This is a genomic window from Butyricicoccus pullicaecorum DSM 23266 (assembly GCF_900167005.1).
GTDB classification, from domain to species: Bacteria; Bacillota; Clostridia; order Oscillospirales; family Butyricicoccaceae; genus Butyricicoccus; species Butyricicoccus pullicaecorum.
In genome coordinates, this window is sequence record NZ_FUXW01000014.1 from 1 (window position 1) to 55,565 (window position 55,565).

Annotated in this window: 47 protein-coding genes, 1 tRNA gene and 1 other RNA gene; 28 read left to right on the forward strand and 21 right to left on the reverse strand. The window is 57.3% G+C overall.

What is annotated here, in order from left to right:
* Positions 1–132 precede the first annotated feature (132 nt).
* On the reverse strand, positions 133–501 hold the full coding sequence (locus tag B5D52_RS15965) for a hypothetical protein (protein ID WP_040333037.1): 369 nt from the start codon (positions 499–501) through the stop codon (positions 133–135).
* Between the two features lie 139 nt (positions 502–640).
* Here B5D52_RS15965 and B5D52_RS13485 point away from each other — a divergent pair, with 139 nt between their 5' ends.
* Positions 641–2,017, forward strand: coding sequence for a sodium-dependent transporter (locus tag B5D52_RS13485; RefSeq protein ID WP_016148917.1), 1,377 nt, complete (start codon positions 641–643; stop codon positions 2,015–2,017).
* 87 nt (positions 2,018–2,104) lie between these two features.
* Complete coding sequence (locus B5D52_RS13490; RefSeq protein ID WP_016148918.1) at positions 2,105–3,475, forward strand: sodium-dependent transporter; 1,371 nt, start codon at positions 2,105–2,107, stop codon at positions 3,473–3,475.
* A 385-nt stretch (positions 3,476–3,860) separates the two neighbouring features.
* On the opposite strand, the gene B5D52_RS13495 is transcribed toward B5D52_RS13490, so the two are convergent.
* A complete protein-coding gene (locus B5D52_RS13495) occupies positions 3,861–5,405 on the reverse strand; it encodes a response regulator (protein WP_016148919.1) in 1,545 nt (514 codons plus the stop codon).
* Positions 5,377–7,155: a sensor histidine kinase gene (locus B5D52_RS13500; protein ID WP_016148920.1), complete on the reverse strand. Its 1,779-nt coding sequence runs from the start codon at positions 7,153–7,155 to the stop codon at positions 5,377–5,379. The genes B5D52_RS13495 and B5D52_RS13500 overlap by 29 nt, the downstream gene beginning before the upstream one ends.
* A 213-nt stretch (positions 7,156–7,368) precedes the next feature.
* On the opposite strand from B5D52_RS13500, the gene B5D52_RS13505 reads away from it, so the two are divergent.
* From B5D52_RS13505 to B5D52_RS13515, 3 genes are all read left to right on the forward strand, one after another.
* Positions 7,369–8,691: an ABC transporter substrate-binding protein gene (locus tag B5D52_RS13505; RefSeq protein WP_016148921.1), complete on the forward strand. Its 1,323-nt coding sequence runs from the start codon at positions 7,369–7,371 to the stop codon at positions 8,689–8,691.
* Between the two features lie 86 nt (positions 8,692–8,777).
* Positions 8,778–9,650: a carbohydrate ABC transporter permease gene (locus B5D52_RS13510; protein ID WP_016148922.1), complete on the forward strand. Its 873-nt coding sequence runs from the start codon at positions 8,778–8,780 to the stop codon at positions 9,648–9,650.
* Positions 9,651–9,665: 15 nt separating this feature from the next.
* Entirely contained in the window at positions 9,666–10,517 is an 852-nt protein-coding gene (locus B5D52_RS13515; protein WP_016148923.1) for a carbohydrate ABC transporter permease, read from the forward strand.
* A 382-nt stretch (positions 10,518–10,899) separates the two neighbouring features.
* Here B5D52_RS13515 and B5D52_RS13520 read toward each other — a convergent pair whose 3' ends face one another.
* From B5D52_RS13520 to B5D52_RS13555, 8 genes are all read right to left on the reverse strand, one after another.
* Positions 10,900–12,276, reverse strand: a complete 1,377-nt coding sequence (locus B5D52_RS13520; protein ID WP_016148924.1) for an aminopeptidase — start codon at positions 12,274–12,276, stop codon at positions 10,900–10,902.
* Between the two features lie 567 nt (positions 12,277–12,843).
* Positions 12,844–13,431, reverse strand: coding sequence for a dephospho-CoA kinase (gene coaE / locus B5D52_RS13525; RefSeq protein ID WP_016148925.1), 588 nt, complete (start codon positions 13,429–13,431; stop codon positions 12,844–12,846).
* 4 nt (positions 13,432–13,435) lie between these two features.
* On the reverse strand, positions 13,436–14,458 hold the full coding sequence (locus B5D52_RS13530) for an L-threonylcarbamoyladenylate synthase (RefSeq protein ID WP_016148926.1): 1,023 nt from the start codon (positions 14,456–14,458) through the stop codon (positions 13,436–13,438).
* A 50-nt stretch (positions 14,459–14,508) separates the two neighbouring features.
* The gene (gene prfA / locus B5D52_RS13535; RefSeq protein ID WP_016148927.1) at positions 14,509–15,573 is read right to left on the reverse strand and encodes a peptide chain release factor 1; all 1,065 of its coding nucleotides are present in this window, start codon (positions 15,571–15,573) and stop codon (positions 14,509–14,511) included.
* 762 nt (positions 15,574–16,335) lie between these two features.
* Entirely contained in the window at positions 16,336–16,950 is a 615-nt protein-coding gene (locus B5D52_RS13540) for a YdcF family protein (protein ID WP_016148928.1), read from the reverse strand.
* 234 nt (positions 16,951–17,184) lie between these two features.
* Positions 17,185–19,071 (reverse strand): ABC transporter ATP-binding protein, encoded by a 1,887-nt coding sequence (locus B5D52_RS13545; protein WP_016148929.1) that lies wholly within the window; start codon positions 19,069–19,071, stop codon positions 17,185–17,187.
* A 90-nt stretch (positions 19,072–19,161) separates the two neighbouring features.
* Entirely contained in the window at positions 19,162–20,067 is a 906-nt protein-coding gene (locus B5D52_RS13550; RefSeq protein ID WP_016148930.1) for a glycerophosphodiester phosphodiesterase, read from the reverse strand.
* Between the two features lie 33 nt (positions 20,068–20,100).
* Positions 20,101–20,619 carry a peptidylprolyl isomerase gene (locus tag B5D52_RS13555; protein WP_016148931.1) on the reverse strand — a complete coding sequence of 173 codons (519 nt, stop codon included), beginning with the start codon at positions 20,617–20,619 and terminating at the stop codon, positions 20,101–20,103.
* 279 nt (positions 20,620–20,898) lie between these two features.
* On the opposite strand from B5D52_RS13555, the gene B5D52_RS13560 reads away from it, so the two are divergent.
* Positions 20,899–22,188, forward strand: a complete 1,290-nt coding sequence (locus B5D52_RS13560) for a glycosyltransferase family 2 protein (protein WP_016148932.1) — start codon at positions 20,899–20,901, stop codon at positions 22,186–22,188.
* A gap of 471 nt (positions 22,189–22,659) precedes the next feature.
* Here B5D52_RS13560 and B5D52_RS13565 read toward each other — a convergent pair whose 3' ends face one another.
* Entirely contained in the window at positions 22,660–23,328 is a 669-nt protein-coding gene (locus B5D52_RS13565) for a DUF624 domain-containing protein (protein WP_016148933.1), read from the reverse strand.
* 107 nt (positions 23,329–23,435) lie between these two features.
* Here B5D52_RS13565 and B5D52_RS16405 point away from each other — a divergent pair, with 107 nt between their 5' ends.
* The 9 genes from B5D52_RS16405 to B5D52_RS13605 all read left to right on the forward strand — a co-directional run bounded on the left by B5D52_RS16405 (position 23,436) and on the right by B5D52_RS13605 (position 34,008).
* On the forward strand, positions 23,436–23,693 hold the full coding sequence (locus tag B5D52_RS16405) for a hypothetical protein (protein ID WP_207637504.1): 258 nt from the start codon (positions 23,436–23,438) through the stop codon (positions 23,691–23,693).
* Positions 23,694–23,738: 45 nt separating this feature from the next.
* The gene (locus B5D52_RS13570; protein WP_016148934.1) at positions 23,739–25,097 is read left to right on the forward strand and encodes a family 4 glycosyl hydrolase; all 1,359 of its coding nucleotides are present in this window, start codon (positions 23,739–23,741) and stop codon (positions 25,095–25,097) included.
* Between the two features lie 14 nt (positions 25,098–25,111).
* Positions 25,112–26,014 (forward strand): carbohydrate kinase family protein, encoded by a 903-nt coding sequence (locus tag B5D52_RS13575; RefSeq protein ID WP_016148935.1) that lies wholly within the window; start codon positions 25,112–25,114, stop codon positions 26,012–26,014.
* A gap of 47 nt (positions 26,015–26,061) precedes the next feature.
* Positions 26,062–27,060 carry a LacI family DNA-binding transcriptional regulator gene (locus tag B5D52_RS13580; RefSeq protein ID WP_040333039.1) on the forward strand — a complete coding sequence of 333 codons (999 nt, stop codon included), beginning with the start codon at positions 26,062–26,064 and terminating at the stop codon, positions 27,058–27,060.
* A 633-nt stretch (positions 27,061–27,693) separates the two neighbouring features.
* Positions 27,694–28,761, forward strand: coding sequence for a Gfo/Idh/MocA family oxidoreductase (locus B5D52_RS13585; RefSeq protein ID WP_016148937.1), 1,068 nt, complete (start codon positions 27,694–27,696; stop codon positions 28,759–28,761).
* Between the two features lie 624 nt (positions 28,762–29,385).
* Entirely contained in the window at positions 29,386–30,108 is a 723-nt protein-coding gene (locus B5D52_RS13590; protein WP_016148939.1) for an AzlC family ABC transporter permease, read from the forward strand.
* Entirely contained in the window at positions 30,098–30,406 is a 309-nt protein-coding gene (locus tag B5D52_RS13595) for an AzlD domain-containing protein (RefSeq protein ID WP_016148940.1), read from the forward strand. Before B5D52_RS13590 ends, B5D52_RS13595 begins: the two co-directional genes overlap by 11 nt.
* A 336-nt stretch (positions 30,407–30,742) precedes the next feature.
* Positions 30,743–32,263, forward strand: a complete 1,521-nt coding sequence (locus B5D52_RS13600) for an S-layer homology domain-containing protein (protein WP_016148941.1) — start codon at positions 30,743–30,745, stop codon at positions 32,261–32,263.
* A gap of 206 nt (positions 32,264–32,469) precedes the next feature.
* A complete protein-coding gene (locus B5D52_RS13605; RefSeq protein WP_016148942.1) occupies positions 32,470–34,008 on the forward strand; it encodes a nitrite/sulfite reductase in 1,539 nt (512 codons plus the stop codon).
* A gap of 616 nt (positions 34,009–34,624) precedes the next feature.
* Here B5D52_RS13605 and ssrS read toward each other — a convergent pair.
* Together ssrS and B5D52_RS13615 are read right to left on the reverse strand one after the other, a co-directional pair.
* A non-coding RNA gene (ssrS, locus tag B5D52_RS13610) (6S RNA) lies at positions 34,625–34,822 on the reverse strand.
* A gap of 24 nt (positions 34,823–34,846) precedes the next feature.
* A complete protein-coding gene (locus tag B5D52_RS13615; RefSeq protein WP_016148944.1) occupies positions 34,847–35,131 on the reverse strand; it encodes a DUF1292 domain-containing protein in 285 nt (94 codons plus the stop codon).
* A 532-nt stretch (positions 35,132–35,663) separates the two neighbouring features.
* On the opposite strand from B5D52_RS13615, the gene infC reads away from it, so the two are divergent.
* The 3 genes from infC to rplT all read left to right on the forward strand — a co-directional run bounded on the left by infC (position 35,664) and on the right by rplT (position 36,830).
* The gene (gene infC / locus B5D52_RS13620) at positions 35,664–36,173 is read left to right on the forward strand and encodes a translation initiation factor IF-3 (RefSeq protein ID WP_040333040.1); all 510 of its coding nucleotides are present in this window, start codon (positions 35,664–35,666) and stop codon (positions 36,171–36,173) included.
* 64 nt (positions 36,174–36,237) lie between these two features.
* Positions 36,238–36,435 (forward strand): 50S ribosomal protein L35, encoded by a 198-nt coding sequence (rpmI, locus tag B5D52_RS13625; RefSeq protein WP_016148946.1) that lies wholly within the window; start codon positions 36,238–36,240, stop codon positions 36,433–36,435.
* Between the two features lie 41 nt (positions 36,436–36,476).
* A complete protein-coding gene (rplT, locus tag B5D52_RS13630; RefSeq protein ID WP_016148947.1) occupies positions 36,477–36,830 on the forward strand; it encodes a 50S ribosomal protein L20 in 354 nt (117 codons plus the stop codon).
* A gap of 430 nt (positions 36,831–37,260) precedes the next feature.
* Here the strand turns inward: rplT and trmB are convergent, their stop codons facing one another.
* Complete coding sequence (trmB, locus tag B5D52_RS13635) at positions 37,261–37,917, reverse strand: tRNA (guanosine(46)-N7)-methyltransferase TrmB (RefSeq protein ID WP_016148948.1); 657 nt, start codon at positions 37,915–37,917, stop codon at positions 37,261–37,263.
* Between the two features lie 3 nt (positions 37,918–37,920).
* Here trmB and malQ point away from each other — a divergent pair, with 3 nt between their 5' ends.
* Together malQ and B5D52_RS13645 are read left to right on the forward strand one after the other, a co-directional pair.
* Entirely contained in the window at positions 37,921–39,729 is a 1,809-nt protein-coding gene (malQ, locus tag B5D52_RS13640; protein ID WP_073993850.1) for a 4-alpha-glucanotransferase, read from the forward strand.
* Between the two features lie 92 nt (positions 39,730–39,821).
* Positions 39,822–41,048, forward strand: coding sequence for an HAD-IA family hydrolase (locus B5D52_RS13645; RefSeq protein ID WP_016148950.1), 1,227 nt, complete (start codon positions 39,822–39,824; stop codon positions 41,046–41,048).
* 388 nt (positions 41,049–41,436) lie between these two features.
* Here the strand turns inward: B5D52_RS13645 and B5D52_RS13655 are convergent, their stop codons facing one another.
* The 4 genes from B5D52_RS13655 to B5D52_RS13670 are packed head-to-tail and all read right to left on the reverse strand — an operon-like array spanning position 41,437 to position 44,262.
* Positions 41,437–41,874 carry a HEPN domain-containing protein gene (locus tag B5D52_RS13655; RefSeq protein ID WP_016148952.1) on the reverse strand — a complete coding sequence of 146 codons (438 nt, stop codon included), beginning with the start codon at positions 41,872–41,874 and terminating at the stop codon, positions 41,437–41,439.
* Positions 41,858–42,166 (reverse strand): hypothetical protein, encoded by a 309-nt coding sequence (locus B5D52_RS13660; RefSeq protein WP_016148953.1) that lies wholly within the window; start codon positions 42,164–42,166, stop codon positions 41,858–41,860. The genes B5D52_RS13655 and B5D52_RS13660 overlap by 17 nt, the downstream gene beginning before the upstream one ends.
* A gap of 60 nt (positions 42,167–42,226) precedes the next feature.
* Positions 42,227–42,937, reverse strand: a complete 711-nt coding sequence (locus B5D52_RS13665) for an acyl-[acyl-carrier-protein] thioesterase (protein ID WP_016148954.1) — start codon at positions 42,935–42,937, stop codon at positions 42,227–42,229.
* A 17-nt stretch (positions 42,938–42,954) separates the two neighbouring features.
* Complete coding sequence (locus tag B5D52_RS13670) at positions 42,955–44,262, reverse strand: glycoside hydrolase family 10-like protein (RefSeq protein WP_016148955.1); 1,308 nt, start codon at positions 44,260–44,262, stop codon at positions 42,955–42,957.
* Positions 44,263–44,480: 218 nt separating this feature from the next.
* Between B5D52_RS13670 and B5D52_RS13675 the strand changes: the two genes are divergently transcribed.
* The 3 genes from B5D52_RS13675 (at position 44,481) to B5D52_RS13685 (ending at position 46,185) form a co-directional block, all read left to right on the forward strand.
* Entirely contained in the window at positions 44,481–45,332 is an 852-nt protein-coding gene (locus B5D52_RS13675) for a PfkB family carbohydrate kinase (protein ID WP_016148956.1), read from the forward strand.
* Positions 45,295–45,753: an NADH-quinone oxidoreductase subunit NuoE family protein gene (locus B5D52_RS13680; protein WP_016148957.1), complete on the forward strand. Its 459-nt coding sequence runs from the start codon at positions 45,295–45,297 to the stop codon at positions 45,751–45,753. The genes B5D52_RS13675 and B5D52_RS13680 overlap by 38 nt, the downstream gene beginning before the upstream one ends.
* 356 nt (positions 45,754–46,109) lie before the next feature.
* Positions 46,110–46,185 (forward strand) — tRNA-Gly (locus B5D52_RS13685).
* A 371-nt stretch (positions 46,186–46,556) separates the two neighbouring features.
* Here B5D52_RS13685 and B5D52_RS13690 read toward each other — a convergent pair.
* The gene (locus B5D52_RS13690) at positions 46,557–48,524 is read right to left on the reverse strand and encodes a YgiQ family radical SAM protein (RefSeq protein ID WP_016148958.1); all 1,968 of its coding nucleotides are present in this window, start codon (positions 48,522–48,524) and stop codon (positions 46,557–46,559) included.
* An 18-nt stretch (positions 48,525–48,542) separates the two neighbouring features.
* Positions 48,543–50,465 carry an LTA synthase family protein gene (locus tag B5D52_RS13695; protein ID WP_016148959.1) on the reverse strand — a complete coding sequence of 641 codons (1,923 nt, stop codon included), beginning with the start codon at positions 50,463–50,465 and terminating at the stop codon, positions 48,543–48,545.
* Between the two features lie 295 nt (positions 50,466–50,760).
* On the opposite strand from B5D52_RS13695, the gene B5D52_RS13700 reads away from it, so the two are divergent.
* The 5 genes from B5D52_RS13700 to truA are packed head-to-tail and all read left to right on the forward strand — an operon-like array spanning position 50,761 to position 54,977.
* Positions 50,761–51,627: a class I SAM-dependent methyltransferase gene (locus B5D52_RS13700; RefSeq protein WP_016148960.1), complete on the forward strand. Its 867-nt coding sequence runs from the start codon at positions 50,761–50,763 to the stop codon at positions 51,625–51,627.
* A 28-nt stretch (positions 51,628–51,655) separates the two neighbouring features.
* Complete coding sequence (locus tag B5D52_RS13705; RefSeq protein WP_016148961.1) at positions 51,656–52,516, forward strand: energy-coupling factor transporter ATPase; 861 nt, start codon at positions 51,656–51,658, stop codon at positions 52,514–52,516.
* 17 nt (positions 52,517–52,533) lie between these two features.
* The gene (locus B5D52_RS13710; protein WP_016148962.1) at positions 52,534–53,394 is read left to right on the forward strand and encodes an energy-coupling factor transporter ATPase; all 861 of its coding nucleotides are present in this window, start codon (positions 52,534–52,536) and stop codon (positions 53,392–53,394) included.
* Positions 53,395–54,198, forward strand: coding sequence for an energy-coupling factor transporter transmembrane component T family protein (locus B5D52_RS13715; RefSeq protein WP_016148963.1), 804 nt, complete (start codon positions 53,395–53,397; stop codon positions 54,196–54,198). It abuts the gene before it with no gap.
* Between the two features lie 5 nt (positions 54,199–54,203).
* On the forward strand, positions 54,204–54,977 hold the full coding sequence (truA, locus tag B5D52_RS13720; RefSeq protein ID WP_040333041.1) for a tRNA pseudouridine(38-40) synthase TruA: 774 nt from the start codon (positions 54,204–54,206) through the stop codon (positions 54,975–54,977).
* Positions 54,978–55,565: the final 588 nt, after the last annotated feature.

Here is a 55,565-nt window from a genome sequence, read left to right on the forward strand (position 1 = left end):
CACCGAATCAATCCCGCCCGCAGGCGACAAGCGGGTCCGGGTCTGCGACCCGGCGCGATCCAGCCGCGCAGGCTGGCCGCTCGCCGCAGCGAGCGGAATCCCCTTTTTGATTCCCGGTGTCCGACCCGGGAATCAACCAAACCAAAAACACAAGCGCCGTCCGCAGACGGCGCTAACTTTCCGTTTTCCGTTCATGGCTTGGCTGTCTTTTGCTGTTTCATCACTGCATAGATTGTCTGGCTTGGTTGGCAGAGCCAACCACAGCCTTGCGGAAAAATATTCCACAGGAATATTTTTAAGATCCGCAAGGTTACGGGAAAATACCCCACCGGGGTATTTTCTAAATCCGCAAGGCTCATAAAAAGACCGTCTCATCATGAGACGGTCTTTTCCATTTCCTCCCTTTTCCCTCTCCTCCCCCACCCCAACCCGTTCCCAATCCGAAACCCTTTCCCGCTCTCCAAACCCACTTTTTCTTACGCCCCATCCACCCCAAATCATAACATTCCGCACCCTTTATTCCTTTATTTCTTTATCGCATCAGCGTTAAAGCAACTTCAAGCTTATCCCTTGAATGATGCAATAAACTGTGCTAGAATAGAGCCACGCGGTGTGATTTCCGCAGAAGGGGTAACAAACAATGAAAGAAAGAGAAAAGTTTAGTTCCAGACTGGGCTTCATCCTGATCTCTGCCGGATGCGCCATCGGTCTGGGCAACGTCTGGCGCTTTCCGTACATCACCGGCCAGTATGGCGGTGCAGCCTTCGTGTTCATCTACCTGCTGTTCCTGCTGATTCTCGGACTGCCCATCATGGTTATGGAGTTCTCGGTCGGCCGAGCAAGTCAGCTCTCCGCCGCCCGCTCGTTCCATAAGCTTGAACCCAAGGGCAGTAAATGGCACCTGTACAGCTACGGCGCGATGCTGGGCAACTATCTGCTCATGGCATTCTATACCACCGTCGGCGGCTGGCTGATCGCCTACGTCTATAAAATGGCAAAGGGCGAGTTCGTAAACGTTGACCCGGACTTTATCACCGGCTCGTTCAGCACCATGCTGCAAAGCCCGGGCTATATGACCATCTGCATGGCAGTTGTCGTTTTGGCTTGCTTCGCGGTCTGCTCGTTCGGCCTGCGCGGCGGCGTCGAGAAGATCAATAAGATCCTGATGCTCGGCCTGCTGGCAATCATCGTCGTGCTGGTGTTCCGCTCGGTCACCCTCGACGGCGCAGCGGTTGGTCTGGAATTCTACTTAAAGCCCGATTTCTCCAAGCTGTATGAGGCAAAGGGCGGCCTGTTCGAGTCCATCTTTGCTGCAATGGGTCAGGCATTCTTCACCCTGTCGCTTGGTATCGGCGCACTGGCTATTTTCGGCTCGTACATTGACAAGGAGCGCTCGCTGACCGGCGAAGCAATCTCCATCACCATTCTGGATACCTTTGTCGCGCTGATGGCGGGTATGATCATCTTCCCGGCCTGCTCGGCATTCGGCATCCAGGCAGACTCCGGCCCGAACCTGCTGTTCATCACCCTGCCGAACATCTTCAATCAGATGGCAGGCGGACGCATCTGGGGCACGCTGTTCTTCATGTTCATGGCAGCGGCTGCTTTCACGACCATCATCGCAGTTTTCGAGAACATCATCTCGTTTGCGATTGACCTGTGGGGCTGGAGCCGTAAGAAGGCGATCATCCTCAACCTGGTCTTCATTCTGATCATCTCCATGCCGTGTATCCTGGGCTTCAATCTGTGGAGCGGTTTCCAGGTACCGCATGTCGGCAACATTCAGGATCTGGAGGACTTCATTGTCTCCAATAACCTGCTGCCGCTGGGTTCTGTGGTCTATCTGCTGTTCTGTACCTCGCGTTACGGCTGGGGCTGGAAGAACTTCATCGCAGAGGCAGACACGGGCAACGGTCTGAAGTTCCCGAGCAAGCTGCGGTTCTACTTCACCTGGATTCTGCCGCTGATCGTCCTGTTCATCTTCGTGATGGGCTATATCCAGAAGTTCGGCGCATAATCGCGCACATCAAGCGTTACACTGACCTTGAACACACGCAGGGGCGTGTCCTCTGCGTGTGTTTTGTATTCTGAGAGGAAAAAAACTATGCAAAATCGAGAGACCTTTGGCTCGCGACTGGGCTTTATTCTGATCTCTGCGGGCTGTGCGATCGGCCTGGGCAACGTCTGGCGATTCCCGTACATCACGGGTAAGTACGGCGGCGCGGCATTTATCCTGCTGTATCTGGCATTCCTGCTGCTGTTCGGTATTCCGGTTATGACGATGGAATTCTCGGTCGGACGTGCATCGCGCCGGTCGATTTCGCGCTCGTTCCACGAGCTCGAACCCAAGGGCACCAAGTGGCATTGGTGGAGCTTCTTTGGCATCGCGGGCAATATCATCCTGATGATGTTCTACACCACCATTGCCGGTTGGATGTTCATTTACTTCTATAAGTACGTCGCCGGTTCGTTCTCGTCCATGAGAGCAGCCGAAGTCGGGCAGGCCTTTGAGAAGATGACCGGTGACCCGGTCGTCAGCACGATTGCAATGGGTATCGCCGTTGTTCTGGGCTTTGCCGTGTGCTCGCTGGGCGTTAAGGAAGGCGTTGAGGCGGTCAATAAGAAGATGATGGCGCTGCTGATCGTGCTGATGGCAGTTCTGGCCATCCGTTCGATCACGCTGGACGGCGCACAGGCCGGCCTGCAGTACTACCTCATCCCGGATTTCAGCAAGATTACCGAAAACGGTGTTTGGAACGTCATGTACCAGGCCATGAGCCAGGCATTCTTTACCCTGTCGGTCGGCATGGGCGGTATGGCGATTTTCGGCTCGTACATCGGCCGCGAGCGCTCGCTGCTCGGTGAGTCCATCAACGTCGCTGCACTCGATACCTTTGTCGCACTGTGCTCCGGTCTGATCGTTATTCCGGCATGCTTTGCCTTTGACGTAGACCCGGGTTCCGGCCCTCCGCTCATCTTCATCACTCTGCCGAGCGTGTTCGAGCAGATGCCGGGCGGCCGTTTCTGGGGTGCGCTGTTCTTCCTGTTTATGATCTTCGCGGCTATGTCCACGGTCATCGGTGTTATGGAGAACATTATCTCGTGCTTTACCGACCTGTTCCCCAGCCTGTCGCGCAAGAAGATGTGCCTCATCGGCACCATCGGCCTGTTCATCCTGTCGCTTCCGGCAGTTCTGGGCTTTAATCTGTGGAGCGACGTTCAGCTGCTGGGCGGCAATATCCTGGATTTCGAGGATTTCCTCGTATCCAATAATATCCTGCCCATCGGCTCGTGCATTTACGTCCTGTTCTGCTGCCTGAAGAACGGCTGGGGCTGGAAGAACTTTATGGCTGAGGCAAATAGCGGTAAGGGTCGAAAGTTCCCGAATTGGGCGAGAGGCTATTGCACAGTCGTCGTCCCGATCGCGATCGTGGTCATTCTGGTTATGGGATATATCACTAAGTTTGCGGGTTAAGACACAACCTGCACCGCACCCAATATTGAAGTTTTCGCCAGCCTTTTTCAAAAGGCTGCGGGTTCTCAGGGCAGAGCCCTGAGCCGGACTCCGCAGAGTCCGGAACCCCCTTTTTGATTTTCGCTTCTGCGAAAATCAACTAAAAAAGAATAAAAAAGCGCGTCCGCAGACGCGCAATACTTCGCGCACAAAGTGCGCTCATGAGAAAGACCGTCCGAGAGGACGGTCTTTCTTTTTTTGTTTGTTTCGGTTGAAACCCGGGTCGGACACCGGGTTTCAAAAGGGGATTTCGCCATCTGCGGATGGCGACTTGAGGCTCTGCCTCAAGACTCCGCAAGCCTTTCGAGAAAGGCTTGAGCGAAAGCTTCAATTGGGGGTGCGGCGATTACTTTTCCTCTTCCAACCGAAAATCCTTCGGTTTCTGTCCGGTCGCCTTTTTAAACAGCTTGGAGAAATACACCGGGTCAGGGATGCCGACCGCTTCGGCGATCTCATACGTTTTCATGGCCGTCGTGCGCAATAAGACCTTCGCACGCTCAATGCGCACCTGCTGGATATACCCACTGATATTCTGTCCCACTTCCCTTTTGAACAGCTTACTCAGATAGCTCGCGGACAGATGGACATAATCAGCCAGACCCTCAAGCGACAACTCTCCGGCATAATTCTGGTCAATGTACTGCTTGACGCGGAACACCAGATCGTCCAGATCGGTTGCATTCATGCAAATGCGGTCGAGGACGGCGGTCAGATAGCCGCGCAGAAGCTGCTCGATCTCGTCGATCGCACCGCTGTCGAGCAGCGCACGTTCGCTGGCAAGCGAAGCGTCGGTCAGCAAAATTTCCAGATTATAGCTAATCAGCAAGCCCTGACCGCACTCGTACAGAATGACCGCGATGCGGCGCACACTGGGGAACGGGATAGCCTCCCGGCGCAGATAGGCAAACAGACGGTCAAGACCGCTGATGACCGCGCCGCGGTTGCGGTTTTCCAGTGCGCTCTGGATGGTGCGCAGTTCCTCGGTGATGCGGGAAGCGTGCAGGTCGGACAGGACGGGCAGCTGACCGTAGGAAATGACCGGCATCTGCGGGCTGTACTCGGCGAGCTGCTGGGCGTGGTCGGCCTCGCGTGCCGCGTCGGACAGCTCGAGCGGGCTGTGGTGGTGGGCACTGATGCCCACGGTGATCTGAAAGTCGGTGGTCTGCTGGACGGTCTGCACGACCTGATGGCAGGCCTCGGTCGGGTCAAAGCCGACCGGTGCGCACAGGATGATGTAGCAGAACCGCTCACCGCGCGGGATGAAATAGACCGTGTACTCGCCCATCGCCTGCCGCCACATCTCGCGCACTTCGCTTTGAAAGGCGATGCGGTCGGCTTCGGTGTGGATGTCGTCCAGACCGAAGCGCAGCACGTAGCAGCTGGACAGATCGAGTCCGAGCGCGTTGGTGCGCTCCATGGTGTAGAGCAGCGACTGCACCGGGTCGAAAATCAGCTGGTGCAGGAACAGCTCGCACGCCAGTACGTCGGCCTGCTTGTCGGTCTTGCGCACCTGATCTTCGGCCAGACGCTGTTTTGCCTTGTCCAGAGCCGCGAGCAGACTGTCCTCCGAGGTCGGTTTGAGCACAAAATCAACCACACGGTAGTTGATGGCCTGCTGGGCGTAGGAAAAGTCGGGGAAGCCGGTCAGAATGATGACCTTGCAGGCCGGGTGGTTCTCGCTGATCCACCGGGCAAGCTCCAGACCGTCCACCTCGGGCATGCGGATATCTGAGATCACAATATCGGGCGCTTCCTGCGCGAATTGCAGCATGGCCTCGCGGCCGTCGCGTGCGATGTTTAAGATATGGCAGTCGTGGGCAGCCCAGTCGATCGCGTGTGACAGTGCGCTCAGGATCGCTGGTTCATTGTCCACCAGAAGTACGTTGTACATCGTGTTCTCCTTCCGTTTTATCGATGGGAATGATGATCAGCACGACCGTGCCGGTACCCGGCATGGAACTCATGCGGAATGTGCCGTGTGTCCCATACATGAGTTCCAAGCGTTTGCGGATGTTGTCGAGGGCGATGTGGTTGTGCGCACCGGGCGACACCGCACCCTGTAAAAAGCCCACGCCGTCATCCTCCACGCGGATGTAGACGCTGTCGTCCTCCTCCCAGATTTTGACGCTCACCTTGCCGCCGCCGCGCTTGGGTTCCAGACCGTGCACGACCGAGTTTTCTACCAGCGGCTGAATGGTGAGCTTGGGGAGGTAGTAATCGAGGATAGACGAGTCTGCATAGTCGATTTCGTATTGCAGCGCGTTTTCAAACCGCGCTTTTTGCAGGTCGAGGTAGTAGCGGACGTAGGCGAGTTCCTGCCGGAAGGTGACCTTGGGCGCACCGTTTTTGCCGATCGTGCCGTGCAGCAGACCGGCGAGGTCGGTGACCATGCGGCTGGTCTCCTTCTGCCCTGCCTCCATGCAGCGCAGGTTGATGACCTGTAAGACATTGAAGATAAAGTGTGGATTGATCTGCGCTTCGAGCATTTTGAACTCGCTTTCGCGCAGCAGCACGCCCTTTTTGTAGGCATCCTGATAGAGGTCGGTGAGCGTGTCGGCCATGCGGTTGAAGGTGTCGGCCATGCCGGCAAGCTCCTGATATTCGGGCGCGTCCATGCGCACCGATAAATCGCCTTCAGCCATGCGGTCGAGTGTCTGCTGGGTGTGGGCGAAGGGACGGAGCAGACCGCGGTAAGCGTAGATTGCCGAAATCAGCACACCGATGAAGATGAGGCTGGTCAGCAGAACATACCAGGCCGCCGTCGTGTGCACACCGGTCAAAATTTCGCGCTGCGGGACGCAGACATCCAGAATCATGTCGCCGACTGCCGCGCGACAGTGCAGATAATCGCCGTCCGCCCAGTGGATGGCCTGCGAGACACCGTTTGAGGTGCCGTCCAGTGTGCGCAGATCGACCAGCAGATCACCGACTAAGCGGTCGCTTGCCGCATAGAGCAGATTGCCCTGTGCGTCGGACAGCATGACCTCGGCGCCCGGGTAGACCGACTGGAGCGGAGCTGCGTCGATGAGCGCGGCGGTGTCCACTTCCAGAATGAGCTTGCCCAGACAGCGCGCGGGGTCGTTGAGCGAGTTGTAATCGACGACCATATAGGAATATTCTGCGTTATTGGCCAGCGCGATCAGCGACTGGGTCGAGTTGCGGTCGGGAAACAGACGAAATACTGTTTCCAAACGGCCATACTCAGCCTGATAGATACCGCTGCGCGAGGCCGGAAAGGCAATGCCGTCCTGACGAAACAGGAAAATGGAGTGCACATATTGATCGTCCCAAGCGGCATTGAACAGGGTTGCCCGACCGATTTCCTGCTGTACCAGCTCGGCCTGTGTGCCGACTGGGTTTTGACTGCTGTGCATGACCGACTGCACGGTATCACTGCCAAGCGTGAAATAAATGATACTTTGCGCCTGACTGAGCGCATCGGTCGTGGAATTTACCAGCTGATCGGTATAATATTGCGTCATGTGCTCGGCCTGTGTGCGCATCTGACGGGAGACAAAACCGAAGAAGAGCAGCAGAGAGGCGGCAAGGGGAATGATAATCGCGGCGAGCATGAGGCGCAAGCCGGTGCGCAGCAGCGACTTTTTGGACTTGTTTTGACGTGCCTGCTCGGCGTGTTGCATCGGATATCCCTCCCGTTCCTTTGTATCATATCACATTTCCCCGCGAAACGGCAGGGGTATTTTTGTTTCCTTTGACCGATTCACAGTTCAAATTATTACTACAAACCGACCAATTATTCCCTACTTTCGGACATTGCCCATGTGCTAAAATAGAGCCAAGAGAGAGGTAGGCAACAAAGGCCGACCGGAAAGAAGAAGAGGAGGAACCAGAAAATGAAAAAGAGATTGACCGCACTTGCACTGGCGGCTCTGATGACCGCGGGCTGTCTGTCCGGCTGTGGCGGCGGCACCGAGACCACCGATGAGGGCGCAAGCACCGAGTCCACCGGCAGCGAGATCGTCATCAATTACCCCACCTTCCAGTGTGGCGTCAACACCGCATCACCGGTAGTCGATCAGCTGATCGAGGAGTTCAACGCAGAGTATGCAGGCAAGTACCGCATCCAGAAGGAAGACGTACCGGGCGATGCAAACTACGTTGACAAGATCAAGGTACAGCTGGGTACCGGCGATCTGCCCCCGGTCGTATACGGCGGCGGTTACAACCTGCTCGACCTGGCACTGGCAAAGGACGTCGTTGTTGACCTGACTCCTTATGTAGAAGCTGACCCCGAGTGGAAGGCACTGTACTCTGACGTTGCACTGACCACCAACTCCCGCGACGGCAAGATCTACGCATCTTCGTCCGAGGGCAGCCTGGTCGGTTACTTCTACAACAAGGATCTGTTCGCACAGGCTGGCATCGACGCACCGGCAACCACCTGGGACGAGTTCTGGCAGCAGTGCGATAAGCTGAAGGCAGCAGGCATCACGCCTCTGGCACTGGATACCGCAGATTCCGCATGGGTTACCTCGCTGTGGGCAGGCGCAATGATCGCAACCAGCGGTGATGAAGGTTACGAGTTCATGAAGCAGATGAACCCGATCGACTACAACAACCAGCCCACCATCGACGCATTCACCAACGTACAGAAGATGCTGCAGGAGTACACCACCCTCGATGCAATCGGCGGTAAGTACGAGCACGCAGCAAACAACTTCCTGTCCGGTCAGGCTGCAATGATCGCAAACGGCCCCTGGATGATCGGTGACTTCTCCGATGAGACCAAGACCACCGCAGACTTCGCTGACAAGGTTGGCGTAGCGATCTTCCCGGGCAACTTCGTATACGACGCACCGATTCAGGGCTACTTCGTCACCAAGCAGGACGATCCGGCACTGGAAGAGGCAGCTGTTGAGATGGTTAAGTTCTTCACCTCTGCACATGCACAGCAGGTAGCGCTGGAAGTACAGGGCATGGTACCGGCTTCCTCGACTGTTGAGATCACCGAGACTGCAAAGCAGAATTATCCGCTGCTCGTCGAGTTCCTCGACCTGGCAGAAGGCGCAACCGTACGCACGGATAACCTGCAGGCAACCATGTATCCGAACCTGCTGGATGTTGTATCGCAGGATCTGCCGCTGCTGGCTTCTGGCGAGATGACCGCAACCGAGTTCTGCCAGACTCTGAGCACCGAAGCTGCAAAGAATCAGTAATGAAAGTTTGGAAGGGAAAAAGCCTGCCTGAGGGGCAGGCTTTTTCACCCCAAAAAAGGAGAAACAACGAGGGAGGATGACCCTGCATGAAAGTAAAAAAGGCCTGGATACCGATTTTTCTGGCCCCGGCGGTGATCCTGTTTCTGCTGATCTATGCGGTGCCGCTTGTCATGGTCTTCGCGACCTCGCTGTGCGAGTACAAGCTGACATCCAAGAGCATCACATTCATCGGCTTGCAGAATTACATCGACCTGTTCAAGGACCCGGCATTCCACACAGCATTCACCAACACCATCATCTGGATTTTGATTCACTGCATCCTGCACGTGGCGATGGGCTGCCTGATCGCGCTGCTGCTCTATAAGAAGCCGCGTGGCTGGAAGTTCATCCGTACCGCATACATGGTGCCGAACATCATCTCGAACGCTGCAATGGGTATGATTTTCGTCAACATCTTCAACCCGCAGTTTGGCGTTGTCAACTCGATCCTGAAGATGGTCGGCTTGGAAGAGCTGACGCACAACTGGCTGATGGACACGACGACCGCGTTCCCGTCGGTTACGATGGTCTGGTTCCTGTTCGCAGGCTACACCACGACGCTCATTCTGGCACAGGCACTGTCGGTTGACGAGTCGGTGCTCGAGGCAGCACGTGTAGACGGCGCGACCAACTTTCAGATTGATATCTTCATTATGCTGCCGCTGCTCAAGAAGATCATCGGCACGACCATGGTCATGGCAGCAACCTACATGCTGCAGATGTTTGACCTGATCTACATCACCACCAACGGCGGCCCCGGCAAGACCACTACCAACCTGCCGCTGCTGCTGTACGGCGTATTCAAGTCGGAGAATAACTACGGCTACGCGAATACCATCGGTGTAATGATCATCGTCCTCGGCGCGATCGTCATGGTAGCGATCAATAAGGCGCTCAAGGTCAACGAAGAAGATTATTAAGGAGGCGCTCGAATCATGAATCCCGCATGGCGTACTTTATCCGCAAAAGAGCGCATACTCTGTGTTCTGAAATACATCTTTCTGACGATCTGCGTCATCGTCGCGATCTTCCCGATTGCCTGGGTCATCATGTCGTCGTTTAAGACCAACGCCGAGATTTTGTCCAACGGCATCGGCCTGCCGTCGAGCTTCAGCCTGACCGGTTATGTTCAGGCGCTTGCAATCTCCCCCATCCTCAAGTACTTTATGAACAGCGTCATCGTGGCCGTTGTCGCCACCGCAGCCAACGTCTTTTTCCTGGCAATGGCAGCGTACGTGTTCGCAAGATGCCAGTTCCGGTTCAAAAACGCACTGTATATGCTGCTCTCGCTGTCTCTGGTCATCCCCATGACCGCACTCTTAAACCCGGTGTACATCGTGGTCAACGGCATGGGTCTGGCAGATACCAAGACCGGCCTGATCCTGGTGTATACGGCACTGAACCTGCCGATGTCGCTGCTCATTCTGCGCGGTACCTTCCTTTCCATCCCCAAGAGTCTGGAAGAAGCGGCATACGTAGACGGCGCGGGCTTCTTCCGCACCTTTATCCAGATTATGATGCCGTGTGCCAAGGGCGGCCTTGCATCGGCTGCGGTACTGGCATTCCTCAATAACTGGAACGAGTTTACCTTTGCATTGGTTCTGACCAGCGGTCAGGAAGCGAGAACGCTGCCCCTGTCGCTGAGCTACTTTACTTCGCAGTTTAGCTTTAACTATACGGCGATGTTTGCGGCCATCACGATTGCGGTTATCCCGTCGATCGCAGTCTTTGCGATCTTCCAGGAACAGGTCGTATCGTCCCTGACCGCAGGCGCAGTAAAGGAATAATCCCGCCCGCAGGCGAAATGAAGTTTGGATCAAACCTTTTCAAAGGTTTGCGGAGTCTTGAGGCAGAGCCTCAAGTCGCCCGTCGCAACGGGCGAAATCCCCTCTTGAAACCCGGTGTCCGACCCGGGTTTCAATTAAAACAAACAAAAAAGAAAGACCACCCGACAGGGTGGTCTTTCTCATGAGCGCACTTTGTGCGCGGAGTATTGCGCATCCTGCGGGATGCGCTTTTTATTATTTTTTTGTTGATTTTCGCAAGGCGAAAATCAAAAGGGGAGTTCCGCGCTCTGCGGAGCGCGTCTCAGGGCGCTGCCCTGAGAACCCGCGGCCTTTTGAAAAAGGCCGGCGAAAACTTCATTTCGCCTTCTCCCCTTTTGCGTTCTTAGTCGCGATAGAACGCGCCAAATCCCAGATAAGTCATATACAGATCGTGCTTGGAAATGGTCTCGAACGGTGCGTGCATGGACAGAACCGGAACACCAGCGTCAACCGTATCAATATTACGGTTTGCCAGATACATGGCGACCGTTCCGCCGCCGCCCTGATCGACACGGCCAAGCTGACCGGTCTGCCAAGTGATGCCAGCGCCGTCCAGAATGCAGCGTACCTGCGCCATCAGCTCAGCGGAAGCGTCCGAAGTCCCACTCTTGCCGCGTGCGCCGGTGTACTTGATGATTGCCATACCGCAGCCGATGCGGGCATCGTTGCGGCCCTCGGAAACCTCGGGGAAATTGGGGTCGAACGCGTTGCAAACGTCAGCCGACAGGCAGATGGAATGCTCATAGCACTCGTCGGGCAGGACGTTCTGCGCACGGCACAGATCACCGAGGAAGGTGTCGAAGTGACGGCTCTGCATGCCGGTCACGCCGTCCGAGCCGATCTCTTCCTTGTCGACGAGCAGGCACAGGTTGGTGTGTACCGGGGTCTCGTCGGCATCGAGCAGCGCGGTTGCAGCCGGATAGGAGCAAACGCGGTCGTCGTGACCGTAAGCGCCGATCAGCGAGCGATCAAAGCCGATGTCGCAGGCGTTGAATGCCGGAACACAGGACAGCTCAGCCGACAGGAAATCAGCCTCGGTCATGCCGTATTCTGCGTTCAGGTACTCCAGAATGGCGCGCTTGACGCGATCCTTGTCGCCGTCTGCGCTGTTTTCGCTCGGGAACGAGCCGAGCAGGACGTTCATGTTCTCCGCCTTGATGACCTCGGTTGCCTTCTTGACCATCTGCTCGCTTGCCAGATGGGGCAGCAGATCGGTGATGACGAACTTGGGGTCGCCGGGCTTGTGGCCAACGTGAACGGGTACACGCTCGACCTTGCCGTCACGGCACACGCAGACCACGCCGCGCAGCTCGAGCGGGATGGCCAGCCAGTGATACTTCTTGATGCCGCCGTAGTAGTGGGTCTTGAAGTAAGCCATGCCGTCCTGCTCGTAGAGCGGAACGGTACGGATATCGATGCGGGGCGCATCCAGATGGGCAGCAGTCAGACGAACACCGTCGGACAGCGGAGCCGAGCCGATGTGCGCCAGAATGATGCCCTTGTGACGGTTGATCTGGTAGAACTTGTCGCCGGGATTGACCGCCATACCGCGGACATAAGCCTTGTAGCCCTTGGCTTCAGCCATACGGACGATTGCGTCAACCGCGTCGCGTTCGGTCTTGCCCTCGTCGAGGAATGCCTTGTAGCCCTCGGCATAGTCCATGCAAGCCTTTTTGTCGAGCTTGTCATAGCCCGGCTTTTTGTCATAGAACAGTTCCATAGTGGTGATGCTCCTTTTATGGGTAGAAAAATTGGTTGTAAGAACGAATTGAAAAGTTTTCGCCAGTCTAAATATAGAAGTTTTCGCCGGCCTTTTTCAAAAGGCCGCGGGTTCTCAGGGCAGCGCCCTGAGTCGCACTCCGCAGAGTGCGAAACACTCTTTTGATTCCGGCGAAAGCCGGAATCAACAAAAAATAATTCTAAGCGCCGCCCGCAGGCGGCAAGATTCTTTGCGCGCCAGGCGCGCTCATGGAATCCGTTCCCACGGGAACGGATTCCCCATCCCCTGCCCTTTCTGCGCACCCTTCGTTTGAAAGACCGCAGTCAGGACGCGGGTGGGAAACCCAATCCGCCGGATTGGGTTTCCATGAGCGCACTTTGTGCGCGGAGTATTTCGCGTCCTGCGGGACGCGAGTATTTTTTTGTTTTGGTTGATTTTCGCAAAGCGAAAATCAAAAGGGGGTTTCGTGTCCTGCGGGACACGACTCAGGGCTCTGCCCTGAGAACCCGCAAACCTTTGAAAAGGTTTGATCGAAACTTCAATTATGGGTGCGGTGCTGAGTGGGATTCAGCGCAGCTGACCGCACAAAATCTCGACTTGTTTCTGGAGTTCCTCTAAACTTCCGTTATTCTCCAGCACAAAATCGCATTTCTCGCGATAGAAATCCTCATCTGGCTGTGCGTCGATGCGTGCCGCGGCGGCAGTTTCGCTCAAACCATCGCGCTGCATGATGCGCTGGATACGTGTCTCACGCGAGGCGACCACACCGATGACCGCGTCGCACGAGCGATCAAACCCAGTTTGAAACAGTGTGGGTGCGTCGTAGAGGATGCGGTCGATGCCCTGTTCTGCCAGCTTGTGAAACTCCTCTTCACTTGCCTGCCAGATGTGGGGAGTGGTGATGTCACCCAGCTGTGTCAGGCGTGCGGGGTCAGAAAAGACAACGCTTGCCAGCTTGGGACGGTCGAGTGCACCCTCTGGGGTCAGGATGTCCCCAAAGGCGCGATGTAATGCATCGAGCAGGGCACTGCCGGGGACGCACAGACCGCGATAGACCGCGTCGGCATCCACCCAGCCGAAGCCGTTTTGGACGAGCAATGCAGCGGCAGCGCTTTTTCCCGCGCCCGAACCGCCGGTCAGACCATAAATTTTCATGGTATTACACCTCGATGACGTGGAAACCGGCCGCTTTTTTGAGGCGATTGGCGACGGCCAGACCGATGCCCGAGTCGTCGGGACACTGGGCGAAGATGGCGGTCACGTCGGTTTCGTCGAAGGCGCGGAGCGCGTCGAAGATGGCGTGCGCCTGTGCGGCCTGATCGTCCGAACGGCCGATGGTGCGTACGATATGACCGGGGAAACGGTCGGCGAACTCGTCAAAGCAGATGACGCCCGATTGACCGGTCAGCTGCGACGCGATGTAAGCCGCACCCTTTTCCGGATCGCCGCATACTGCGGTTACCGGTGCATGGGGTGCATAGTGGCGGTATTTCATGCCGGGCGCGGAGACGCGCACATCGTCACCGATCTGCTCACGGACGGCGCGGTCGACCTCGACCGGGCCGAGAACGGCCTCGAGCTGTTCGAGCGAGATACCGCCCGGACGGAGCAGACGGGGCTTGTCCCCTGCGAGGGAAATGACGGTGGATTCCACGCCGACCGCGCACGCGCCGCCGTCCACAACGGCTGCGATCTTGCCCGACATGTCTTCCATGACGTGCGCCGCGGTGGTAGTGGAGGGACGGCCGGAGGTGTTAGCCGAGGGCGCGGCGATGGGCACGCCTGCGGCGCGGATGACCGCGCGAGCGACCGGATGGGAGGGCAGACGGATGCCGACCGTGTCCAGACCTGCTGAGACTTCGACCGGAATGCGGTCGGACTTGGGCAGAATGATGGTCATGGGGCCGGGCCAGTAGGCGTCGGCCAGACGGCGGGCAGCCTCAGGAACTTCGGAGACCAGCGGATAGATCTGGTCGAAATCCGCAATGTGAACAATCAGCGGGTTGTCCATCGGACGACCCTTGGCGGCGAAAATCTGGCGCACAGCGTTTCCGTCGAGCGCGTTCGCGCCCAGACCGTATACAGTTTCGGTGGGAATGCCGACGACCTGCCCGCTGGCCAGCATTGCACCGGCCTGTTCGATCGCGCCCGCATCCTCGGGATGCAGAAGCAAGGTATTCATAGCATACACTTCCTGTTATGGTAAGATAAAATAATACAATGAGTTATCGATTAACTTTCTTCCTGCGCCTGTAATTTGCGGGCGGTGTCGGCGGTGATAAGCGCGTCAAGGACTTCGTCGAGGTCGCCGTCCATGAACTGAGACAGCTTGTAGATGGTGAGCTTGATGCGGTGATCGGACACGCGGTTTTCCGGAAAATTGTACGTGCGGATGCGCTCGGAGCGATCACCGGTGCCGACCTGCGCCTTGCGCTCGGCCGCGATGGCGGCATTCTGCTTTTCGCATTCTGCCTCGTACAGACGGGTGCGCAGCACGCGCATGGCCTTGTCGCGGTTTTTGTGCTGGCTGCGCTCGTCCTGACACTCGACCACCGTGCCGGTGGGCAGATGGGTGATGCGGATGGCCGACTCGGTCTTGTTGATGTGCTGACCGCCCGCACCGGACGAACGGAAGGTATCGATTTTGAGGTCGGCGGGGTTGATCTGGAAGTCGACCTCCTCGGCCTCGGGGAGCACCGCGACGGTGACGGTCGAGGTGTGTACACGACCCTGGCTCTCGGTTTCGGGGACGCGCTGCACGCGGTGTACACCCGACTCGAATTTCAGACGGGAGTATACACCGTCGCCCGAAATCTGGAATACAACTTCCTTGCATCCGCCAAGCTCGGTCTGATTGATGGACAGGATTTCCACCTGCCAGCCGCGCTTTTCGGCGTACATGGAGTACATGCGGAAGAGCGAGTGCGCGAACAGCGCCGACTCCTCACCGCCCGCACCGCCGCGAATCTCGACGATGATGTTCTTGTCATCGTTGGGGTCACGGGGCAGGAGTAAGATTTTGAGTTCTTCTTCGAGCTGCTGCACACGAGCCTGCGCCTCGGATAATTCCTCCTGCGCGAAGTCGCGCAGCTCGGGATCGCGCATCAGCTCCTGCGCCTCGTCGATCGTGCGCAGCGCATCCTCGCGTGCACGGATGGCGTGAACGATGGGCTCTAAGCGATTGCGTTCTTTGAGGAGTTTTGCCGCGGCTGCGGGGTCATCGTAGAGACCGGGCGCAGACAGACGGGCTTCGACCTCGTCAAAGCGTGCGACCAGAGCGCTGAGTTTATCGAGCATAGAAAAAAACCTCTTGTCGTGGATTGAAAGAAACGTAGTTGCGGAAAGCACCGCAGCCCCAAATGAAGCTTTCGCCAGCCTTTCTCGAAAGGCTGCGGGTTCTCAGGGCAGCGCCCTGAGTCGCCCGTCGGCCCGTAGGTCACTATCCTCATTCCCGCGCTGTGCGCGGATAAAATGAGTACAACGGGCGAAACTCTCCTAATTGATTCCGGCCTAAGCCGGAATCAACAAAAAATAAATTGAAAGCGCTCGCCGCAGCGAGCAAGACTCTCCGCGGCCTGTGGCCGCTCATCAAAAACGCCGTCCGGCGTTTTTGACCTCCGTTCCCCGCCCCAGCGGCATAACTTCGACCATACGGCAGCAGGAGCGGCGCGCTCATGGAATCCGTTCCACGGGAACGGATTCCCCAAACCCCTGCCCTTTCTGCGCACCCTCCGTTTGAAAGACCGCAGGCAGGATGCGGGTGGGCAAACCAATCCGGTGGATTGGTTTGCCATGAGCGCACTTTGTGCGCGGAGTTTTTCGCTCGCTGAGGCGAGCGATAAAAACGAAAGTTAAGTTGATTTTCCCTTGCGGGGGACGGGAAAATCAAAGGGGAATTTCGCCGTCTGCGGACGGCGACTCAGGGCGCTGCCCTGAGAACCTGCAAGCCTTTCGAGAAAGGCTTGAGCGAAAGCTTTATTTCGCCCACTCGTTTTATTCGTGCTCGGCACGAGAATAAGGATAGCGACCTACGGGCTTTGGGCGGGAATCCGTTATCCCTTAAAAATACCGTCCCGTCAAAATCAGTCCCAAAGTCGAGCAATATTCCCGCATGTGGGACGCGGCGGCGAGGGGCAGATTGGGGACGGGAGCGGGCACGCCGTAGGGGTCGAGTCCGGCCTGCTCCATGAGTTTACGTGCGCGGGCGAGGTGGAAGTCGCTGGAGATGACCGCGCAGCGGGACTCTTCCAGCGGATAGAGCGCCTTTGCGTTTGCGATATTTTGAATGGTATTGCGGGACTTATCCTCGATCAGCAGGCGGTCGGGGTCAGTGCCCAACGTGTCAACCATATATTGCCGCATCATGTGCGACTCGGGCATGGGTTCATTGGTGCCCTGACCGCCGCACAGGATGGCGATGGCGTCGGGGTGCTCGTCCAGAAACGCATCTGCGGTTTTGAGTCGTTCGATGAGTGCATCGGACGGACGATCCTGCAAGATGTGTGCACCGAGGACGAGCACATACTGTGCATCATCGGCTTCGGGGTCAGCATGTTCGCCGCTGATGATTAAACCCTGAATGCACACGAATGACACACAGAATAGGGCGAACAGCACGCGGCCAACTTGTGCCAGAACGTGTGCACCGCGATGACGACGACCCAGCCAAACCATCCATCCTTCTCCTGCACAGCATACGCCGAGGCCGCACAGGAAGTATCCGCCGAAGCGAATTGGTGAGGATGGAAGAAAGAACAAGCCGGGCACAAACAGTATAATTGCTAAAACAAACCAGAATTTAGAACTTTTCCACATGGCAAAACCTCTCTTGTGTGCACATTAAAACGTGTGCACATAGGCAGAACACAGAACGCGGAGAGATCATGTGCATATCGTGTGCGCATAGAATCACTCAATCTGTGCCGCCAGTTCTTCCCACTGTGCCATCTTGTCCATGAGCTGTGCCTCAGCGTCGTCGCGCTCGTGCATCAGCTCCATGAGCTTACCGGCATCCGCGCCGCACGCAGCCATCTCGTTCTCGAGAGCGCTCATGCGCTCCTCGAGCTGGGAGATTTCGCGCTCGAGCACGGCGACCTTCTTCGCGATGTTCTTGGTACCGCCCTTGGGCTTGGGTTTCTCCTGTTTTTCGGCCTTTTTGGGGGTCTCGACCACGGTAGACGCGGCCTGTTCGGCCTTTTGGCGTTCGCGGTAGGCCAGAAACGCCTCGTAATTGCCGGTAAAGTCGGTATATGTACCGTTTTCCAGGTAAATGATGCGGGTGGCGAAGCGGGAGACGAAATAGCGGTCGTGGCTGACGAAGAGCAGCGTGCCGGTGAACGCCTCGACGGCTTCCTCAATCCATTCGCGGCTCATGAGGTCTAGGTGGTTGGTGGGCTCGTCGAGTACGAGCATGTTGAGCGGGTCGTACATCAGCTCGCACAGGCGCAGACGGCTTTTTTCGCCGCCCGACAGCGTGCGCACGATCTTGAGCTGATCTTCGCCCGAGAAGCGGAACGCGCCCAGACGGTTGCGGGCGGTCTGCATGGTGACATTTTTGTCGTAGATGAGGGTGTCGATCAGGTTTCTGCCCTCGTTTGCGAAGTGCACCTGCTGGGGCAGGTAGGCCGGGCGCAGTCCCTGACCCTTTTTGATGACGCCCTCGTCGGCGGTCTCGTCGCCCAAGATGATGCGCAGCAGGGTGGTTTTGCCCGCGCCGTTGTCGCCCAGAATGGCGACGCGCTCGCCGTTGTGTACGTTGAATGTTACGTCCTGTAATATTCTACGTCCATCATAACTTTTTGTAATACCTCGAACCTTGAGCACGTCCTCGGTCTCGTAGTTGGGGTCACCGAAGGAGACCGACATTTTCTTGTCCTTCTTGGGTCGATCGGTGACCTTCATGCGTGCGATGCGCTTTTCGATGGACGCGGCACGCTTGGCCAGCTTTTCGGTGCCGTGCTCGTGCATCTTGCGTGCGGTGGTTTCCAGACGCTTGAGCTCGGCCATCTGGTTTTCGTGCTCGGCCATGCGCTGTTCGTAGCGGCGCTCGCGCTCCTCCGCATAATAGGAGTAGGAGCCAGCGTAGAACTCGCAGGTGGTGTCGTGGATTTCAATGATGCGGTCACAGCACTGGTCGAGGAAATAGCGGTCATGGGAGACGGTGACGACCGTGCCCGTGTACGTTTCCAGATAATCGCCCAGCCAGCGCACCGCGTCGAGGTCTAAGTGGTTGGTCGGCTCGTCGAGCAGCAGAATATCGGTCTGCTCGAGGATGATGCGCGCCAGATTGACGCGAGTCTTTTCGCCGCCGGACAGCTGGGAAAAGAGCTGCGTGCGCTGTGCGCGCGGGATTTCCAGACCGTTGCACACCTTATCGACCTCAAAATCGTGGTCGTAACCGCCGAGCGCGTCCAGTTTCTGCTGGAGCGCACCGTAGCGGTGCAGCAAGCTGTCGTTGTCGGGGTGCTGCTCCATCTGGGCTTCCAGCTCGTCCATCGCGGCGCGTACCTCGTGCGCACGGGCAAAGGCGGTGCGCAGGACGTCCTCGACGGTGGCGGCGGGATCGTAGACCGGCATCTGGTCGATGACACCGACCGTGCGGCCTGCGCCGATGGAGACGTGACCGTCGTCGTAGGGCAGACGGCCGGCGATGATGTGCAGGAGCGTGGTCTTGCCCGCACCGTTCGGCCCTAAGATGGCGACTTTCTCACCCGGCTGGATGTCGAAATTGAGACCGGACAGGATGAGGCGATCGCCGTAGTATTTTGTCAGATTTTGTATGGTAATATCAGCCAAAAGCAGTTCCCTCCAAAGGAAAGAATAGAAAAAACCTGAAAAAAGGGCCGAGACAGGCCCTTTTGGTTCAGTGGTTGGCGGAGAACGGGGTTAGTGCTTGTCCTCGCTGACCGGAGCCTCTTCGGTGGGCTCAAGAGCAGCTTCAGATGCCTCTGTCGTCTCTTCTGTCTCCTCTGCGTCGTGCTCCGCATCGGGAGCCTCGTCTTCTTCCGCCGTTTTTGTCTGATTGTCCTGCGCATCGAAGGGCACGAATTCGGTGCCGGCATCCGAGAACGGGACGAAGATCTCCTGTTCGGGTTCGGACGCGGTGAGCAGGGGTGCGGCCAGATCGGGCCGGCTGGTCTCGATGAAGTTGACCCCGTAGGACAGCATGCGGCGCAGCTCGTCCGGGTCACTCGAATCGGTGGAGGCCAGGAACAGACCGCAGCGCAGCGCCTCATTGCATAAGGGTTCGGTCAGAGCGTCGGGCGTACCGCGCACGCCGAACAGACGGAGGTTCTGCACCTCGCGCACGAAGGCGATGGGGTCTTCGGGGGCAGACTGGATGTCGGCCATGATCTGCAGATCGGGATAGCGTGCCGCAAGGCGGCCGGCATCGTACAGGGACAGACCGCAGAAGTAGGCGTTGTCGACGTACTCGGAGTACTTGAGCGACACGCGCACCTGCGCCGCGGCCTGATGGTGGTGCAGCTCGATGCCCAGTCCGCCGCCGGCGGCCTTGGCCAGTTCGAGCGCCTGACCGAAGGATACGATCTTGGGGTAGGCGCGGCGGAGGTCTTCGAAGGTGTGGTCACAGGTCGTCAGCGTGGCCTGTGCCGAATGGTAGCACCCTTCAGCGCAGACCAGGGTGATGCCGTCCTTGGTCGTGTCCACGGGGAGGACGCAGCCGCGTGCACCTGCGGCCGTGCCTGCCATAATGGCTTCCAGGCTGCACGGCTCGAGACCCATTGCGCCGGGTGCGGACAGGATAAAAGAATCACGGTTGGAATAACGCATGGCGGTTCCTCTCAGTCAGACGGATGGGTCAGATCAGACGGTTTCGGGAGCGGGGTAGGTCTCGCCGAAGGTGTCGACGGTGACAGAGACCATCTTCTGCTCTGCACGGGGACGGTCATGCCAGTCGCGGGGGGTGTTGACGATCTCGTCGGCAACGTCCATGCCCTCGATGACCATGCCGAAGGATGCGTACTGACCGTCCAGGTGGGGTGCATCGGAAGTCATAATAAAGAACTGGGAGCCAGCGGAATCGGGGTCCATGGTGCGCGCCATCGACAGCACGCCGCGGGTGTGTGCCAGATCGTTCTGGAAGCCGTTTGCAGTGAACTCACCGCGGATGCAGTAGTCGGGGCCGCCCATGCCGGTGCCTTCGGGGTCACCGCCCTGGATCATAAAGCCGGGGATGACGCGGTGGAAGATGGTACCGTTATAGAAGCCCTGCTGTGCCAGAGAGATGAAGTTGCGTACGGTGTTGGGAGCGACTTCGGGGTACAGCTCGGCGACGATCTTTGCGCCGGACTCCATTTCAATCGTAATCATCGGGTTCTTCATAGTAAAACACTCCATTTCGTGTATTTTGCTGCGTTTCTTCTATTGTAGCAAAGACGCCGGGGTTATACAAGGCGTAACGTGTTAAATTTCAGTAGCCGCAATCGGGTTGCTTTGACCAGACTTTACATATTTCTTACAATTTGATTACGATTCTCTTAAAATTTGCAAAAGGTGATTGACAGGGACGGTCGGATGTGGTATTTTAACTGTACTAACACGGCTAATACAGTAATACAGAAAAGAAAAAAAGGATACGAAAGAAAAGGAAGTGATGGATTCATGTTTGCAATCCCGTGGCTCAAAGCAGGAATTTTTTTCATCAGTATCATCTCGGTACTGTATCTGGTGTACTTTGCACTCTACCTCCCCTATGCGCTGCGTCCGGCGCGCAAGTGGGCTAAGCAGGCACCGCGCTGCCGGTTTGCCGTACTGGTCGCCGCACGCAACGAGCAGGCGGTTATCGGCAATCTGGTCGAGACGCTCATGGCGCAAGATTACCCCAAGGAACTGTATGACGTGATCGTCATCCCGAATAATTGCACCGACGACACCGCAGGCGAAGCGCACCGCGCTGGCGCACTGATTATGGAGTGCACCGAGCCGGTGCGCACCAAGGGCGACGCACTGCGTCAGATCATTGATAAGCTGATGCAGCAGGATCGCTACGACGCAATCTGCGTCTTTGACGCGGATAATCTGGTAGACCCGGGCTTCCTCGCAGGCATGAATGACGCATGGTGCGCAGGCGTGCCGGCAGGTCAGGGCTATCGTGATAGTAAGAACCCGCAGGACAGCATGATCTCTGCCTGCTACTCCATCTACTACTGGATGGTCAACCGCCTGTTCAGCCAGACCCGTGCCCATGTCGGCCTGTCCGCTGTGGTCAACGGCTCGGGCTTCATGGTATCCATGGATTGGCTGCGCCGCCACGACGGCTGGCACACCGTCACCCTGACCGAGGACATCGAGTTCACCACCCAGTGCATCCTGGGCGGCGAGCGGGTGGCATGGGTGCCCGAGGCAAAGACCTACGACGAGCAGCCCCTCACCTTCGCACAGTCGTGGAGACAGCGCTGCCGCTGGTCGGTCGGCCTCATCCAGTGCCTGCGCGTGTACGGCCCGCGCCTCATCCGTGATCGCAACTGCGCAAATGGTCAGCTGCATGCCCGGCTGGATCAGATCCTGTTCCTCTTCGCACCGCTGTTCCAGCTTATGTACCTCATCTCGCTCGCAATGACCGGCATTCTGGGCGCATTGCAGATTCACTACGCGGTTGCTCCGTATAGTGACGTGCTCTATGAGCCCCTCATGTCGCTTGCAATGTCCTTTGTCGGCACCGTCGTTCTGGCAATGGCTGTCATCGTCCTCGAACGGAAACCCCTGCTGAATATGGGTAAGGGCGTTCTGGGCTATTGGCTGTTCGTCATGAGCTGGATTCCGATTAACATTGTGGCGCTGTGCAATCCGAATCTGGAGTGGAAGGCAATCCCGCATACGCGCAGCCTCCGCATGGATCAGATGAAGGATACGGGCGCGATGAAGGGCGTGAAGATGGAGAAGAGCCGCTAAAGCGATTAACCACCGCACCCCTAATTGAAGTTTTCGCTCAAGCCTTTTTCAAAAGGCTTGCGGGTTCTCAGGGCAGCGCCCTGAGCCGGACTCCGCAGATGGCGGAACTCCCCTTTTGATTTTCGCCTTGCGAAAATCAACAAAAAAGAAAAAATAATCGCTCGCCGCAGCGAGCGAAAGACTTCGCGCACAAAGTGCGCTCATAAGAAAGACCACCCGGAACGGGTGGTCTTTCTCTTTTGTTTGTTTGGGTTGATTCCCGGGTCGGACACCGGGAATCAAAGGGGCGTTTCGAGCCTGCGGGCTCGACCAGGTTCCACCTGGACGGGCTCAAGGGACTCGTCCCTTGAGAATCCCGTTCTCGCCTGCGGGCGGGAATCAGACGATTGCAACGCTTAAAAACAATGAAACTAAAACGGTTTATTTCACAAAACAATCACAATAATTTCACAAAAACAAATCTTGCCTATTTCACTCTTTTTCCGGCGGCAGGACGTGCTTTTGGATGCCCGACCACGCCAGGAAACTAGCAATAAAGTTGGGAATCGCGCAGCCGACCAATAAAGTTGCCGGAATGGACAGCGGGAAGAACATGATTTCCAGCGCAATCAATGCCAAAATCAGCAATGCGACCGGGAAACTGTAGTAAAACCGCAGCATAGCCAGCAAAATGGCGTCGCGGACGCAGTCCCAGAACGAGAGCGTGGTCGAGGTCAGCAGCGGATACAGATACAGCCAGACCATAGTCAGGATGAGCAGCGCAGCAAGCGTGACCAGCCAGATGATCGAGCCTGCCGGATAGAGCACCAATCCGAGCAGTCCGCCGCCGTACACGGGCGCCGTGATCAGACCAAGTACGGTTGAAGCCTTCCAGTTCTCGCGAAAACCACGCCAATAATCGTACCATACATCGTTCGGAATGTCGCGCACCATGCGCACGGTGACCTTGGTCATCGCACCCATGGCTGCACCGATGGTTACAATCGGGATGCAGGTCAGCAAAAACAGGACGTTGAGCTTGACCAGCGCCCAAAATTCACGGATAAAGATTTCAAAAAACAGTGCAAGACCGGTTTTCGGCGGGGCATCCTTGTCGATACCGGGGCCGGGTTTGACATAATTGGGGGTAAACAGACCCATGCGGTCTCTCTCCTTTCAGCCGGTGTTTCCTCCATCTTAACACAGGGATGCGTGCGCGCGCAAGCCCGGAAGCAGGCCGTACATCGTGCACAAGATATTTTCGGAAAATGATTTATTTTTTGCACAAAACGAAAAAAATGTGTTATAATCAAAATGGAAAATTTCAAGCTGACGAAAATGCCCATGCGTACGTGCAAAAAACACGTGCGAGCCGTGCGACGCGGGGGAAAAATGGCGTGTGTTTCCCGCTTTCCGGCTGCATTTCCGGCGCGTCCAAAAACAGAATGCTGCTTGTTTCGAAATCTAGAAACAAAAATTATCAGATTCGCCCATTGTACCGGCCTGCATCAGCTGGTATCCTGTAACATAGAATAAATGTTTTCTGTAACACACAAGGAGGCACGAATCTTATGAAGCTGACTGTTATTGGCGGCGGCGGCGTCCGCTCGATGTTCCTGGCAAAGAGTATCGCCCAGCGCGCCCGTGATCTGCATATTACCGAGCTTGTATTTATGGATACCGACGCGGAGAAGCTGCGCATCTATGGCGGACTTGCCCGCCATGTGGCGCGTATGCTGAATGCCGATCTGACGTTCACCCTGACGACCGATGCCGATGAAGCGGTACGCGATGCCGATTATATCATCACGACCATCCGTGTCGGCGGCGACCACACGCGCGTGCGCGACGAGCGCATCGCGCTCGATCTGGGCATTCTGGGTCAGGAAACCACCGGCGCTGCCGGTCTTTCGTTTGCCATGCGTTCGGTACCGGCTCTGGCTGGCTACTGCGAGCGCATCAAGCGCCTGTCCAAGCCCACGGTCAAGGTGTTTAACTTCACAAACCCCGCAGGCGTCGTCTCTCAGGCGCTGCGCGACATGGGCTACGACTTCACCTATGGTATCTGCGACGCACCGAGCGGCATGCTGCACCAGTTTGCCGATCTGTACGGCGTTTCCGCCGACCGCATCGTGGGCGAGTGCTATGGTCTGAACCACCTGTCCTACTTCCGCTCCATCCAGATCGACGGCAAGGAGATCATGCCCGAGCTGATCGCGCGTCCGGATGCTTACGAAAAGACCGACCTGCGCTTCTTTGGGCTCGACCTGATCGAGCACATGGGCTGCGTGCTCAACGAGTACCTGTACTATTTCTATTACCGCGAGCAGGCTGTACAGAATATTCTGAACGCCGGTGTGACCCGCGGTGAGGTCATCGAGGACATCAACCGCAAGATGACCGCCGAGCTGTCCACGATGGACATTGACGGTGATTTTGAGAGCTGCCTTGCATGCTTTGAGAAGTGGTACGGCAAGCGCGAGGATGCGTACATGGCAAACGAGACCGGCGTACGCCGCGACAAGCCGTGGAAGTTCGACGTATTCTCGCCCGACGCTGGCGGTTACGCAGGCGTTGCGCTGCGCTTCATCGAGCTGATCGAGTCGGGTAAGACCGGCAGCATGATTCTGTGCGCACCCAACCAGGGCGCGATCCCGGGTCTGGAAGACGACGACATCGTAGAGATCACCTGCGATATTTCGCGCGAGGGCGCAAAGCCGCATAAGGTAGAAAATGCCGATCCGCGCGCACTGGAGCTCATCCGCCGCGTCAAGAGCTACGAGAGACTGGCAGCCAAGGCCATCGTTCACCGCGACCGTCAGGCTGCGATCGATTGCCTGATGCTGCATCCGCTGGTCAACTCGTACTCGCTGGCGGTCAAGCTGGCAGACGCGTACTTTGAACTCAATGCACCGTTCCTCGGTGCATAAAAGGAGGGGCGTTTATGTCTTTTGCCGCAGGCGCAGGCAGTATCAACGTCGATCTGCTGTTTGAGGGAATGCCGCGCATCCCGAACGAGGGCGAAGAGCTGTTTGCCCGTGGATTTTCGCTGCAAATGGGCGGCGGTGTCCCGGCGACCCTTCTGAACCTCTCCGGACTGGGCGTTCCTGTGCGCATTCTGACCGGACTGGGCGAGGATATGTTTTCCGAGTTTGCCCGCCGTAAGTTTGATGAATTTGGCGCTACGCCCTACAACCTGGCTGAGGGTGGCAGCGGGATTCCGCTCAACATCACGGCCGCCATCCTGACTCCGAACGACCGTACGTTCGTCTCGTATACCGACGGCCTGGACGCAAGTGCAGACCGCGTGTATGAGGCAGCCAAGGGGGCAAAGGTCGTGGAGATGGGACGGGATTATCTGCCGGCCTACCGCAAGCTCAAATCCGAGGGTACGATTCTGGTGTTTGACACCGGATGGGACGACGATATGAGCCTTGACAGCTACCGGGAGTACCTGGAGCTGGCCGATTACTACACGCCGAACCAGAAGGAAGCATTGAAGATCACCGGGACGGACAATCCGTCGGACGCGGCCAAGGTGCTCGAGCAGTTTTTTGACCGCGTGATCGTCAAGCTGGACAAAGACGGCTGCCTGATTCGAGAGAATGGGCGCGAGCGCGTGATTGCGAACATTCCGGTCGTTCATCGCGACTCGACCGGAGCGGGCGATGCGTTCCTGGCCGGACTGATGTACGGACTGTACCACGATTACAGCTTTGAGCAGAGCGTGCTGTTCGGCAACATCACGGGTGGAACGTGCGTGACGGCGGTGGGATGCCTGTCTGCGCGGCTGACCGAGTCCGAACTTCTGGAAAAATTCAAGCAATATCAACATTTGCTCGGGTGATGCACCGGGCGCAGGATTTTAGAAAAGAGAAAGTTGGCATAAAGATTATGACAATACGTGAGTTTGCGAAACTGTGTGATGTATCCCCCGCGACGGCATCGCGTTTTTTCAGCGGCCGCGGCTCGATCAGTGAGCCGGTGCGCCTGCGCATTGAGCAGATGGCCAAGAAGACCGGCTATGCGCCCCCGGATTCCTTCCGTGGACGCCGCAAGACCAGCGCGCTGATCGTGGTGATCATTCCGAACTTCCGCCAGTGCTTCTTTAATGATATGATCGAGCAGCTGCGCACCTACGCCGAGCGTATGGGCAAGCGCCTGCTGATTATGCCCATCGATCAGAGCAATCCGCAGAATACGCTTGCGCTGATCTCGGCATGCGAGCCGATGGGTGTCATTCTGCTGCACGAGAGCGTAGACTTCCCGCTTGCGGACGCACTCAGCCGCCGCAATCTGCCGGTTGTTGTCTGCGGCGCACTGGCAGCGGGCAGAAGATTCTCTGCGGTACACATCGATGACATGATGGCGGCATACGACGGTACGAATTACCTGATCGGCCTGGGTCACAGCAAGATCGGCTTCCTGACCGACGCGTCCCGCGCGATTTCGTCGGGCTTCCAGCGTCTGACCGGCTGCCGCAAGGCGATGGAGGACGAGCACCTGACGTTCGACGACAGCTACACCCAGCCGGGCGGTATGACCTACGAGGACGGCTACGAAGGCGTTGCCGCGCTGATCGAGCGTCACCCCGACCTGACCGCGATTTTTGCGTTCAGTGACGACCTGGCAGCGGGTGCGATTGCCCGCCTGCGTGAGATGGGCCGCCGCGTACCGGAGGATGTTTCTGTATTGGGCTTTGATGATAACTCGATGGCGCGCCGGTTCTCGCCTGCGCTGACCACCGTGCATCAGCCGATGGAACAGATTGCACAGAAGACGCTCGAGCGCCTGGCGAATATGCAGGGTGCACACGACGTTTCTTCGCTGACCATGGCCTGCGAGATTGTGGAGCGTGCGAGCTGCCGCGCACTCGACCCGAGCGAAATGTAAAAATAAGAGAGAAAAGGGAAAGATCGTCCGCAAAAACGGACGATCTTTTTTTGTCAGGATTGGCACCGCACCAAAAATTGAAGCTTTCGCTCAAGCCTTTCTCGAAAGGCTTGCGGGTCCTCAGGGCAGAGCCCTGAGACGCGCTCCGCAGAGCGCGGAATCCCCTTTTGATTCCGGTCAACGACCGGAATCAACTAAACTTTCGTTTAAAAGCGCCGCCCACAGGCGGCAAGACTCTTTTGCGGCTGAAAGCCGCTCATGAAAACCGTTCCATCGGGAACGGTTTTCTTTTTTGTTTGTTTCGGTTGATTCCCGGGCCGAACCCCGGGAATCAAAAGGAGAGTTCCGGACTCTGCGGAGTCCGGCTCAGGGCTCTGCCCTGAGAACCCGCAAACCTTTGAAAAGGTTTGATCCAAACTTTATTTCGCCTGCGGGCGGGATGGGTGCGTCCGTGATTTGATCTGTTTTTACTTTGTTTCACTCTCCGGCAAAAAACTACCAAAACCCGGCGAAAGATTGCATGGAGCGCAAAAGATAAAACGATTATACTAATCACCAGAGAAAAGGAAACAAAACGCAGTCAGGCCAGCGAGGATGACGCGGCCTGTTTGACAGAGAAAGGAGCCCAAAAACATGGTAGTAAGAGTAGGACTGATCGGAACGGGTACGGTTGCACAGATGATGCACCTGCCGATTTTGAACGACCTGTCGGGTATGTATCAGATCACCGCGGTTTCGGATGTTTCCCCGTCGGTATTGAAGGCAATTTCCGAGAAGTATCACGCAAAGGCATACACTTCCCCGTTCGATCTGTGCAAGGCAGAGGATGTAGACGCAGTTTTCGTTCTGTCCCCCGACCAGTACCACGCAGAGTACGCAAAGGCAGCAATCGAGGCTGGCAAGCATGTATTTGTTGAGAAGCCGGTATGCCTGTGCCCGCAGGAGCTGGAAGAGCTGATCGAGCTGCAGAAGTCGCACCCGAACCAGATCTGCATGGTCGGCTATATGCGCCGCTTTGCGACTGGTTTCCTGAAGTGCCAGGAGCTGCTCGCAGCAGACGACCGCCCGATCGAGTACATGCGCTTCCGTGATATCATCCTGGAGGGTGATTACTTCATGGATCAGGCACGTCAGCCCATCCTTGCGCAGAATGATATCCCGGCAGAGGCACTGGAAGAAAGCGGCAAGCGCCGTTACGACCAGCTGTGCCAGGCACTGGGCGCAGACTGCACCGAGCAGCAGCGCATTACTTACACCATGCTGGCTGGTCTGGGCTGCCACACCCTGTCGGCTGTCCGCGAGCTGGTTGGCTATGTGCCCGAGGTCAAGTCGGTTGCCGTTGACGGTGAGCATGTTATCATCGTATTCCAGTTCAAGGGCTTCCTGGGCGTATACGAGATCGTAAACGATCAGGACATCGTGCAGTTTGACGCAGCGATCGAGATTTACCAGCACAGCCGCCGCATGAAGATCAAGCACGAGACTCCCTACCTGCGCTATCAGCCGCACACCTTCGAGGTTGTAGAGTCCACCAAGACCGACTCTCAGACCATCACCTACGGCCCGGATTATCACGATTCGTTCGAGAACGAGCTGCGCTACTACCACGACTGCATCGAGTCCGGCAAGCAGCCCAAGACCACGTTCGAGGACGCGATGGAAGACATCAAGATGTTCCAGGACATCTGCAGCAAGATCTAATCGGTTTTACCCCACCGAAATGCAAAGCAGACACGCGGGATTTTATCCTGCGTGTCTTTTTTTGCCCGAACCGCGTTCGCGAGGGAATAGTGAATAGTGAAGAAGTAAGAAGTGAAGAAACGATACAGAGCACTTATTCCTTATTCACTATTACTTCTTCCTTCAAAAAACGGTATTTGCCGTTTTTTGTCCGCGCGTGGCGGACAAAAAAGAAGAGTGTAAATTTATGGAGTAATATGCACAATTTATGGCAAGTTTAATGGTAACTTTTGGACGTGTTCGATATTGCGTTTCCTATTCGTAAGTAGTATGATAGATGCAATACAAAAAGAGACAGAGAAACAGGATGGGAGGCGTATAAAGATGGGCATGTTTTTTGACCTGGTGCGCCAGCTGAAGGCCGAAAACGGAAAGCAGTATGTCGAGAGCAAACTGCAGGTAAATACAGCAACTCAGCATTGATATGTATGGAATAAAGACGAAAAAAGCGGGAAAGCGCGGCCGAGAGGCCGCGCTTTTTCGTACCTGCCGAGCGGGAGCAGATTGGGCAAAAGGCGGGATGGTTTTTCGTATGGTACTGTGATACAATAATAGCAATACGAAAAAAGAAGGGGTCATGTTTTTATGATAGAGTCACATGGCACGTGGTACCGCAGAGGCCTGCGCGACGGCGTGCCCATCGGCCTGGGCTATCTGGCCGTATCGTTTACACTGGGCATCGCAGCCAAGGTCAGCGGCATGGGCGCGGGAGACGCGACGCTCATGAGCCTGCTCAACAATACCTCAGCCGGAGAATTCGCCGCACTGGGCATCATCGCCGCTGGTGCACCGTATTTAGAGATGGCATTCACCCAGCTGGTCATCAACCTGCGCTATCTGCTTATGTCGTGCGCACTGAGCCAGAAAATCGCACCGGAAACCCCGATTTGGCAGCGTCTGATGATGGGTTATACGGTCACCGACGAGATTTTCGCCATTTCTGCCGCCGTCCCCGGACGCTTAGACCCGTTTTATTGCTTGGGCGCGATCTCGGTCGCAGCACCCGGCTGGGCGCTCGGCACTTGTCTGGGCGTCCTGCTCGGCAATGCCCTGCCCGGTCGTATCGTGTCCGCTTTGTCGGTCGCCCTGTACGGCATGTTCCTCGCCGTCATCCTGCCGCCTGCGCGTAAAAGTAAGGTCATCGCGGGCGTGGTTGCGGCTTCTATGATCGCAAGCGCACTCTTTACCTATCTGCCCGTGCTCTCCGGCCTGTCCTCGGGTACGCGCATCATCATTTTGACCGTCCTCATCGCGGGAGCCGCCGCAATTTTGTTCCCAATCCCGGAGGAAAACGACCATGCAGCCTAATGTATATGTATATATCGCGGTCATGGCGCTGGTGACTTACCTCATCCGCGTCCTTCCCCTGACTTTAATCCGCCGCCAGATTCAAAACCGCACCATCCGCTCGTTTTTGTTCTATATGCCCTACGCAACATTGGCCGTCATGACTTTCCCGGCCATCCTGAGCGCAACCGGTACCCCGTGGTCGGCTCTCGTCGGTTTGATTGTCGCCGCTGCAATGGCGTGGCGTGGATGTTCCCTGTTCACCGTCGCAAGCGTCGCCTGCGTCGCCGTGTTCGCCGCCGAATGCGTTTTGCTCTGAGTCCCTGACCCGCCCGCAGGCGATAAGCGGGTCCGGGTCTGCGACCCGGCGCGATCCAGCCGCGCAGGCTGGTCGCCATCCGCAGATGGCGAAATCCCCTCTTGATTCCCGGTGTCCGACCCGGGAATCAACCAAAAATAAAAACCCATCGCGCTCCGCAGAGCGCGAAAGCCTTCCGTTCTCCGTAAGGCACGAAAACTGTTCCTTTTGGAACAGTTTTCTTTTTTTACCCCCAATTCTGTAATCAATCTATCACTTTCCCTCAGCCCTTCCCCGTGATACAATGGGTTTAAGGCAACCGCCCGTTGTCGATCACCCCAAAGGAGGACAATCGTTATGGTCAAAACCCGTCTGATCGCCGCGGCATTGGCCGCCTGCCTGCTTACCACCCCAGCCATGGCAGCGCCTGCCGACCAGCAAAGCGATGCCGACCTGCTGCGCACCCTGGGCCTGTTCCAGGGCACCGAAGCCGGAGACGCACTGGGTCAGAACCTCACCCGCGCCGAAGCCGCGGTCATGCTGGTGCGCCTGTACGGCGCAGCCGATGGGATGGCCGCCCAGACCTACCCCACTCCCTTCACCGACCTGTCCGATTGGTCGAAACCCTACGTCAGCTGGCTCTATCAGCACGGACTGACTCACGGCACCAGCCAGACGACGTACTCCCCCAATGACCCCATCACCAAACAGTCCTATCTGCTGTTTTTGGGCCGCGCACTCGGCTACGCGGATAATGATACCGCAACCGGTAAGAGCTTCGTCAGCGCAGCCGATTACCAGGCCGCGCAGGGTCAAACCCTGACACGCGGGGAAGCCGTGTCGCTGACCGTGGACGCACTGTTCTCCACCACGTCCTCCGGCCTCGCCTTCTCGGACGTACTCATCGAACAGGGCGCGATCGACGCCGAGACCTTCGCCCTCGCCGCAGGCGACCGCCCGACCATCCCGGCGGTGAACGCCGCAGCCCTGCAAAATTCGGTGTGGGACGTGCGCAGAATGGATAACGGTCAGGTCAAGGTCGTGCGTCGACAGGACGATCAGGTACGCGCAACGTCAAACCGTACGTTCGACCGTGCCATCACGACAACGGGCGTGGACGGTATTTTTGCCTATGACAGCACGACGCTGTACTACCTCGACCCGGAAACCCTGTCGGACATTAAAATCGCCGACTTATCTTCTTTCTTCGACGAGAATGAACGCGGATATATTGATGCACTGGGCAGCATGAACGGCACGACGCTGTTCTGCGTGAGCGACCCGACCGCATCGAGCGCCTACCGCTTCTATACCTGGTCGCCCGCGAGCGGCTGGCGGCTGGTGCTGAGCGGCACGGGCGCATTGGGACAGGTCAACAGCCTGTCGACCGTTGAGGGCAAATACTTTTCGGGCGCGTTCGGCATCCTGTCGGTCGGACTGGACGGCAGCACGCAGGTGCTGACCCGCACACCGTGCTATGCCATGACGCTGCTCGGCGGCATTCTGTATTTCATCCCGGACGCCTCGGTCAAGCGCACCGACGGGTACAGTGACGGCGGCCACGAGGTGCGTATGCTGGCGATGGGCAAGGAGAGCACGGTGCTGACCCTGCCGACCGGCAGCGCTTACCCGATCTGCCTGGAAACGGTCACCGGGGCATCGCCCGACGGCACGATCACCGCGCGCGGAACGTGGCACGCAGCCGACGGCAGCAATGAGTGGCACGTCACATTCTCGGGCAAGGGCAGCGATGTGCGCGTCGTGGACGCGGACAACCAGCATAACGTCCCGGACGACCTGAACGGCCTGTACAGTGCGTCCGAACATATGACATGGTGGGCGAACACGCTGGGACTGACCACCGGAAAAATTACCTAAACCTGACATACAGGCAACCAAACCCCTCAAAACAACCCAAAAAGATACAACTATAAATTTTTCTTATCAATCGATAACGTGCAATCATGCACCTCCCGCATGCTTTTTTGTGTGATATCGCCCTGTGTAAACCTGCTTTCCCGTGTTATAATAAAGGACAGCGATTACGACAGGAACAAAACACACGCCATCCAAGGAGGCTATTTATGAAGCAGGAGATCATTCAGAGATTCCGGGACGACCTGGAACAGTTCAACGATGCCACCCGCAAGTACTACGCCGGAGAGATCGACCGCAAGACCTACAAGGGTATTTCGGGCGGCTTCGGCAGTTATTCCGAGCGCGACGGCAAGCGCGGCATGCTGCGTCTGCGCATGACCGGCGGACGCATGGACAAGGACAAGCTGTCCTTTGTGGTCGATTCGGCCAATGCATACGGCATCGACACGATGAAGATGACCACCTGCGAGACCATCCAGCTGCACCACCTGACGGCGGAGCAGATCGTCGAGCTGTCTGCCAAGGCGCTCGATCACGGTATTTTCTGCCGCGGCGGCGGCGGTGACCATCCCCGCAACGTCATGGCACCCCCGCTTTCCGGTGTACAGCCGGGCGAGACCTTCGACGTCATGCCCTACGCCTACGCGGTCGGCGATTACCTGCTGTCCATCCTGTACGATATCAAGATGCCCCGCAAGCTCAAGGTCGGCTTTGCCAACCATTCGAGCAACATCACCCACGCCACCATCCGTGACCTGGGCTTTGTCGCACGCGAGGACGGCACGTTTGATGTATATTCTGCCGGCGGTATGGGCCCGAACGCACGTCTTGGCATGAAGATGGCCGAGGCCGTACCGGGTTCCGAGCTGCTCTACTACGTCCGCGCCATGGTCGATACCTTCCTGGCACACGGCAACTACGAGATGCGTGCCAAGGCGCGTACCCGCTATATGCCGGTTGCCATGGGTGAGGACGCATACCGCGACGCATTCCTTCAGAATGTCGAAACCCGCAAGGCGGAGGGCGGTCTTGACCTGACCGTCACCGAGACCCCGGTGACCAAGACCGGCGCAGGCGAGATCTCGGGCAAGCGCATCGTTGCACAGAAGCAGCCCGGCCTGTTTGCGGTTTCCTATCACCCGCTGGGCGGCACCCCGTCGCGCCAGACCCTGACCGCACTGCGCGATACCATCGCGGACATGGAAGCGGTCGAGATTCGTCTGGGCGCGGACGGCACCATGTATATCATCAACTGCACGGCAGACGAGGCACAGCGCGTGCTGAACGTGACCGCAGACGGCGCAGAGACGCTGTTTGAGCATTCGGTATCGTGCATCGGTGCGCTGATCTGCCAGCAGGGCGCACGTGATTCTCAGGGCCTGTACCACGCCTGCGTGGACGCTGTCCGCAAGGCAAACATCCCGGACGGTGCCCTGCCCCAGATTCACATTTCTGGCTGCCCGTCCTCGTGCGGTACCCACCAGATCGGTGCGCTGGGCTTCCACGGCGGTGTTAAGATCGTGGACAAGAAGCCGCTGCCCGCATTCACCCTGCACGTCGGCGGTTCGGCTGAGCTGGGTCACGAGCACCTGGCAGAGAACTGGGGCCCGATGCTCGAGGAGCGCATCCCGGCATTTCTGGTCGAGGTTGGCCAGACGGTTGCAGCAGCCGGCCAGTCGTTTGCCGAGTGGCTGCCCGCGCACATGGATGACCTGCGCGCGATTGCAAAGCCCTATCTGGACTAAACCCCTGTGCCCGTGCACAAATAAGCAAACAAAAAGGACAGTCTCACATAGACTGTCCTTTTCTTATTTGATTTGGTTTTGACGGACTGCACAGGGCAGCCGCCTGGAACTGGTGCATCGGTCGTCCGAACGCTTTTCCATCTCTTTATTTATCATATCATCAGGCGCCGCACAGCGGGGAGGCCGGGCGCGAAATTTTATTACAAAAAAGAAAAACCACGTCTGGACATCGTGCCCAGCGTGGAAAAAAGCCATTTACGAGACGAACTTACTTGGTGCTCTCTTCGGAGTCCTTGCCGTAAATCAGGTCGTCAATATCGGGCGTGTCCGGACGCTGGGGGCGAATCTTGGTCATTAACATAATGGTCTCATCCTCCTTTCGGTTTTATGATGTACATGGGAGAGGGATTATTGATCCCTCTTTCCTTGTACAGTATACCAGAAAAGGAAGTCGAAATCAAATGAATTTTATGTAAACTTTATAAGAAGTTTTTTCGGAAATCTCGTCGAAGGCGCACAAAAAAGGTGAGATTGTGTCGCAACTATGCGCGATACCGAACGATGTATCAAAATACGAACAAAAGAGACAAAAAAGAAATTTCGCAAAAAAAATAAAAGAACCCCCGCTTTGCCGATGCAGCCCATAATAATAACCTGCACGACTCGGCAGGTGGGTTTCCTATCCCAAGCCGCTGCGCTTCCAACTTCCGCTTTTGATTCGCGGGAGGCCTGCGCTTGTCAGGGGAAGATTTTCGGAATCCCGATTACATAATGTGGGTTTAAAACAGGCTGCTGTCAAACATTGCAGGGGGTCTTAACGGAGTAAGGGAGGAGAGGCTTATTCGCCGTCTTCCTCGTACATGTCCTCGACGCGCTCCATAACGATCTGGAAAACGCGGTCAGCTTCCTCGTCGTTGTCGACGGAAACCAGGACTTCTTCGCCGTCCTCTTCCTCAACCTTGAGGATGACGACCTCGGCCTCTTCATCGACGGCGAGTTCTGCCGGGATAAAGGCCATATACATCGTGCCGTCTACTTCGACGGTATCGATATGTTCAAATTCAACTTCGTTGCCGTCCTCGTCGGTCAGGACAACGTAATCGTTGCCGAACTGCTCGCTCATAATGCGTGAACCTCCATGTAGTAAGATTCTATGCCGCGTGGCGGCCAGGTATTCCTTCCAACATCAGGATAACCGAATCCAGCGTAATTTTCAATAAGTTTTTGGGAAAAAGTCATAGAAAATTTCCTGAAGGATGGTGCTGGAAGCCGTAAAAACCACCCGACTTAGGGTATAACTGTACGATATTTGGCAGGATTTGTCAAGCAAAACCGTCATTTTGCGCATTTTTTCCATTTTTTACATTGAGCGGGACAAAAATTACATAAAATACACTTGACAAACGGTAAAAAGCCGATTATACTAATCTAGCAACAATAAAGTAAGGCGCAAGGCGCGTGTTCGTGTCCGCCTTCACCCGCAGCTATCCGCAAACGGGTTCACAATGTTATTTTCCTGCCAGAGCTTTCCTCGGGAAAGTCTGACCTGCGCGGGGATTTGTGAACGAGTAACGGACAGCAGCGGCTGTCCTTTTTTCATGTCAAAATCAACCTTTCGTTTTCACACCATAGGAGGTGCATTCGCTATTAGCAGCATGGAACATCAGATCAACGAAGAGATCCGCGACAAAGAAGTCCGTCTGATTGCCGACGACGGTGAGCAGCTCGGTATCGTATCCGCAAAAGAGGCGCTTGATATCGCCATTGAGAGAGGCATGGATCTGGTCAAGATCGCTCCCCAGGCGCAGCCGCCGGTTTGCCGCATCATGGACTACGGCAAGTTCCGCTTTGAGCAGGCCAAGCGTGAGAAGGAAGCGCGCAAGAATCAGCGCGTGGTAGAGATCAAGGAGATCCGCCTGACCCCGGGCATTGACGTAAACGACCTGAAGGTCAAGGTAGGTCATGCGTGCCGTTTCCTCAAGGGCGGCGATAAGGTCAAGGTATCCGTTCGCTTCCGCGGCCGCGAGGTCACCCATTCTTCCATCGGTCTGGAGCTGCTGCAGCGATTTGCAGAACAGTGCACGGAGTTCGGCGCGGTAGAGAAGCAGCCCAAGCTGGAAGGCCGTCACATGCACATGTTCCTGGCCCCCAAGAAGGATAAGTAAACCCAGAGGTGCATCCCCTTTTTCAAAACAAACGGATGCGATACACAGAGAGGAGTTAAATAACATGCCTAAGATCAAAACGCACAGCGGTGCAAAGAAGAGATTCAAGGTTTCCAAGAGCGGCAAGATCAAGCGCGCTCATGTTGGCCGCCGTCACATCCTGACCAAGAAGAACACCAAGCGCCTGCGTCACCTGCGCAAGGAAGGCTTCGCAGACAAGACCAACGTAGCAGAGGTAAAGCGTCTGCTGCCCTACGCGTAAACCGTTTTTCAACAGAGAATATAACAGGAGGCTAACATACAATGGCAAGAGTTAAGGGCGCGATGATGTCGCGCAAGAGAAGAAAGAAGATTCTGAAGCGTGCCAAGGGCTACTTTGGTGCAAAGTCCACCCATTTTAGAACTGCCAATCAGGCGGTTATGAAGTCGCTGAAGTACGCTTACATTGGCCGTAAGCACAAGAAGCGTGACTTCCGCCGTCTGTGGATCACCCGTATTTCCGCAGCTTGCAAGGCTTGCGACATCAACTACAGCCGTTTCATGAACGGTCTGAAGAAGGCTGGCATCGAGATCAACCGCAAGATGCTGTCCGAGCTGGCTGTAAACGACAGCGCTGCATTCTGCGCACTGGTCGAGAAGGCAAAGGCTGCACTCTAAGTTTCAGAGCGTGAAATAGAAAGAGGACGTGTAAAGCGTCCTCTTTTTTTTGCCCCGATAAACGGAATCCCGCCCCGTGGGCGAAATGAAGCTTTCGCTCAAGCCTTTCTCGAAAGGCTTGCGGGTTCTCAGGGCAGCGCCCTGAGACGCGCTCCGCAGAGCGCGGAATTCCCTTTGATTTTCCCGATCTCCCGCGAGGGAAAATCAACTAAAATAAAAAATAAAAGCGTGCTCCGCAGAGCACGCAATTCTCTGGAAAGACCAACCAGCCGGTTGGTCTTTCCTTTTTGTTTGTTTTGATTGAAACCCGGGGCGGACACCGGGTTTCAAGAGGGGATTCCGTGGCCTGCGGGCCACGGCTCAGGGCTCTGCCCTGAGAACCCGCAGCCTTTGAAAAGGCTGGCGAAACTTTCAATTAGGGGTGCGGTGCTTACTTTAACAAATTCTTTTCGATGCGCTTTCTGGCCTCGACGCGGTAAATCCGATAACCCTGAGCCGAGAATTTTTCCTCGTACTCAGTCATAATATTATCATAATCCGACTTATGCAGGTCGAGCGAGATGTTTTGCAGCAGCCAGCCATTCTGGCACAGCTCACCGAGCGACCACTCGAACAGTCTCTGGTTATCGGTCTTGAAGAAGATCGCGCCTTCCTCTTCCAGAATCTCGTCGTAGACTGCCAGGAACGCACGCCAGGTCAGACGGCGCTTGCGCTGACGGTTGGGCGGCCAGGGGTCGGAGAAGTTCAGGTAAATGAGCGAGACTTCACCGGGGGCAAAGATCTCATTCAGCGCTGCCGCGTCGAAGGACAGGAAGCGCAGGTTGGGCAGCTCCTCTGCGATGGCCTTCTCGGTGGCCATGATGAGCGCACCCTCTTCCTTCTCGATGGCAACAAAGTTGATGTCGGGGTTGCGGCGGGCGGTCTCCAGAATGAATCGACCCTTACCACAGCCGATTTCCAGACGGATGGGGTTGTCGTTGCCGAACTTTTCGCGCCACTTGCCGCGTACTGCACGGGGGTCGGATACCATGACCGAAGCGCATCGTTCAAAGCGCACGTCAAGGTTCTTTTTTTTGCGCATTCTCATGCGTTGCATTCCTCCAAATCGAAGTTTTTTCTGCCATTTATTATATCTTACCGGCGCATTTCTTGGCAAGGTAAAATTGACAGATTTCTGGGTAAACGCTATAATAATACCAGTATTGTCCCATTTCACAAGGTAAGGATGGAAATTTCAATGTCATTTGACCGTTCGAGCGGTGTGCTCATGCACATCACCTCGCTGCCTTCCCCGCATGGTATCGGCACGCTTGGGCAGGCGGCGTTCGATTTCGTTGACTTTCTCCGCGATGCAGGCCAGCGTTATTGGCAGGTTCTGCCGCTTGGGCATACCGGATTTGGTGATTCGCCCTATCAGTGTTACTCGGCAGCGGCAGGCAATCCGCTGATGATCGACCTCGACAAGCTGGTGACAGACGGCATGCTGACCGAAGAGGAGATCGAGGCAGCCGACGAGGACTGGAACCCCGACAAGGTGGACTTTGTCCCGCTGATCGCCGCACGCTATCCGCTTCTGCGACTGGCTTATGCCCGTGCACAGAAGATGCCGCGCGTCATGGAAGCCGTGCAGGCATTCCGCGAGAGCGCAGCCGATTGGATTGAGGATTACACGCTGTTTATGGCGCTCAAGGAAGAGAAGTACGAGGGTGCACCGCTGTGGGAATGGCCGGATGCCGACATCCTGCACCGTGAGCCCGAGGCGCTGGAAGCCGTCCGCGAGGAACTCAAGGACGAGATCGACTTCCGCGTGTTCCTTCAGGCGGTGTTCTTTGCCCAGTGGGCGACGCTGCGAGCCTATGCCGCCCGCGCAGGCGTGCGCATCATCGGTGATATCCCGATCTACGTCTCGCCCGACTCGTCCGACGTCTGGCAGCACCCCGAGCTGTTCAAGGTGGACGCTGATTTTAAGCCCAAGAAGGTCGCAGGCGTACCGCCCGATTACTATTCCGCGACCGGTCAGCTGTGGGGCAATCCGGTTTATGACTGGAAGGCACACGAGAAGACCGGCTACGCATGGTGGATTTGGAGACTCAAGCAGAACGCAGACCTGTTCGACGTCATCCGTATCGACCATTTCCGCGGCTTCGAGTCGTTCTGGGAGGTTGACGCGGACGAAGAGACCGCGATCAACGGCGTATGGCGCAAGGGCCCGGGCATGAAGCTGTTCCGCGCACTGGATGCCGCAGTCCCTGAGCTGCCCATTATCGCGGAAGATCTGGGCGTGATGACCGATAAGGTGCGTGCCCTGCTGCGCAGCACCGGTTTCCCGGGCATGCGCGTGATGATCTTCGCGTTCAATCGCTTTGACGACAACGACCACATGCCGCATAACTACCCGGTAAACTCGATCGTTTACACCTCGACCCACGACTCGCAGTCCATCTGCGAACAGATTCTGGACATCTGCGAGCCCGAGGACGCGGACTTTGCCAAGGCATACATCCGCTGGGACGAGCGCGAGCCGATGGCGTGGTCGGCCATCCGTACGCTCTTTGCCTCGCCCGCATCCATCGCCATGACCACCATGCAGGACCTTTTGAATCTGGGCGCGGACGCACGCATGAACATTCCGTCGACGGTCGGCGGCAACTGGTCGTGGCGTGTGCGCAAGGAGGGCATCAACCGCGATGTCGCAGCCTTCCTGCACCACGTGACCGAGGTCAACCGCCGTTATCATCCGGTACCGGCTGTCTTTGACAGCACCCCGCTGGACGAGGTCGAGGTACAGGCGGTCACGCCGGACATGGACTACGGCGCACGCAAATACTGGACGGACGTGCGTGAGCAGCTGGCGCTGCTGCGCAAGGCGAACGCGTTTTTGACGCGGTTCGAGTCCTGACTGGAAACTACCCCGCATATCTGCCGGAAATCAGGCGCACAGGCGGCCACATCCGTCTGTGCGCTTTTGCCACGAATAATAAGGAGAAGAATATGAGTATCAAAGCAGTGATTTTTGATCTGGACGGTACGCTGCTGGACACCCTGGGTGACCTGACGAGCGCAGTCAATACCGCCCTGCGGCATCACGGATTCCCGCTTTTGACCGAGGAGGACGTATGCAGCCGCGTGGGCAATGGCGTGCGCAAGCTGATCGAGCGCAGCCTGCCGGGGAATGCAGGCAAGGCAATGGTCGACGCATGCCTTGCAGAGTTCCAGAGCGCATACGACGAGCATCTGGTTGAGCGCACCCATCCCTATCAGGGCATGCCGGTGGTCATCGAGGCATTCCGCCGCCGCGGCGTGCGCATGGCCGTGCTGTCCAATAAGTACCACGCAGCAGCCTGCCGTCTGGTCAACCATTACTTCCCGGGCGATATGGCGCTGACCTTCGGCGAGCGTCCGGGCGTACCGCGCAAGCCCGATCCGACTTCTACGCAGGAGGTTATGAGCGTGCTGGGCGTGCAGCCGGACGAGATTCTGTACATCGGTGACAGCGACGTCGACATGCAGACGGCTAAGAAGGCAGGCGTGACCGCAATCGGCGCCCTGTGGGGCTTCCGCGACCGTGCATCCCTTCTGGAAGCTGGCGCAGACCACATCGTCGAGCGTCCCGAAGACCTCATTCAGCTGCTTGACCGCTTGCAGCTCGACGCTGCTATGCATGCCTTTGAGCGCAACGGCTTTACCTGGACGTTCTGCGCGACGGCAGCACAGGCAGCCGACTACATTGTCAGCCAGTGCAAGGGCAAGAAGATCGGCTTCGGCGGTTCTATGACCCTGGACGGCCTGGGCGTGTACGAACAGCTCAAAGACCAGGCCGACGTGCATTGGCACTGGAAGGGCGGCGACCAGCTGCCGAAGGGAGACGTGTTCCTGACCTCTGCGAATGCCCTGTCCGCAACCGGTGAGACCGTTAACATCGACGGCGCGTGCAACCGCATCGCAGCATCGGTACACGGTTTTGATGCGTGCTACGTCGTGTGCGGTATCAATAAACTGGCACCTGACCTCACCAGCGCAATGCGCCGCGCAAGAGAGATCGCCGCACCACTCAATGCAAAGAGACTCAATAAGAGAACGCCGTGCGCGGTCGATGGTAAGTGCCATGATTGCCGCAGCCCCGAGCGTATCTGCCGTGCGATGACTGTTGTGATGGCTCCCCCGACGGGAATGAGTCATTATGAAATTGTGGTTGTCGGCGAGGAGCTGGGTTATTAAGAGAAAGCACCGCACCCCTAATTGAAGCTTTCGCTCAAGCCTTTCTCGAAAGGCTTGCGGGTTCTCAGGGCAGAGCCCTGAGACGCGCTCCGCAGAGCGCGGAATCCCCTTTTTTGATTTTCGCTCTTGCGAAAATCAACTAAAATAAAAAAATAATCGCTCGCCGCAGCGAGCGAAATACTCTTCGCGCACAAAGTGCGCTCATGGAAAAGACCAACCATCCGGTTGGTCTTTCCTTTTTGTTTGGTTTGATTGATTCCCGGGTCGGACACCGGGAATCAAAAGGGTGTTTCGAGCCTGCGGGCTCGACCAGGTTCCACCTGGACGGGCTCAAGGGACTCGTCCCTTGAGAATCCCGTTCTCGCCTGCGGGCGGGATGGGTGCGTCCTTATTTCTTAATCTTATGCGGTCTTCCCTCATCATACAATTCCTGTCGAATCGCCGCGAACATATTCTCCGCCATCGCAAAATACTGTCTGCAAGCATGCTCATCAATCGCGACCGGTAAGTCGGTCGGATAGCGCGTTTCAATGTACAGGTTATTGAGCGCCGCGCTCTCGTCCAGCCATTCGGTGAACATTTCGTCCTGCTGGACGGCCTGACGGCACAGATAGGTGAGGTTATGACCGTCGAAATGCCTTCCGGTCTTGAACAGTAAGTACCCCTTGAGCGCCTTCTCAATGGCCTGCTGACAGTGGAAGGCGATGTTGCAGGTATCGCCGTTCCAGGTCATCAGGATGCGTGCGGCTTGCAGGTCGAGCAGTGCCTTGTCCAGCCATTTGTAGTAGTACAGACTGTCCCGTCCGCCTTTACGCGCCCTGCTCATACAGCACCCGCCCTTTCCGTCGGATCCAGGCAGCATAGCTGGTCTCGTCCTCGGTGAGCGCGTCCCATTCCTGTACGGTGTACAGGGTCAGATTGACCGGAACGTCCGCAACGATGGCCAGATAGAGCGTATGCTGCAAGGCGTGTTTGTCGGTATCGTTGGGCACGATGATGCACACGCTGGCCGCCTTGAGCTTGTCGGTGGACAGGGTGCGCTTTTCGCCATACAGGATGATGGCGAGGGGACGGCAAACGCCTCGAATGGTCTGGGTGATCTCGTCGGGAAATGCCATAGAGAGAAGCCTCCTTTCCGCATCGACCGGTCGGGTCTGACCGGGCTGAAAGTTGTTTTTTTACAGTCGTCCGAACGTGCCTGCGGCTTCGAAGCGGGTCTGACCGTCGGCCTCACCGCGCACGCGGAAGGTGTCGTCTGTGCGCTCGGCGTACAGGGACAGGGTCAGACCGGCAGGGGTTTCGGCGGTGTAGTTAATCTGGAGCGAGCGCACAAAGTCGTGTTCGCTGAGGTCGAGTGCGTCGGACACCAGCGCCGCAATGCGGACGTTGTTCAGGTGACCATTCACGTCCAGATCGGAATACAGGATGGGGTGGGTGTGGTGCAGGGACAGACCGGACACGTCCAGCTTGCCCGGCATGGGCAGCGTCTCACGCGCCTCGCAGGCGTAGTCGGCGGCCTGCGGGACGGTGGTCGGACGGCGGATGCGGTGGGTTTCTGCGTCCAGAATGACCCAGCTGGACATCGCCCGGCCGGCGGGCTGACCGTCGACCGAGAACTCGAACGCGCGCAGCCAGCTTGGACCCTTGATGCCTGCGCACCAGGTGGTGACGCGCAGGGTGTCGTATGGTGCGAGCGGGCGAGTGAACTCGGCGTGCATGCGCGAGAGCACCCACAGTGCGCCGATATCGTCGCGGTCGAGGTGACAGCTGCGTGCGTGTACGGTGGCTGCGTCTTGCATGAAGTCGAAATATGCCGACGGACGCGCGGTACCGCGCCAGTCAATGTGGCTGTATGTCAGTTCGTAATCCTTGTCAAAAATGAGCTGCATGATGCAAAAAAACCTTCTTACTGAATCATAGAGAGCAGGAACTGGGACAGGATGCTGCCGAAGTCCCCAGCGTTAAGCGAACTCGAGCTGCTGCCGCCCGGGTTGGACGGATTGGGCGCGGTGTTCTCGTTGTGCACCGTGCTGTACCAGCTGGTCAGACGGTCGGCCATGCCGGAAACTGCCGGGATGGAGCCGTAGCGGAAAAAGACGCAGCCGCCGACGTTGTCCTTGTTTTCCAGGTATGCCAGACTGTCGAACAGCGGGTCGGTGGTCGTCCAGACGCCGGTCGGATTGTCTGCGCAGCGGTACGCGCCCATACCGATGTACAGATGCACGTCAGAGCCTGCAACGGCATCGTTCCACCAGTCAGCCAGGGTGACAAAGTCGGCCAGCTTGTGACCGATCTCCCAGTAAATCTGGGGGATGATATAGTCGACCAGACCGTTTTCAATCCAGTACAGACTGTCGGCGTAGCTCGAGACATAGTGCTCGCTGCCGTTTGTGTTGGAGCCGCGAGGGTCGGTGGACTTGTTGGCCCAGATGCCCGACGGACTGATGCCGAACTGGATGTCCGGGTCGATGTTGTGGACGGCGGTGTCCAGCTGGGCAACCAGCTGGTTGACGCTGTCGCGGCGGAAGTCCGCGATGTTCGAGAAGCTGCTGCCGTACTTCTGATAGGTGGCAGCGTCGTTAAAATCGGTGCCCGGGTAGAAATAGTCGTCCATGTGCAGACCGTCTACGTCGTAGTTCTGCACGATTTCGACCGCGCCACGGGTCACAAGGTCGCGTACTTCGGGGATACCGGGGTTAAAATAGTAGTTGCCGTCCGAGTACTTGACCACCCAGTCGGGGTTCATCTTGGCCGGGTGGGTGCTGGGCAGAGAATTCCACTCGGTATCCTTGCTGCGGGTAATGCGGTAGGGGTTAATCCACGCGTGCAGCTCCAGACCGCGCTTGTGGGCCGCCTCGACCCAGTATTCGAGCGGATCGAAACCGTCCTGCGGAGCGGTGCCGACCGAACCGGTCAGGTATTTGCTCCACGGGAACAGATCGGACTTGTAGAGCGCATCGCCCGACGGTCTGACCTGTAAAAAGACCGCGTTGAGTCCCCACTTGACGCAGTTGTCCAAAATCTCGTCGGCTTCTGCCTTGAGCTTGTCAGGGTCGGTGGTGGGAGACGAGGGGTAGTCCAGATTGTAAACCGATGACACCCAAACGCCGCGCATTTCCTCGGAAGCCGAGGGCGTACCGGCAGCGAACGCCGGGGTCACAAGGGTGAGCACGCACGCGAGAACGAGTGCGAGCAAACGGAAAGATCGTTTCATAGTACCTCCTAAGATGCCAGGGTCGTGCAGACCGCCCGAAAAGATGAAACCTCGAACGGCCCATGAAAACAAATTACCCGGCACAGCCGGGTGCGGGCTGCGCGGGAAAGCTCTCTTTCATCCTAACATTTTGCCCGGAATTTCGCAAGGGGCTTGACGCAGCTTCTAAAAAATCGTATGCTGGAAAGAAAGCAAATACCCGGAAAAGAAGGGATAAAATGGAACAAAAAAAGGCACTTGCCCTGCATGACCTGTCGGCCGTCGGACGGGCGGGACTGACGCAGGCGATGAGCGCGCTGACCGCAATGGGTCACCAGTGCATTCCCCTGCCGACCGCGGTCTACTCCTCGCACGCGGGCATTCCCGGCTTTGTGACACAGGACTTGACCGACTGGCTTTCGGGCGCACTCGGACAGTACGAGGCGCTGGGACTGCGCTTTGACGCGGTACTGAGCGGCTTTCTGAGCGCACCGGCACAGGTGGAGTGCGTGCGGCGTGCCGCGGCATGCAAACAGCCGAATGGTATCCTGCTGGTCGACCCGGTCATGGGCGACAACGGCAAATTATATAAGATCTGCACCCCGGAACTGGTCGATAGCCTGCGGCAGCTGTGCCACATGGCCGACTATATCACCCCGAACGTCACCGAGGCGGCCGTCTTGCTGGACTTGCCGGCGGATACAACCCCGGAGAGCATGACCGAGGCCGAGGACTGGGTGCATAGATTGTGTGAGCGGTACGAGACGCGCACGGTACTGACCGGACTTGGAGACGAGACGACGGTTTTCACCCTGTGCGGTCAGGACGATACCGTCCAGACCGTGACCAATCCCAAAATTGGGGCATACTATCCGGGCACGGGCGATCTGTTCGCCGCCGTGCTCACCGGTTCCCTTCTGCGCGGGGATTTGCTCAGAGACGCAGCCAGCTGCGCGGCGAACTTCGTGTGCGCGTGCATCCGCGCAACCGCACAGATGGACAGCCAGCCGCAGTGGGGCGTGATCTTGGAACCACAACTTTGGAGGTTGTACGATGAAGGAAACTTTACAGGAAATCGCACTGTACTATAAAAACCAAGGCGCACCGAGCGACCAGTCCGCACTTTTGAGCTGCCTGCGCGAAGCACAGCAGGCCTGCGGCGGTATGCTGGACGCTGCCGCACAACAGGAGATCGGCGCAGTGCTGGGTGTCAAACCCACCTACTTGCAGGCCGTGGCAAAACGTATCTCGGATTTGAAGTTGTCGGGTGCAAGCCATACCCTAACCGTGTGCCAGGGCGTGAATTGCAGCCGGGAGGGCAAAAGCATCCATCGATATCTGGAAGATGAACTGGGCGCAAAACCCGGAAAGACGTTTTTGGGCGGAAAGTGGATGTATCAGACGGTCGGCTGCCAGCGCGCATGCCGCACGGCGCCGAACGTCCGCGTGGATGGTCAGCTTATGACCGGAATGACCTTGGAACGACTTAAAGAAATCTTGCAGAAGGGTTAAACCACCGTGTATACTCCCGCCCGCAGGCGAAAACGGGTCCGGGCCTGAGGCCCGGCGCGGTCCAGCCGCGCAGGCTGGCCGCCGTCCGCAGACGGCGGAATCCCCTTTGATTCCCGGTGTCCGCCCCGGGAATCAATAAACTCTCGTTTTAATCGCTCGCCGCAGCGAGCGAAATTCCTTTGCGCACAAAGTGCGCTCATAGAAACCAACCCACCGGATTGGTTTCTTTTTTATCTCTCCAATCACCCCCTTCCCCACCCCAAAAATATTTTTTAAAAAACTTGAAAATTTATGTTGACATTCCCCGGAAACGCTGATATAATAAACATCGTTCCGAGCGAACAACACAGAGAAATGCGGATGTAGCTCATCTGGTAGAGCGCCACCTTGCCAAGGTGGAGGTAGCGAGTTCGAGCCTCGTCATCCGCTCCAAATCAAAGACCACTCTGAAAAGAGTGGTCTTTTTCGTTTTGTCCGGGAGTTAGCTCAGATTGTTTTTTTGAGACGCGGCGGAGGTTTTCCGGGAAGAGCGCCAGCGACGATCCGGACAGCGGCGCAAGCCGCAAAAAAAAGACCCGATCCAGCGGGTCGGGTCTTATGAGCGCGCTTTGCGCGCCGGGTATTGCGCATCCTGCGGGATGCGCTTTTTCATTATTTTTTAGTTGATTTTCCCTCGCGGGGGATCGGGAAAATCAAAAAGGGGGTTTCGCGTCCTGCGGGACGCGACTCAGGGCTCTGCCCTGAGAACCCGCAGCCTTTCGAGAAAGGCTGGCGAAAGCTTCATTTTTGGGTGCGGTGGTGAATTAGCCTTTGCGTTTCTTACCCTTTTTCGGGCCGATGCCGGCGAGCGGGTTTGTGGGCTTTCCGCCGTGTTTGGGCGGACGAGTGGGACGATTCGCTTGCTTTCCGCGATGTTCACCTTTACCGTTCTTCTTCTGACCCTGTTTTGCGCTCGGTTTCTCCCAATGTTCGCCCGGCTTAGGACGAATCAAGCATTCCTTACCAAAGCCTACCAAATCCTCGCGACCGGCTTTTCGCAGTGCTGCGACGATGAGCGGGCGTTTTTCCGGCTTACGCCACTGCAAAAGTGCGCGCTGCATGGCCTTTTCCTCGGGGGTCTTGGCGACATAGACCGGCTTCATAGTTCTAGGGTCGATCTCGGTGTAGTACATCGCGGTCGAGAGCGTGCCGGGGGTGGGGTAGAAATCCTGCACCTGCTGAGGCATATAGCCGACCTTATTCAGATAACAAGCCATCTGGATGGCATCGTCCAGCGTTGCACCGGGGTGGGAGGACATGAGATAGGGCACGAGATACTGTTTTTTGCCCAGCTTTTCATTGATACGGGCGTAGCGCTCGCGGAACTTCTCATATACAGAGAATGAAGGTTTACCCATATAATACAGAGCGTTATCACTCATGTGCTCGGGTGCGACCTTGAGCTGACCGGAGATATGGTGCTTGACCAGTTCGAGGAAGAACTCGTCATTGTCGTCGGCCATCATATAATCGTAGCGCAGGCCGGAGCGCACAAAGACCTTCTTGACGCCGGGCACCTGACGCAGTTTGCGCAGCAGGGTGAGGTAATCGCGGTGATCGGCTTCGAGGTTGTCGCACGCCTTGGGGAACAGGCAGCGCTTATTCATGCACAGACCGTGTTTTTCCTGATGGTGGCAGGACGGGAAGCGGAAGTTCGCCGTCGGGCCGCCGACGTCGTGGATATAGCCCTTGAAGTCGGGGTGCTGGGCGATCTGCTCGGCCTCGCGGACGACCGAGTCATGCGAGCGCGCCGAGATATAGCGTCCCTGATGGAAGGCCAGCGCGCAGAAGTTGCACGCGCCGAAGCAGCCGCGGTTGTGGATGATGGAGAACTGCACTTCCTGAATGGCAGGCACACCGCCGACCGCGTCATAAGACGGGTGATAGGTGCGGGCGAAGGGCAGCGCATAGACCTTGTCCATCTCCTCGGTGGTGAGGGGCTTGGACGGCGGGTTTTGAATGAGAACGCGCTTGCCGTGCGCCTGGGTGATGGCCTTACCGCGCACGTGGTCGGCCTGATCGTACTGAATCTTGACCGATCGTGCGTAATCTTCCTTACTCTCGCACACCTGCTCGTAGGACGGGCACTCGACCGCCGGGAAGGGCACATCGGACGCATCGGGGGCGAAGTACGCCATGCCGCGGATGTCGCGCACCGCGTCAATGCCGTGCTTACCGGCCTTGAGGTTCTTGGCCAGCTCGACGACCGAGCGCTCGCTCATGCCGTACATGAGCGCGTCCGCGCCCGAGGAGGACAGCACCGAGGGCATAACCTGATCGCTCCAGTAGTCATAGTGCGCGAAGCGGCGCAGGCTGGCTTCCAGACCGCCGATGTAGATGGGTGTATCGGGGAACGCGCGGCGCGCGAGCATGGAATAGACGGTCACGGCGCGGTCGGGACGCTTGCCGCCCACGCCGCCCGGGGTGTAAGCGTCGTCGTGACGGCGCTTTTTGGCTGCGGTGTAATGCGCGACCATCGAGTCGATGTTGCCGGCGTTGATGAGCACGGCGTAGCGCGGACGACCCATTTCGATGAAGTCGTGCTCGTCGCGGAAGTCGGGCTGGGACAGGATGGCGACGCGGAAACCGGCGTCTTCCAGCACGCGCGAGATGATGGCCGTGCCGAAGGACGGATGGTCAATGTATGCGTCACCGGTCACCAGCAGAAAATCACAGTAATACCACCCGCGGGCTTCCATATCCGCCCGTGAGATGGGAAGAAATTCGTTCATAGATACTCCTTGTCTTGGTCAGTTGTTGAATTTGACGCGGTTTCTCAGATAATAGCTCAGATTCACGTAATCCTGCCATTCATCAGTCAGCGACTCGGGCAGGGTGTCGGACATGCGGTTGTTGTACAGGTACACGCCGTGACTGCTGGCCACGGTCAGACCGCTGTCTAGCAGCGGTTTGGTGACCTGGGTGAGCGCCGGGCCTTCCCAGCCGCACAGATCGAAGAAATGCGCCATGAGGAAAGCAGGGCTGAGGTCGGGGCCTTCGCCGACAAAGTCAAAGCCCAGGACTTCCTTTGCCGCATCGTTTGCCCAGATGAGGTAGCGCGTGCCGTAGTAGTTTTCAAAACCTTCCTTGGTGTCGAGGTCGAAGTTGACGCCGAGTTCCTCATATACACTGTTTCCGTCACCCAGCCACGGGTTATGGTCGCCGTAGACCATCAGCACCACCGGCTCGTCCAGCTTTTCCAGCTTCTTTTTGAGCTTAACCAGCTGCTGACCGGTTTTTTCGATGCCGCCCAGATAGTTATTTAAGATGTAATAGGAATCGTCCGAGTATACGCCCTTGGGCACGAACTCGCCGTAGCGCAGCCAGCCGATCGGATAGGGGCCGTGGTTCTGGTAGGTGACGTTAAAGGAGAACACCGGTTTTCCCTGCTCCATGTCCTCGAGGAGCAGGTCGTAGATCTCGGGCATGAGCACATCGTCCTTGGCGATTTCGCCGTCGGTGATGTCGGCATAGTGGTTTTCCAAAAAGTAGTAGTTGTCAAATCCCAGATAGCGGTTGATGTTTTTGCGGTTGTAGAACCAGTCGTTGGACGGATGGCTGCCGTCGGTGATGTAGCCCTGATCGCCAAAGTAGCGGGCGTATGACCAGATATCGTGGCGCAGGTTGCCGAAGTCGGTCATGCCGGTGACGTGACCGCGCTCGGTGTCCACCGTGCCGGCGGCAAAGATGTTGGTGATGAGTCTGCCCGAGTAGCTGATCTTTTCCAGATCGTTCCACGGCTTGTACGGACTCTTTTTGTCTTCGCGCAGCTCGATATCGGCAAACTGGGTCAGGTCGTTGAAGCCCTCAAGCATGATGGACACGACATTGACCTTCTGGTTCTCCGGAATGTCGGCATCGGGGTGCGCCTCGAGCACAGCCTGTGCATCGGCATCCTTGTAGCCCTCGGGCTTGCCCTCGACCGCGTCGGGCAGACTGTGCAGGAAGGGATAGACAAAGCCCTTGGACAGATAGACCTGGGTGGCCGACCACTGGTTGATATTGTCCTCGTTCTGCGTCCACTGGTTCCAGGCGGTCTTGGTCATCGGGCCGCCGGTGCAGAACAGCCAGACCATGCCGACGAGCAGGCCGAGCGTAATCAGACCGCCTGCCGTGCGGCCTTTCCAGGTGCGTGCCGGATTGGCGCGGCAGATGACGGCCAGAATGAGCACGGACAGGGCAAATGCGCCGACGGCCAAAAAGACCTCAGCGCCGATGGCCGAAATATAGTTGTTTGCCATGTTCAGACCCTCGGCGGCAAGCCCTAAGTCGGCAGCGGTCAGCGGGTCGTCGCGGAATATAATTTTGAAGTGGTCGGCGACCGACAGCACGGTGATGACACCGCCACCGAGCGCGACCGATAGCCATGCCCGTCCGAGCACGAACCATAAAAACAGGATGAGCAGGACGGGCGGGGTGAGATTGAGCCAAAGGATGGCGGGATGGTCAAAGTAGCTCTGGAACATGTCCGCGCCGTAGGAGCCGGGCGCCAGACGCAGACTGCACAGACCGATGGCCAGACCAGAGAGCACAAGACCCAATAGAGTCAGCCAGCGGAAGCGCCACAGCCGGAACACGCCGCCGGAGCGTCTCCGACCGGTGTAGCGTGCGCCCATAAATCCCCGCCCGCGCGGGCGGAAACTGACAAAGCGCACTTTGCGGTATTTTTTCATGCGTATTTTCCTCGTGATGGTGCGCGTGGCGCACGTCGTTTTTTCTACATTATACGAGGATTTGTGCGATCTTGCAACCAGTAATCGCGGAAAACCAGCATTTTACGCGGGGAGCACTGGTTTTTTTGCCCGAAAACAGTGCTGTCCCGGACGTGCTTTTTGTCTTGGGTTGGAATTGCGCGGAAAAGAGAATGGTGTTACAATGTAATGAGTTGTATTTGTATCAAAACGATGGATAACGCCGCGCAAAGTTCGGCGAAAAAAGACAGAATACCGACGGAGGTTTCATAAATCTATGTGGATTGCAAACGAGTGGACGGACTACGAGGTACTGGACTGCGGCGGCGGGGAAAAGCTCGAGCGCTGGGGTGACAAACTCTTGCAGCGTCCCGACCCCCAGGCCATCTGGCCGCGCACCGAGGAAGACCGGTTCTGGAACCGCGCAAACGCGGTCTATCATCGCTCGTCTTCGGGCGGCGGTAAGTGGGAGATTCGCCGCCTGCCCGAGCAGTGGGCGATCTCGTATAAGGAGCTGACCTTCCAGCTCAAGCCCATGGCGTTCAAGCACACCGGCCTGTTCCCCGAGCAGGCGGTCAACTGGAATTTTATTATGGAACAGGTCCGCGGCGCAGGTCGTCCGGTCAATGTTCTGAACATCTTCGCCTACACCGGCGGTGCCACCCTTGCGGCAGCCGCTGCGGGCGCGTCGGTCTGCCACGTCGACGCGTCCAAGGGCATGACCCAGTGGGCGCGTGAGAACGCGGCCTCGTCCGGTCTGGAGGGTCGTCCGATCCGCTGGATTGTGGACGACTGCAAAAAGTTCGTCCAGCGCGAAATCCGACGCGGACGCAAGTATGATGCCATCATTATGGACCCGCCGAGCTATGGCCGCGGCCCGGGTGGCGAGACCTGGAAGATCGAGGAGGACGTCGCGGACTTTGTTGCACTGACCATGCAGCTCTTGTCCGACCATCCGCTCTTCGTGCTCATTTCCAGCTACTCGACCGGTCTTGCACCGTCGGTCATGGCCTACCTGCTGGGCACGACCGCGGTCGCTCGTCATCCCGGACGGGTGGAAGCGCAGGAGATCGGCCTGCCGGTCACCTCGACCGGCCTTGTCCTGCCCTGCGGCTCGTCGGCGCGCTACATCGCTGCGCGATAATTCACTGTAACGAGGAGGAATCCCCTCTATGTCTGAAATCATCAAAACCGAGGCGCTTCGGTACGTCTACCAGACCGCCGAGGGCGGCCAGAAGGTCGCACTCGATGGGGTCGACCTGTCCATCGCCCGCGGCGAGTTCGTCGCCGTGCTCGGACACAACGGCTCGGGCAAATCCACCCTGGCCAGCCACTTTAACGGCATCCGCCTGCCCACCGGCGGCGCGGTCTACGTCGACTCCATGGACACCCGCGACCCGAACCGCCTGTACGATATCCGCAAGACCTGCGCCATGGTCTTCCAGAACCCGGACAACCAGATCGTTGCAACCGTCGTGGAGGAAGACGTCGCCTTTGCGCTGGAAAACCTCGGCATCCCGCCCGACGAGATTCGCCGCCGGGTCGATGACGCACTCAAGGCCGTCGGCATGTATGAATTCCGCCGCCACGCACCGCATAAGCTGTCGGGCGGACAGAAACAGCGTGTCGCCATCGCCGGTGTCATCGCTATGATGCCGCGCTGCGTCATCTTCGACGAACCCACCGCCATGCTCGACCCGTCCGGCCGCAAGGAGGTCATGCGGGTCATCCGGGACTTAAATTCCCGTCTGGGCATCACGGTCGTGCTCATCACCCACCACATGGACGAGGCCGTCCAGGCCGGACGCGTGATCGTCATGCACGCCGGCAAGGTGCTCATGCAGGGCACCCCGCGTGAGATCTTCACTCAGGTGGACGCGCTGCGCGAGGCCAGCCTGACCGTGCCCCAGACCATCGAGGTACTCTTTGACCTCAACAATCAGATCGGTTCCGATCTGCCCATCGATGCGCTGACCGTAGACGAGTGCGCGGATATCCTCGAAGGCTATCTGCGCCCGACCGCAGCCAACTGAGGAGCGAGAAAAAACCCATGTCTTACATTTTAGAAACGAGAGACCTGACCCAGGTTTACGGCGCAGGTACTCCCTTTGAGCGCACCGCGCTCGATCATGTCAATATTCAGGTGGAAAAGGGCGAGATTCTGGGTGTCATCGGACATACCGGCTCGGGTAAGTCCACCCTCATCCAGCACTTTAACGGTCTTTTAAAGCCCACCTCGGGCGAAGTCCTGCTGTCCGGTCACTCGATCTGGGACGCAAAGGGCAAGTGCGACCGCAAGACCCGCTTTGCCGTCGGTCTGGTCTTCCAGTACCCCGAGTACCAGCTCTTTGAGGAGACCATCGCCAAGGATATCGCCTTCGGCCCGCAGAATATGGGCCTGTCGGCGACCGAGGTGGAAAAGCGCGTGCGCGAGGCCATGGACTTTGTCGGCCTCGACCCTGCCCTTGCCAATCATTCACCGTTCGCCCTGTCGGGCGGCCAGAAGCGCCGCGTTGCGATTGCAGGCGTGATCGCCATGCGTCCGCAGGTGCTCATTCTGGACGAGCCGACCGCAGGCCTTGACCCGGCCGGACGCGATGAGATTCTGGCACAAATTCAGGACTATCATGCGCGTTCGGGCGCGACCATTCTGATCGTGTCGCACTCGATGGAGGATATTGCCCGCATGGCCGACCGTCTGCTGGTCATGAACCGCGCACATGTCATGCTGTGCGGCACACCGCGCGAGGTGTTCGCCCACGCCGACGAGATCGCCCGCGCCGGTCTGGACATTCCCGAGATCACCAAGGTCATCCGGGAGCTGAACCGCCGCGGCATCGAGCTCGACCCGTCCATCTACACCGTTGAGGACGCAGTCCGCGCCATCCGTGCGTATAAGGAGGGAAAATAAATGCTCAGAGATATTACCATCGGCCAGTATTTTCCCGGAACCAGTGTCGTCCACCGCACCGACCCGCGCCTGAAGCTCGTTCTGGTCATCGCCATGATTGTGACCCTGTTTTTGGCTTCCGGCCCGGTGTCCTATGCCCTTTTGGCACTCTATATCCTGTCCGTCATCAAAATTTCGGGCATCCAGCCGAAAATGGTCGTGCGCGGCCTCAAACCGGTCGTGTTTATCGTGGCCTTTACCGCACTTTTAAACCTGTTCTACACCCCAGGCACCGAACTTTGGAGCTTTGGCATCCTGCATATCACCGATCAGGGCATCCGCGTGGCCATTTTGATGGTCGTGCGCATCCTGCTGCTCATCATCGGCACGTCCATGCTGACCTATACCACCTCGCCCATCGAGCTGACCGACGGTCTGGAAATGCTGCTGTCGCCGTTTAAGAAGGTGCACCTGCCCGTGCACGAGCTGGCGATGATGATGTCCATTGCCCTGCGCTTTATCCCGACCCTCATCGAGGAGACCGAGAAGATCATCGCGGCGCAGAAGGCTCGCGGTGCGGATTTCGAGTCCGGTAACCTTGTCCAGCGCGCCCGCGCTATGGTGCCCATCCTTGTCCCGCTCTTTATCTCGGCGTTCCGCCGTGCTGACGAGCTGGCCATCGCGATGGAATGCCGCCTGTACCGCGGCGACGTGGGTCGTACCCGCATGAAGCAGATGAAGTTCGGCGCGGTCGACGCACTCACCGGTACGGTGTCGGTCATCGTATTCGCTGCCGTCATCGTCCTCGGACGCTTCGGATGGTGAACCGTATGAATATCGCACTTTCCCTGTCCTACGTCGGTACCCAGTACCACGGCTGGCAGGTGCAGAAAAACGGCGCGTCCATTCAGGAGACCGTCACAAACGCTATCAATAAATTGCTCGGCTGCGATACCTATTTGTCGGGTGTCGGACGCACCGACGCAGGTGTCCACGCGAGAAGATACGTCGCAAACTTCAAAGCCGACTGCCGCATTCCGCTCGACCGCCTGCCCCTCGCACTCGGCGCACAGCTGCCCGAGGATATCGCGGTCAATGGCGCGGTGCAGGTGCCGGACGACTTCGACGCACGGTTCGACTGCACCAAAAAAGAATACGCCTATTACGTCTACCCTTCCAAAATGCGCGACCCGTTTTTGACCGACCGCGCCTATCGCTATTCCTATCCGCTCGATGCCGAACGGATGCAGAAGGGCGCACAGTTTTTCGTCGGAAAACATGACTTTAACGCCGTCCGCTCGGTCGGTACTCCGGTCAAATCGACCGTTCGTACCATTTTCTGGTGCGAAGTTGACCAGAATAACGACGGCCTCATCCGCATTCGTGTGTGCGGTGACGGATTCTTGTATAATATGGTGCGCGCCATCTCGGGAACGCTGCTCTATGTCGGCAGCGGAAAGTTTGAACCCGAGGACGTTGCCCGGATTCTGGAATCCTGTGACCGCGAGGAGGCAGGCCCGACCCTGCCCGCGTGTGGTTTGTTTATGAATCGACTGTGGTACGATCATACCCCGGAACTTGACGTATTTCGCCTGAGCGAATAAAGCGGAACAAAATTGAAGCTTTCGCCAGCCTTTCTCGAAAGGCTGCGGGTTCTCAGGGCAGCGCCCTGAGTCGCCATCCGCAGATGGCGAAATCCCCTTTTGAAACCCGGGGTTCGGCCCGGGTTTCAACCAAAAATAATTTCCAGCGCCGCCCGCAGGCGGCAAGACTCCCCTGCGGCCAAAGGCCGCTCATGAAAACCAACCTGCGGATTGGTTTTCAGTTTTGCGGCTGCGCCGCACCCCGTTCTCCGTTCATGGCTTGGCCGAGCAAGTCGGCCACAGCCTTACGGGAAAATACCCCACCGGGGTATTTTCTGATTCCGCAAGGCCCCTTGGAAGGGGAACGAAGGCCAAAGGATGGACAACCTACGGTTTGCCTCCATCGCTAAAAAATATTCCACCGGAATATTTTTTACGGTACGCTCGAAAATCGCGTACCGCCGCTCACCTCGAGCGCACACGCCTGCGGCGTATTTTAAGGCGCGCTCTCGTCCCTTTGGGAACCCGTCTTCCTTCCTCGTCAGGGTTACTGTGTGCCGCCGACAGGGTGGGAAAGTACGAACGCCGCACGGCGGATGCGTGCCGTCC

Coding starts and splice junctions, on each gene's coding strand:
- B5D52_RS15965 (WP_040333037.1), bottom strand. CDS start 501: ATGATTTGGGGTGGATGGGGCGTAAGAAAAAGTGGGTTTGGAGAGCGG.
- B5D52_RS13485 (WP_016148917.1), top strand. CDS start 641: ATGAAAGAAAGAGAAAAGTTTAGTTCCAGACTGGGCTTCATCCTGATC.
- B5D52_RS13490 (WP_016148918.1), top strand. CDS start 2,105: ATGCAAAATCGAGAGACCTTTGGCTCGCGACTGGGCTTTATTCTGATC.
- B5D52_RS13495 (WP_016148919.1), bottom strand. CDS start 5,405: ATGTACAACGTACTTCTGGTGGACAATGAACCAGCGATCCTGAGCGCA.
- B5D52_RS13500 (WP_016148920.1), bottom strand. CDS start 7,155: ATGCAACACGCCGAGCAGGCACGTCAAAACAAGTCCAAAAAGTCGCTG.
- B5D52_RS13505 (WP_016148921.1), top strand. CDS start 7,369: ATGAAAAAGAGATTGACCGCACTTGCACTGGCGGCTCTGATGACCGCG.
- B5D52_RS13510 (WP_016148922.1), top strand. CDS start 8,778: ATGAAAGTAAAAAAGGCCTGGATACCGATTTTTCTGGCCCCGGCGGTG.
- B5D52_RS13515 (WP_016148923.1), top strand. CDS start 9,666: ATGAATCCCGCATGGCGTACTTTATCCGCAAAAGAGCGCATACTCTGT.
- B5D52_RS13520 (WP_016148924.1), bottom strand. CDS start 12,276: ATGGAACTGTTCTATGACAAAAAGCCGGGCTATGACAAGCTCGACAAA.
- coaE (WP_016148925.1), bottom strand. CDS start 13,431: ATGAAAATTTATGGTCTGACCGGCGGTTCGGGCGCGGGAAAAAGCGCT.
- B5D52_RS13530 (WP_016148926.1), bottom strand. CDS start 14,458: ATGAATACCTTGCTTCTGCATCCCGAGGATGCGGGCGCGATCGAACAG.
- prfA (WP_016148927.1), bottom strand. CDS start 15,573: ATGCTCGATAAACTCAGCGCTCTGGTCGCACGCTTTGACGAGGTCGAA.
- B5D52_RS13540 (WP_016148928.1), bottom strand. CDS start 16,950: ATGGTTTGGCTGGGTCGTCGTCATCGCGGTGCACACGTTCTGGCACAA.
- B5D52_RS13550 (WP_016148930.1), bottom strand. CDS start 20,067: ATGCGTTATTCCAACCGTGATTCTTTTATCCTGTCCGCACCCGGCGCA.
- B5D52_RS13555 (WP_016148931.1), bottom strand. CDS start 20,619: ATGAAGAACCCGATGATTACGATTGAAATGGAGTCCGGCGCAAAGATC.
- B5D52_RS13560 (WP_016148932.1), top strand. CDS start 20,899: ATGTTTGCAATCCCGTGGCTCAAAGCAGGAATTTTTTTCATCAGTATC.
- B5D52_RS13565 (WP_016148933.1), bottom strand. CDS start 23,328: ATGGGTCTGTTTACCCCCAATTATGTCAAACCCGGCCCCGGTATCGAC.
- B5D52_RS16405 (WP_207637504.1), top strand. CDS start 23,436: ATGATTTATTTTTTGCACAAAACGAAAAAAATGTGTTATAATCAAAAT.
- B5D52_RS13570 (WP_016148934.1), top strand. CDS start 23,739: ATGAAGCTGACTGTTATTGGCGGCGGCGGCGTCCGCTCGATGTTCCTG.
- B5D52_RS13575 (WP_016148935.1), top strand. CDS start 25,112: ATGTCTTTTGCCGCAGGCGCAGGCAGTATCAACGTCGATCTGCTGTTT.
- B5D52_RS13580 (WP_040333039.1), top strand. CDS start 26,062: ATGACAATACGTGAGTTTGCGAAACTGTGTGATGTATCCCCCGCGACG.
- B5D52_RS13585 (WP_016148937.1), top strand. CDS start 27,694: ATGGTAGTAAGAGTAGGACTGATCGGAACGGGTACGGTTGCACAGATG.
- B5D52_RS13590 (WP_016148939.1), top strand. CDS start 29,386: ATGATAGAGTCACATGGCACGTGGTACCGCAGAGGCCTGCGCGACGGC.
- B5D52_RS13595 (WP_016148940.1), top strand. CDS start 30,098: ATGCAGCCTAATGTATATGTATATATCGCGGTCATGGCGCTGGTGACT.
- B5D52_RS13600 (WP_016148941.1), top strand. CDS start 30,743: ATGGTCAAAACCCGTCTGATCGCCGCGGCATTGGCCGCCTGCCTGCTT.
- B5D52_RS13605 (WP_016148942.1), top strand. CDS start 32,470: ATGAAGCAGGAGATCATTCAGAGATTCCGGGACGACCTGGAACAGTTC.
- B5D52_RS13615 (WP_016148944.1), bottom strand. CDS start 35,131: ATGAGCGAGCAGTTCGGCAACGATTACGTTGTCCTGACCGACGAGGAC.
- infC (WP_040333040.1), top strand. CDS start 35,664: ATGGAACATCAGATCAACGAAGAGATCCGCGACAAAGAAGTCCGTCTG.
- rpmI (WP_016148946.1), top strand. CDS start 36,238: ATGCCTAAGATCAAAACGCACAGCGGTGCAAAGAAGAGATTCAAGGTT.
- rplT (WP_016148947.1), top strand. CDS start 36,477: ATGGCAAGAGTTAAGGGCGCGATGATGTCGCGCAAGAGAAGAAAGAAG.
- trmB (WP_016148948.1), bottom strand. CDS start 37,917: ATGAGAATGCGCAAAAAAAAGAACCTTGACGTGCGCTTTGAACGATGC.
- B5D52_RS13645 (WP_016148950.1), top strand. CDS start 39,822: ATGAGTATCAAAGCAGTGATTTTTGATCTGGACGGTACGCTGCTGGAC.
- B5D52_RS13655 (WP_016148952.1), bottom strand. CDS start 41,874: ATGAGCAGGGCGCGTAAAGGCGGACGGGACAGTCTGTACTACTACAAA.
- B5D52_RS13660 (WP_016148953.1), bottom strand. CDS start 42,166: ATGGCATTTCCCGACGAGATCACCCAGACCATTCGAGGCGTTTGCCGT.
- B5D52_RS13665 (WP_016148954.1), bottom strand. CDS start 42,937: ATGCAGCTCATTTTTGACAAGGATTACGAACTGACATACAGCCACATT.
- B5D52_RS13670 (WP_016148955.1), bottom strand. CDS start 44,262: ATGAAACGATCTTTCCGTTTGCTCGCACTCGTTCTCGCGTGCGTGCTC.
- B5D52_RS13675 (WP_016148956.1), top strand. CDS start 44,481: ATGGAACAAAAAAAGGCACTTGCCCTGCATGACCTGTCGGCCGTCGGA.
- B5D52_RS13680 (WP_016148957.1), top strand. CDS start 45,295: ATGAAGGAAACTTTACAGGAAATCGCACTGTACTATAAAAACCAAGGC.
- B5D52_RS13690 (WP_016148958.1), bottom strand. CDS start 48,524: ATGAACGAATTTCTTCCCATCTCACGGGCGGATATGGAAGCCCGCGGG.
- B5D52_RS13695 (WP_016148959.1), bottom strand. CDS start 50,465: ATGAAAAAATACCGCAAAGTGCGCTTTGTCAGTTTCCGCCCGCGCGGG.
- B5D52_RS13700 (WP_016148960.1), top strand. CDS start 50,761: ATGTGGATTGCAAACGAGTGGACGGACTACGAGGTACTGGACTGCGGC.
- B5D52_RS13705 (WP_016148961.1), top strand. CDS start 51,656: ATGTCTGAAATCATCAAAACCGAGGCGCTTCGGTACGTCTACCAGACC.
- B5D52_RS13710 (WP_016148962.1), top strand. CDS start 52,534: ATGTCTTACATTTTAGAAACGAGAGACCTGACCCAGGTTTACGGCGCA.
- B5D52_RS13715 (WP_016148963.1), top strand. CDS start 53,395: ATGCTCAGAGATATTACCATCGGCCAGTATTTTCCCGGAACCAGTGTC.
- truA (WP_040333041.1), top strand. CDS start 54,204: ATGAATATCGCACTTTCCCTGTCCTACGTCGGTACCCAGTACCACGGC.